Annotated in this window: 39 protein-coding genes (2 of these 39 cut by a window edge); 25 read left to right on the forward strand and 14 right to left on the reverse strand. The window is 42.9% G+C overall.

From position 1 onward, the window contains the following. Positions 1–1,609, forward strand: partial view of a TonB-dependent receptor gene (locus L3V43_RS16675; RefSeq protein ID WP_237116971.1) — the 3' portion only. 1,343 nt of this gene lie to the left of the window's left edge; 1,609 of the gene's 2,952 nt are visible here — the last part of the coding sequence; its start codon lies beyond the left edge, outside the window; its stop codon occupies positions 1,607–1,609. 597 nt (positions 1,610–2,206) lie between these two features. Then, on the forward strand, positions 2,207–2,785 hold the full coding sequence (locus L3V43_RS16680; RefSeq protein ID WP_237116970.1) for a LysE family translocator: 579 nt from the start codon (positions 2,207–2,209) through the stop codon (positions 2,783–2,785). Between the two features lie 272 nt (positions 2,786–3,057). Here the strand turns inward: L3V43_RS16680 and L3V43_RS16685 are convergent, their stop codons facing one another. The 4 genes from L3V43_RS16685 to L3V43_RS16700 form a co-directional block, all read right to left on the reverse strand. Beyond that, on the reverse strand, positions 3,058–3,597 hold the full coding sequence (locus L3V43_RS16685; protein ID WP_235367853.1) for a YqcI/YcgG family protein: 540 nt from the start codon (positions 3,595–3,597) through the stop codon (positions 3,058–3,060). A 273-nt stretch (positions 3,598–3,870) separates the two neighbouring features. Beyond that, entirely contained in the window at positions 3,871–4,275 is a 405-nt protein-coding gene (locus tag L3V43_RS16690) for a DUF1801 domain-containing protein (protein ID WP_235367852.1), read from the reverse strand. Between the two features lie 249 nt (positions 4,276–4,524). Continuing rightward, positions 4,525–7,065: an exo 1,3/1,4-beta-D-glucan glucohydrolase gene (locus L3V43_RS16695; RefSeq protein WP_237116969.1), complete on the reverse strand. Its 2,541-nt coding sequence runs from the start codon at positions 7,063–7,065 to the stop codon at positions 4,525–4,527. Between the two features lie 3 nt (positions 7,066–7,068). Then, positions 7,069–8,319 carry a sugar MFS transporter gene (locus tag L3V43_RS16700; RefSeq protein WP_237116968.1) on the reverse strand — a complete coding sequence of 417 codons (1,251 nt, stop codon included), beginning with the start codon at positions 8,317–8,319 and terminating at the stop codon, positions 7,069–7,071. Between the two features lie 185 nt (positions 8,320–8,504). Here L3V43_RS16700 and L3V43_RS16705 point away from each other — a divergent pair, with 185 nt between their 5' ends. From L3V43_RS16705 to L3V43_RS16730, 6 genes are all read left to right on the forward strand, one after another. Next, complete coding sequence (locus tag L3V43_RS16705; protein WP_235367849.1) at positions 8,505–9,848, forward strand: GH1 family beta-glucosidase; 1,344 nt, start codon at positions 8,505–8,507, stop codon at positions 9,846–9,848. A 69-nt stretch (positions 9,849–9,917) separates the two neighbouring features. Next, a complete protein-coding gene (locus L3V43_RS16710) occupies positions 9,918–10,925 on the forward strand; it encodes a LacI family DNA-binding transcriptional regulator (RefSeq protein WP_010607488.1) in 1,008 nt (335 codons plus the stop codon). 6 nt (positions 10,926–10,931) lie between these two features. Next, positions 10,932–12,518 (forward strand): sugar porter family MFS transporter, encoded by a 1,587-nt coding sequence (locus L3V43_RS16715; RefSeq protein ID WP_237116967.1) that lies wholly within the window; start codon positions 10,932–10,934, stop codon positions 12,516–12,518. 361 nt (positions 12,519–12,879) lie between these two features. Continuing rightward, entirely contained in the window at positions 12,880–14,628 is a 1,749-nt protein-coding gene (locus L3V43_RS16720; RefSeq protein WP_237116966.1) for a hemopexin repeat-containing protein, read from the forward strand. Between the two features lie 283 nt (positions 14,629–14,911). Then, complete coding sequence (gene ltaE, locus L3V43_RS16725) at positions 14,912–15,922, forward strand: low-specificity L-threonine aldolase (RefSeq protein WP_010607491.1); 1,011 nt, start codon at positions 14,912–14,914, stop codon at positions 15,920–15,922. An 87-nt stretch (positions 15,923–16,009) separates the two neighbouring features. Further along, positions 16,010–16,513: a hypothetical protein gene (locus L3V43_RS16730; RefSeq protein ID WP_010607492.1), complete on the forward strand. Its 504-nt coding sequence runs from the start codon at positions 16,010–16,012 to the stop codon at positions 16,511–16,513. 61 nt (positions 16,514–16,574) lie between these two features. Here the strand turns inward: L3V43_RS16730 and L3V43_RS16735 are convergent, their stop codons facing one another. The 3 genes from L3V43_RS16735 to L3V43_RS16745 form a co-directional block, all read right to left on the reverse strand. Beyond that, the gene (locus L3V43_RS16735) at positions 16,575–18,737 is read right to left on the reverse strand and encodes a TonB-dependent siderophore receptor (protein WP_237116965.1); all 2,163 of its coding nucleotides are present in this window, start codon (positions 18,735–18,737) and stop codon (positions 16,575–16,577) included. A 126-nt stretch (positions 18,738–18,863) separates the two neighbouring features. Then, positions 18,864–19,022: a DUF2256 domain-containing protein gene (locus L3V43_RS16740; protein WP_102058576.1), complete on the reverse strand. Its 159-nt coding sequence runs from the start codon at positions 19,020–19,022 to the stop codon at positions 18,864–18,866. 563 nt (positions 19,023–19,585) lie between these two features. Next, positions 19,586–21,853 carry an aminotransferase class V-fold PLP-dependent enzyme gene (locus L3V43_RS16745; protein WP_237116964.1) on the reverse strand — a complete coding sequence of 756 codons (2,268 nt, stop codon included), beginning with the start codon at positions 21,851–21,853 and terminating at the stop codon, positions 19,586–19,588. 255 nt (positions 21,854–22,108) lie between these two features. On the opposite strand from L3V43_RS16745, the gene L3V43_RS16750 reads away from it, so the two are divergent. After that, on the forward strand, positions 22,109–23,011 hold the full coding sequence (locus L3V43_RS16750) for a sulfite exporter TauE/SafE family protein (protein WP_102058578.1): 903 nt from the start codon (positions 22,109–22,111) through the stop codon (positions 23,009–23,011). 267 nt (positions 23,012–23,278) lie between these two features. Further along, positions 23,279–25,690 carry a TonB-dependent receptor gene (locus L3V43_RS16755; protein WP_010607498.1) on the forward strand — a complete coding sequence of 804 codons (2,412 nt, stop codon included), beginning with the start codon at positions 23,279–23,281 and terminating at the stop codon, positions 25,688–25,690. A gap of 105 nt (positions 25,691–25,795) precedes the next feature. Here L3V43_RS16755 and L3V43_RS16760 read toward each other — a convergent pair whose 3' ends face one another. The 4 genes from L3V43_RS16760 to L3V43_RS16775 all read right to left on the reverse strand — a co-directional run bounded on the left by L3V43_RS16760 (position 25,796) and on the right by L3V43_RS16775 (position 34,019). Beyond that, positions 25,796–26,674, reverse strand: a complete 879-nt coding sequence (locus L3V43_RS16760) for an AraC family transcriptional regulator (RefSeq protein WP_233525275.1) — start codon at positions 26,672–26,674, stop codon at positions 25,796–25,798. A 166-nt stretch (positions 26,675–26,840) separates the two neighbouring features. Next, positions 26,841–28,043, reverse strand: coding sequence for a response regulator (locus L3V43_RS16765; protein ID WP_010607500.1), 1,203 nt, complete (start codon positions 28,041–28,043; stop codon positions 26,841–26,843). Between the two features lie 46 nt (positions 28,044–28,089). Continuing rightward, positions 28,090–29,295, reverse strand: a complete 1,206-nt coding sequence (locus tag L3V43_RS16770; RefSeq protein WP_010607501.1) for an EAL domain-containing response regulator — start codon at positions 29,293–29,295, stop codon at positions 28,090–28,092. Between the two features lie 29 nt (positions 29,296–29,324). Next, the gene (locus L3V43_RS16775; protein WP_237116963.1) at positions 29,325–34,019 is read right to left on the reverse strand and encodes an ATP-binding protein; all 4,695 of its coding nucleotides are present in this window, start codon (positions 34,017–34,019) and stop codon (positions 29,325–29,327) included. A 74-nt stretch (positions 34,020–34,093) separates the two neighbouring features. Here L3V43_RS16775 and L3V43_RS16780 point away from each other — a divergent pair, with 74 nt between their 5' ends. The 3 genes from L3V43_RS16780 to L3V43_RS16790 all read left to right on the forward strand — a co-directional run bounded on the left by L3V43_RS16780 (position 34,094) and on the right by L3V43_RS16790 (position 38,876). Next, entirely contained in the window at positions 34,094–34,579 is a 486-nt protein-coding gene (locus tag L3V43_RS16780; RefSeq protein ID WP_102058581.1) for a GAF domain-containing protein, read from the forward strand. Between the two features lie 505 nt (positions 34,580–35,084). Continuing rightward, positions 35,085–35,975 carry a cation diffusion facilitator family transporter gene (locus L3V43_RS16785; RefSeq protein ID WP_010375246.1) on the forward strand — a complete coding sequence of 297 codons (891 nt, stop codon included), beginning with the start codon at positions 35,085–35,087 and terminating at the stop codon, positions 35,973–35,975. 117 nt (positions 35,976–36,092) lie between these two features. Continuing rightward, positions 36,093–38,876, forward strand: a complete 2,784-nt coding sequence (locus L3V43_RS16790) for an ATP-binding protein (protein WP_237116962.1) — start codon at positions 36,093–36,095, stop codon at positions 38,874–38,876. Between the two features lie 28 nt (positions 38,877–38,904). Here L3V43_RS16790 and L3V43_RS16795 read toward each other — a convergent pair whose 3' ends face one another. Further along, positions 38,905–43,392 carry an EAL domain-containing protein gene (locus tag L3V43_RS16795; protein ID WP_237116961.1) on the reverse strand — a complete coding sequence of 1,496 codons (4,488 nt, stop codon included), beginning with the start codon at positions 43,390–43,392 and terminating at the stop codon, positions 38,905–38,907. Between the two features lie 481 nt (positions 43,393–43,873). On the opposite strand from L3V43_RS16795, the gene L3V43_RS16800 reads away from it, so the two are divergent. Continuing rightward, positions 43,874–44,068, forward strand: coding sequence for a (2Fe-2S)-binding protein (locus tag L3V43_RS16800; protein WP_010607506.1), 195 nt, complete (start codon positions 43,874–43,876; stop codon positions 44,066–44,068). Between the two features lie 32 nt (positions 44,069–44,100). Here L3V43_RS16800 and bfr (L3V43_RS16805) read toward each other — a convergent pair whose 3' ends face one another. Together bfr (L3V43_RS16805) and bfr (L3V43_RS16810) are read right to left on the reverse strand one after the other, a co-directional pair. Next, complete coding sequence (gene bfr, locus L3V43_RS16805; protein ID WP_102058584.1) at positions 44,101–44,565, reverse strand: bacterioferritin; 465 nt, start codon at positions 44,563–44,565, stop codon at positions 44,101–44,103. Positions 44,566–44,582: 17 nt separating this feature from the next. Further along, positions 44,583–45,050 carry a bacterioferritin gene (gene bfr, locus L3V43_RS16810; RefSeq protein WP_010607507.1) on the reverse strand — a complete coding sequence of 156 codons (468 nt, stop codon included), beginning with the start codon at positions 45,048–45,050 and terminating at the stop codon, positions 44,583–44,585. A gap of 272 nt (positions 45,051–45,322) precedes the next feature. On the opposite strand from bfr (L3V43_RS16810), the gene L3V43_RS16815 reads away from it, so the two are divergent. The 11 genes from L3V43_RS16815 to L3V43_RS16865 all read left to right on the forward strand — a co-directional run. Continuing rightward, positions 45,323–45,649 carry a DUF2946 family protein gene (locus L3V43_RS16815; protein ID WP_237116960.1) on the forward strand — a complete coding sequence of 109 codons (327 nt, stop codon included), beginning with the start codon at positions 45,323–45,325 and terminating at the stop codon, positions 45,647–45,649. Between the two features lie 383 nt (positions 45,650–46,032). Next, entirely contained in the window at positions 46,033–47,142 is a 1,110-nt protein-coding gene (locus tag L3V43_RS16820; protein ID WP_237116959.1) for an efflux RND transporter periplasmic adaptor subunit, read from the forward strand. Between the two features lie 13 nt (positions 47,143–47,155). After that, entirely contained in the window at positions 47,156–50,284 is a 3,129-nt protein-coding gene (locus tag L3V43_RS16825) for a CusA/CzcA family heavy metal efflux RND transporter (protein ID WP_237116958.1), read from the forward strand. Between the two features lie 57 nt (positions 50,285–50,341). Then, positions 50,342–51,226, forward strand: coding sequence for a cation diffusion facilitator family transporter (locus L3V43_RS16830; protein ID WP_010607511.1), 885 nt, complete (start codon positions 50,342–50,344; stop codon positions 51,224–51,226). Positions 51,227–51,333: 107 nt separating this feature from the next. Continuing rightward, complete coding sequence (locus tag L3V43_RS16835) at positions 51,334–51,852, forward strand: hypothetical protein (protein ID WP_010607512.1); 519 nt, start codon at positions 51,334–51,336, stop codon at positions 51,850–51,852. Between the two features lie 14 nt (positions 51,853–51,866). Then, positions 51,867–52,478, forward strand: coding sequence for a superoxide dismutase (locus L3V43_RS16840; protein WP_010607513.1), 612 nt, complete (start codon positions 51,867–51,869; stop codon positions 52,476–52,478). Between the two features lie 381 nt (positions 52,479–52,859). Further along, positions 52,860–54,218, forward strand: coding sequence for an AlkA N-terminal domain-containing protein (locus L3V43_RS16845; RefSeq protein WP_102058588.1), 1,359 nt, complete (start codon positions 52,860–52,862; stop codon positions 54,216–54,218). Next, entirely contained in the window at positions 54,215–54,676 is a 462-nt protein-coding gene (locus L3V43_RS16850) for a methylated-DNA--[protein]-cysteine S-methyltransferase (protein ID WP_237116957.1), read from the forward strand. Before L3V43_RS16845 ends, L3V43_RS16850 begins: the two co-directional genes overlap by 4 nt. 104 nt (positions 54,677–54,780) lie before the next feature. Beyond that, entirely contained in the window at positions 54,781–55,506 is a 726-nt protein-coding gene (locus L3V43_RS16855; protein WP_227387831.1) for a transporter substrate-binding domain-containing protein, read from the forward strand. A gap of 56 nt (positions 55,507–55,562) precedes the next feature. Next, positions 55,563–56,141 (forward strand): thymidine kinase, encoded by a 579-nt coding sequence (locus tag L3V43_RS16860; RefSeq protein ID WP_010607517.1) that lies wholly within the window; start codon positions 55,563–55,565, stop codon positions 56,139–56,141. Positions 56,142–56,322: 181 nt separating this feature from the next. Further along, positions 56,323–57,671, forward strand: the 5' portion of a protein-coding gene (locus L3V43_RS16865; RefSeq protein WP_010607518.1) for an ATP-binding protein. The gene runs 49 nt beyond the window's last position; 1,349 of the gene's 1,398 nt are visible here — the first part of the coding sequence; the start codon lies at positions 56,323–56,325; its stop codon lies off the right edge, out of view.

Raw genomic sequence — 57,671 nt, forward strand, 5'->3', positions numbered from 1 at the left:
CCAATTTATCCATTCTCCCGGAGAGGCGACGGTCGAGCAGTTGCAACTTGATACCACTTGGTTTAACGACAGTTTTGATATTGGCCTAGTGAGTGTGCAGTTTGGTGCAGCTCGCACTGAACAGTCAACTGGGGGATATGAAGCGTGGAGTGGTCTACGAGGAGGACCGGGCTTTAATCCTTCGTTTAAAGAAATTTTCCCAGATAGCATGTTTACGCGCCATGAAACTGGCGATTTGCTAGACCAATTCGCTGGTGGTGGCAGTGACCTACAGCCGGGGTATTACTATACTTATGACTTTGATGAAGCTATTGCAAGGCAGCTTGCGTATCTTACAGAAGATGTGATCGGTGCTGACTACTACTCGGCGGATGCCTATTTTGATGGCATAGATAGCCAAAGTCGAGTTGATGAAACCACTGACAGCATCTACTTGCAATCCAAATGGGAGTTTGAATTTTCTGACTACTTTGTGCAGATCAACGCAGGCCTACGCTATGAACAAACGGATGTGACAAGTGTGGTGCGTCAGCGTGTGGAAACGCAAGTGAATTGGGACAGTCCATCTGAATGGATTATGCAATACGCTGCGGGCGGTGATGACAACTTCTTAACGCAGCAAGGGGATTACGACATTCTATTGCCGATGATCGATGTGCGTTTTGATATCACCGAAGATTTAATTGCACGAGCGTCTTGGGGCAAAACGATGTCGCGTGCGCCGCTTAGCAATCTTGCGGGTGGCAGAAGTTTGTCAGGCAGCCCAAAACCTGGAGCAAGAACTGGCTCTCGAGGCAATACAAATCTATTACCATTTGAGTCGACAAACCTAGATTTTTCACTTGAATATTATTACAACGAAGGAAGTTACGCGTCACTTGGCTACTTCAAAAAAGAGGTCGATAACTTTATTCAAACCACAATCACGCAAACCACCATTGAAGGTCTTTACGATATTTACAATGGTCCAAGGTATAAACAAGCGATTGCAGACATTGAAGCCCGTGGAGAGCAGGCAACCAGTGATGCCATTTTTGCGCAAATGCTCGCCAATGGTCACGGTAATGCCGATGGTAAAATTGAACCAAGCAGTGACGATCCATTGATGGTATGGAACATCAGCCAGCCACAAAATACCGATAGTAAATCGGTTGATGGTTTTGAAGTGGCGGTACAGCACTTATTTGGTGAAACGGGTTTTGGCCTTGGTGTTAACGCAACTTTTGTTGATGGCGATGTTGAGTTTGATAGTGAAAGCCTAGTGCAGCAAGCACCGCTGACGGGGTTGAGTGACTCGGCTAACTTCCAAGCATTTTACGAAAAAGACGGGTTATCGGTGAAGTTAACCTACGCATGGCGTGACGCTTATCTTATCGGGGTAGGTCAAGCGCAAGGCTCGGCAGATGCACCACCGCAATATGCCAAGTCTTACGGTCAATGGGACGTGAGTGTGAATTACGATATTGATGAGCAGTTTACGGTGTTCTTTGAAGGTATAAACTTAAACAATGAAACCGAGCAAGGATATGGTCGTTATGAAGAGCAATTCTTATTTGCTCGTCAGTACGGTCCAAGATACTCGGTTGGTGTGAGGTATACTTTTGAGTGATCTTTTTCGCATCAGTTCACTAGGGCCTGTTGACCTTTGCTGTTTGATTTTTGTTCTCCTGAGTGTGTTTTGATCGCGACGCTCGACTTGCCGCCTAGTAATCTAAGCAAAAGTTGAGCAACAATGAACAAAGCGCACTCAGGGGAACCCAAAGGGCAGCGCTTGATTGGCATTTCTACTGTGTTATCGCCTAACTTACATAGAATAACTATGCTACGCAGGCTCTGCCTTGTATAAATACCAATCAAACTGCTGCAAAAACAAACTTGAAAGATCAACAGGCCCTAATACCAATTTCACTTAATTAAGCAAATTGGCATAAAAATGCAGACCGATGAGTCTGCATTTTTTTGGCTCTAAACTACTTACTTTAGTAGGGGCGACTTTATGTCGCGCTCATTCAAGCGCATATTGCATAGGGAAATGATAAGGCTGAGTTCGAAGATGAATATCATTGATAAACTCAGTACGTAGCTCCCACCTATCGCATATTACTTTGTAACTTCATGATTTAGTGTGATGATGCAGTGAGTGTGAATCGGACATGTTTGCGGGGTTGATGTTTTGGACAATTATTTGCTGTTTGTAGGTGTCGCTTTGGCGACAATTTTATTACCAGGGCCTGCGGTGATGCTGACTATCAATAACTCAATTCAAAGAGGCTTTGCCAAGTCTTTAGCTGGTATTTGTGGTGTCGCGCTCGGGATTTTGATTGTCGCCGCGGTATCGGCATCAAGTTTAGGTGTGATCTTAGCCAGTTCGGTGTTGGCATTTACGGTCGTTAAATTTATTGGCGCTGCATATCTTTTCTATTTAGGCTACAAAATGTGGCGAACTAAAGGTGAAAGTAAAATAGGCAAGTCTATTGCTGCAAGTACGATGAAAAAGTGCTTTTTAGAAGGCTTTTTTGTTTCGATCACCAATCCTAAGGCTGTTATTTTCTTTATGTCTATCTTTCCGCAATTTATCAATGTGGAAAATGCCTTTATGCCGCAATTTATGTTGCTGGTTTTTACCTTTAGCCTGCTGGTGTTTATGGTACATATTTCTTATGCGGTGTTTTCTGGCCTTGCTAAGACTAAATTGTCGTCACCGAAGAGTATGACGATGATGAACAAAGTGAGCGGTGGCGTATTTTTTGGGTTTGGCGCCGGTTTAGTTGCCGCCGGTAAGTAGTTTGAGTGGCTTAAAAATGTAAGCATACTCCCTTTTCCCGCGAGTAGTTAAAGGGAGCAAAGCTTGAATTCGGCATCGCTTAGCTCCGCACTGCAGCAGCCTTACTCGCCTTAGTGCGACTGGTTGGGCTACTTAGATTTGAATAAGCGCTTGAAGCACTCATTAAGCCAAAACAACCCAAAGTTGTTAATATGCCAATGACGACGTAAATAATAAAATCGATTACCATGATGTTGCTCATATCTAGTTCCTCTCCGTTGGTACAATGTGCATTAAATTCTGTGGGTTTCTACGTGTGATTCGACGACACGGAAACTCTGTGGGACCTCAAACTGAGGCATTAAGTTAAAAACAATCGCTGGGTACTTAAACTTTCTGTTTCTCGATGCGCTTGTAGGGCTTAAACAAGTGATATAAAGCGGCTCGCCATCCAAATTAAAATGAAAATTATTGCTGCAATCTGACGATTGAGAATGCGGCCCTCTGGGCGTGCTCTGCGAAACTAGGTTTTGCAATTCCTGCAGTTTACGCCAAACAGACTTATTAAAGTCGCTGTCATCTAAGTGTTGGCTCTGCTCAAAAACCGCCACAAACGCGGCACTTTTCATGCTGTCAAAATCTACCTTTTCGACAAAAGAATAGAGGCTCGTTATCAAACTAAAGTTGTTGTGTCTTGAGGTGAGATCGCCAAAACCTAAAACCTCAACATGGTTAAACGCTAATTCGGCTCTTTTACCACCACAAATGCATGGAAATTGCTGCTTGTTCACGAAATCAATAAAACTATCTTGCAGCTCGGGTTGTGGTGTCATGTTTTATGCTCCTAATGTTGTTATTTGCGCTAGTTGGTTTTGGTGGTTTCCAATGCTGAATGGCGAAATGCATCTACATTGTTTATCTATCACTATGTAAGCAAGGCTCGAACCACAAATTTAAATTTTTAAGTTATTGAATTTAATTGGTTTTTAATCTTCGTGTTTTAATGGGGTAAATTTTTCACGTTTTATTCAGGTAAGAAGTACACGGTTGTAAAAATTGGTAACGGTGGGTTTTTCGCTCCTGGCAAGGTTTACCCAGATTGGTTGTTATTGTCCGAGTAAAGGTAAGTTTTTGAGGTTTTTATAGTCCATTGCAATGGCGATACAGCGGTAGAGTAGCGCGGCTGGCATGTCTTCTTCCAGTTTAAGGACTATCGCTCGGTTTCCTTCAAACTGTAACTCGTCGGAAAATAGTACTCTAAATGTATCAACTAGCTTCGTTTGACAGTGAAAATAAAGGTGATAGTTAGTAGGCGTTTTGGCTTTCCAAGCCATACGGAAAGGACTACCCGATTTAACACTAAAGCTTAACTCTCCCCACTTTATTGCCTCAATCACTGCGCCAAAGTTTTGCTCACTGGCAACCTGCATAACGAGGCTACGCAGTGCCCTGATTTTTGCTTGTGCAGCAGGTGGATAGGTAGTAATCACTTGTTCGGCTATGTTTGACACTCTGGCTCTTCCTTGGTATTAGCTCATTTAGCTCATAAAGTAGAGTATTAAATTGAGCAGGTGAGGGCAAGTGTGCTCTTGGTGTGACTTTTTAAATCGCTTGTTTGTGCCCTGTAAAAAGAATAAACGAGCGCATCAGACAATTGGCTTACCTTAGATCTCTTAAATTCTAGTCCAAATTAAAGTTGCTTCATTAGACACTAAAAAACGATGTGAACACAGCCTCGTGCCCACATCGTGTTAAGGGGACTAATTGCAGCTTAGTGTCGGTGATGCTTCTGAAGAGATCTGTATCTCAGACAGCGTTACCTCTAGTATTCCAGCGGTTGAAAGCTCGAAAGGGACAACGGTTTTAGTGAAGTCCATCCCTTGGGCTGTAAAGCAATTGAGGTCAATGCTTAGTGATTGCCATTTGGCTAAAGGCATAGCTTGAAGTTGCTTAGCAATATCGACTTTTGCGGTGCATGAGCCGTTTGCGTCCGCTTCGCCTTCACAGCTCATCGCTACCCAAACCGGTTTATCTGGCGCAGCATCAACTTGTACTTTAAAAGTAAGGGCGCTGTCGATTGGAATACTTGGGCTTATGTCTTCCCTAAAGTAGCTTTCACTGGCGAGTCTAAAGCCGCTGCGTCGACTACCGTCAAAAAGTAGCTGAATGGCATCTTCTTGTACTTCTCTGTCCGTTGTGCGGTAGCTAATACCACCAAGCTTATGGGTGTTGGCATTTATCAGTTGATTTTCGGCACTGCTATATAGATGGCCTTGCCAAGGTTTATTGATTGATCTTACCAGCAAGTCTACACCGCTGGCGAGATTTGCCTGAGTTTGTATTTGCTCTGGTAAATTATCTGCTAATACATTTTGGTCTGAATAACGTAAGCCAAAACCATAAGGTAAAAGCGGGTCGTAATTTTCATCTTGGTAATTTACGATTTGTGTCGGCGTTTTTGGCCAAGAGTAGCTAAGCTTGCCAGTAAAATCATACTGAACTTGGCCGTTTTTGTCGGCCAGTAATACGTCGCTGATACCAATTCCTTCAGACCCCGGTAACCATGCTGCCACAAATGCATCGGATGCGTTGAGTTCAGGGTTTACCCACATTGGGCGACCACTGATAAACACCGCCACTGTAGGAATTCCTGCTTGTTTAAAACGTTTGAGTAATGCGAGATCAGATTTATCAGACGGCTTGTATTCAAGTGTTGCTCTATCACCGTGGCCTTCTGCATAGGGATCTTCGCCAAATACCACAATGGCAACGTCAGGCTTATCTTCAAAATCACCGCGAGTATTTAATGTGACGGTGCCACCAGCCGCTTCTGCTTGCTGCTTTATACCATCATAAATAGAAGTAGCGCCCGGGAAGTCGGCATTGGTGTTGTTGGTACCTTGCCAAGTAATACTCCATCCGCCGGATTGTTTGCCGATATTGTCGGCACCATCGCCTGCTAACAAAATATGTTGGTTTGGTTTAAGTGGTAATAGCTGATCTTTGTTTTTGAGTAAAACCAGTGACTCACGTACGGCTTGGCGCGCAACTTTACGGTGTGACTCTGCGCCAATGATTTCTGAGTTGCCAGCCAATGGACGATTTGCAGGACTTGGTTTTTCAAAAAGTCCCGCACGGAGTTTAACTCTTAAAATACGACTTACTGCATCATCAATGCGAGACTGCGCGATAGCGCCGCTTTTTGCTTGCGCTAGCGTATTGTTGTACAAGGCTTTCCAGTCGTTCGGGGCCATGACAATATCAATGCCGGCATTAATGGCCTCTGCGCAGCTGTCGTTCGTACAGCCTTTTATTTGGCCGTGACCATTCCAATCGCTCACCACAAAACCATCAAAATTCATTCGCTCTTTGAGCACTTGGGTAAGCAAATAATGACTGCCATGCACTTTTTCGCTATGCCAACTGTTAAACGACGCCATCACCGATTGTGCTCCGGCTTCAAGTCCGCCTACGTAGCCTTGAGCGTGAAGTGCAATTAATGCTTTTTCAGAGGCGATGTTGTCGCCTTGGTCGTCACCATCAACTGTGCCACCATCGCCGACAAAATGCTTTACCGTGCTGATCACGCGGTTCTTACCAAGAAAGTCCGCCTTAGGATCGCCCTGTAAGCCTTTAACAATAGCGCTGGAATACGCTTTTACGATGTCGGGATGCTCCGAGTATCCTTCATAGGTGCGTCCCCAGCGATCATCACGCACCACCGCGACCGTCGGGGCAAAGATCCAATCAATTCCGGTGGCTAACACTTCTTTTGCGGTAATGTGGGCGATTTTCTCGATGAGATCGGGGTTATTTGCCGCGCCAAGGCCAATGTTATGTGGAAATAGCGTAGCGCCAATGACGTTATTGTGGCCATGAACCGCATCCGTTCCCCACATGGTAGGAATAGCGCTGCCATCTAGGCTATCGTCAATCGATGCCTGATAAAGCGCTTCGGCAAGTTTAACCCAATCTGCAGGCGTTGCATGTTTGTTGTAGTAAGGAAATGCGCCGCCGCCATTGAGATATGAGCCGAATCCGTACTCTCGCATTTCTGCGACGGTAATATTTCGAATCTCAGGTTGGATCATCTGCGCAACTTTTTGCTCCAGGGTCATCTTAGCGAGTATCGACCGAATTCTTTCTTCTAGATTGCTATCGGTTTGAATCGCAGGAGTCAGCGCTGGCCAGTTTTCTACTTGGCGAGCTGCATCAACACTGGTTTTATTTGGGCTTTCGCTACATCCTGTTAAGGTTGCGATAGCCATTGCAAGACTTAGCATGGTTATTTTCGTTTTCATGTCTTAATTACTCTTGAAACGCTGAGGAGTTGCGCCTTTTAATCCAAAGTAGGCGATGTAGATATAGCATAAAGCAGGCAGTAAGAATGATAGCTGCAGATTGATTCCGTCTGCTAGCATCCCTTGAAATAGCGGGATAACTGCACCGCCGACAATAGCAAGACAGAGAATACCAGAGCCTTGTGCTGTTTGTTTTCCAAGCCCATTCAACGATAAGCTAAAGATAGTCGGGAACATCACGGAGTTACAAAGCCCGACCGCCAAAATGCTCCAAAGGGCGAGCTGACCGCTGCTAAATACTGCGATAAGCACTAATGCAAATGCACAGGCTGCATTAAAGGCAAGCACGGTTCGACCCGATATTTTCTGCATGACTAACGCGCCAATAAAGCGCCCGATCATGGCTCCACCCCAATAATATGCGATGAGCTTTGCAGCTTGGGCTTCGGTCATGTTGCCAATGTCCGGTTGATGTAAGAAGCTAACGAGCGTTGAGCCAATTGCCACTTCAGCTCCAACATAAACGAAAATACCGATTGCACCAAGCACCAAGTGTTTATGCTGCCATGCCTTGATTTCACCTGTGGTGACTTCCTCAGTAGTACTACTTAGCTGGGGAAGTTTGATAAAGGCAAAGATCAAAGCCAATGACGCGAGCATGGCTGCCAACATCAAGTAAGGCAATTGGGTTGCGCTGGCATTACCTACCTCAACTGTGCTTCCCTCACTGAAGATGAGCATGGCGCCAAAAAATGGAGCGACAGTCGTACCGAGAGAGTTAAAGGCTTGGGTCATGGTGAGTCGTGCAGGGGCGGTTTCGGGAGAGCCAAGTACACTAACAAAAGGGTTAGCAGCAACTTGTAGCACTGTGATCCCTGCCGCTAGTACAAATAGCGCGAATAAAAACACGCCGTAGATACCACTTTCAGCCGCTGGGTAAAAAAGCACACAGCCGATGCCTGCGGTAAGTAATCCAGTTACAATGCCTTTTTGATAGCCGATTTTTCCAACCAATTTGCCAGCTGGCACCGAAACAACAAAATAGGCGCTAAAAAAGCAAAATTGGATCAGCATAGCTTGAGTGTAATTAAGCTCAAACGCGCCTTTGAGATACGGAATTAAAATATCATTCAAGCAAGTGATGAAACCCCACATAAAAAATAGTGAGGTGAGGGCCCCCAAAGCAAATCGGTACTGACCAGTATGGCCTGTGGCGATTGCTGCTGAAACCTGTGGTTGAGACGGTACGCTCACGACAAACTCCTAGTTGATTTTTTTTGGTAAAGCGCTTACATTTATAAAAATGAAAGCGCTTACATTTTTAATGATGATTGCAGAAAGCGAACACGAATTCAAATAAAAAATGTTTTTGCCTTGCACTGTGACTAACACAACACGCTCGTACCTTGGCGTGAACACATAACTTGGAACGATTAACCATGAATAAAATTATCCTGCCAACACACTCGGCCATGTTGAAGGCAGACTATATTTTCGGCGTTGCGACTTCGTCATTTCAAATCGAAGGTGAGCGGCGTGGGCGTTGTGAGTCAATTTGGGATAGGTTTTGTGAACATGATGGCGCGATAAAGGATAGTAGTAACGGTGATATTGCCTGTGAGCATTTATCCAGATGGCAGCAAGATGTTGAACTCATAACCAGTTTAGGGGTTGACGCCTATCGCCTTTCTATTTCTTGGCCAAGAGTAATGAATGATGATGGCACGGTTAACGATGCTGGACTTTCATTTTACCAACAATTGGTCGATGCGTTGGTTGTTAAAGGCTTAAAAGTGTTTGTCACGCTATATCACTGGGACTTACCACAAGCGCTTGAGGATAAGGGCGGGTGGCTGAATCGAGAAACGGCTGTGGCGTTTGCACGGTATACCGAGGTGGTATGTAAAGCGCTTGGCGATAAAGTGTATGCGTACACCACGTTAAATGAACCATTTTGTAGTGCACATTTGGGGTATGAATTAGGTATTCATGCACCGGGCTTGCGCTCCCAAGCGGCGGGACGACAAGCAGCTCATCACCTGCTTCTTGCCCATGGTTTAGCGATGCAAGTGTTAAGAGCGCATTGCCCAAATAGCCTCCATGGAGTCGTGTTGAATTTTGCCAATGCGGATCCTGTGTCTACAGCGCATTGTGACGTGGAAGCGGCAAAAATCGCGGATGATTACTGTAATCACTGGTATATCAAGCCAATTCTTGAAGGGCAGTACCCAGATTTACTTGCCCAGCTCCCCAAAGACGTACAACCAGATATTCTAGCTGGAGATTTAGAGATTATTGCTGCCCCCATTGATTATCTTGGCGTGAACTATTACACCCGAAATATTTATCAATCTGATGGTAATGGATGGTATGAACAAGTTGAGCCTAGTGCCGAAACGCTCACTACAATGGGCTGGGAAGTCGTGCCAGACTCATTTTGTGCATTGCTTCGGGAGTTACATGCTGAGTACCAGTTGCCACCACTTTATATCACAGAAAATGGTGCTGCCTTTGACGACAAAATGGAAAATGGCGAAGTATTAGACGTGCAAAGGCTGGCTTACTTCCAATCTCACCTGCTCGCGGTTAATCAAGCAATGGAGCAGGGCGTTGATATTCGTGGCTACTTTGCATGGAGTTTAATGGATAATTTCGAATGGGCAGAGGGGTATACGCAACGCTTTGGTATTGTGCACGTTGATTATCATACTCAGCAAAGAACCTTAAAGGCGAGTGCAAAAGCCTACCAAACGATGCTGTTTGAGCGTAAATCAAGTGTCTAAAACTATGCGCATTTTTAGCCAAAATTGGTATAGTGCGCAGATACAACTGATGGAATAAAAGTAATAGATATGGCAACGATTTACGAAGTCTCAAAAGCTGCAGGGGTATCATTAGCCACGGTGTCACGGGTGATGAATGGCAATGCAAAGGTGAGTGACAAAACCAAAGAGAAGGTGCTCGCGGCAATGTCCGAGTTAGGTTATAAACCTAACGCCATCGCGCAATCTTTGGCTTCTAACCGCAGTAACAGTGTGGGGCTTATGGTATCTGAGCTACACGGCTCTTTCTTTGGTGACATGATGAGCACCATAGAGAGTACGCTAAGAACGGCGGGTAAACATGCCATTATTGCTGCGGGCCACAGTGATGAAGAAAAGGAACAACAAGCCATCGAATTTTTATTGGATAGGCGCTGCGATGCCTTAATTGTGCATGCAGAAGCAGTCAGTGATGAATATCTCATTGAGCTTGCGGGACGAGATGTAGAACTGGTGCTAGTGAACCGCCACATTCCAGAGTTGGCAGAGCGCTGCTTTTATACTGATAACGAACTGGGTGGATACTTAGCGACTGAGGCGCTATTGCAGCGCGGACATCGAGATATCGCGTATATCAGTGGACCGTTATTTAAGCTTGACGCCAAAGCGCGTTTGGCTGGTCATCAAAAAGCCTTAGCTGAATACAATGTGTCATTTGATCCTAAGCTCTCATTTGAAGGCGGTTATCATGAAACCGATGGCATCGCGGGATTTAATCATTTAATGCAAACAGGGCAGCGCTTTAGTGCCTTGGTTTGCGCAAACGATGAGATGGCATCAGGTGCGATGACTGCGGCCAGAGAAGCTGGACTTGATGTCCCATCAGCGCTTTCCGTTGTAGGCTTTGACGATGTGTTATTTACCAAATATCTTTATCCAAAACTCACCACCATAGATAACCCCATTCGTAAAATGGGCAATGCGGCGGCGCGTTGGGTACTTAAGTATGTGTATAAAGAGAAGCACCAACCCGATGTAGAAAATCTCTACCCACCAACCTTAATCTTGCGCGATTCTATCGCCGTAAAAGCAGAGTAATAAGCGATGACCAGCTTGTCGATATCCAATGCATTAAAGTACACCTTAATTGTATCGTTAGGCGGGTTTATTTTTGGCTTTGATGCGTCGGTGATTTCGGGTGCAATTGGCTTTATCAGTGAGGCCTTTAAGCTCACCCCATGGCAGCAAGGGATAGTCGTGAGTGCACCTACCTTAGGAGGGTTGGTCGCAACACTTATTGCAGGACCGGTGGCAGACGCTATTGGCCGTAAGCAAACATTGCTGATGACCGCGTGTTTGTATTTTGTCTCCGCGATTGGCTCGGCTTTCGCAACTTCGTTTGAAGCATTGGTGATTGCGCGTTTCATTGGTGGAATGGCATTTTGTTCTTTGATGGTGGCGCCCATGTATATTGCTGAGATCAGCTTAGCGGATCAGCGCGGGCGTTTAGTATCGGTTAATCAGCTCAATATAGTCGTTGGCCTATTTATCTCCTATTTCACTAACTATTTCTTACTTCAGCTCAGTCATAGCGAAGCAATGTGGGTGTCTGGTTGGCAAATAGATACTCAAACATGGCGTTGGATGCTTGGTGTTGAGGCGCTGCCAGCACTGGCGTGGATTTTGTCGTTACTGTTATTGCCACGAAGCCCTCGGTGGTTATTGATGAAAGATCAGCAGCTAGAGGCTAAACGCACATTAACGCGATTATTTGGTAGCAACAATGCACAACAGCAACTTGATGCTATTCAAGCGGCGTTACCTAAACTGCAACTGAGTAGTTTGTCGCTTGCGCGCAAAATGGGCAGTTTGTTTAGTAAGCGACTTCGTGTCCCTTTGATGGTAGGGGTTGTGCTTGCCATCGCGCAGCAAGTCACCGGGATTAATGTGGTGTTTTTTTATGCCCCGACCATTTTTGAGCAAAGCGGTATTGGTACTGATGCTGCATTTATGCAAGCGATTTGGATTGGTCTGATCAATGTGGTTTTTACCATCGTTGCGCTATTGACCATAGATAAACTCGGACGGCGGCCATTGTTACTCATCGGGTTAACGGGCATCTGCTTTAGTATGGCGCTGTGTAGCTGGGGCTTTAAACAAGCAACTTATCAGCTAAATACAGCACATATTGCTGAAATTAAGACAGAAGTTGCCGATTTTCCTGTGCATGCATTAGCACCAATATTAGGCCAGACTTTCACCTCCGACGTTGCATTTAATGACGCGATAAAACAGCGTTTAACTGCAGATGAGTACCGGCAATACAAGTCAGTGATTTTCGCACACAGTATTAATATGCCAGCAAAACTGGTTCTGCTTGGGATTTCCCTTTTTGTCGCGTCGTTCGCGATGTCGCTGGGGCCAGTCATGTGGGTAATGTTTTCGGAGATATTTCCAAATGCAATTCGAGCCGTTGCGATTTCCGTTGTCGGTGTGATTAATAATGCCGCCAGTTTTACTGTACAACTAGTGTTTCCGTGGGAGCTTGAGTATTTAGGGGCAAGCACCACCTTTTTATTGTACAGCCTGTTTTCATTGCTTTCGTTTGCGCTGGTATTTTTGTTTGTGGAAGAAACCAAAGGTAAGAGCTTGGAGCAGCTAAGCGAAAGTTTGGAACCGAAACCTAGTTAACCTGAGCTGCGGATAATTAATGCCTTTCTAGCAGCCAGTTTTAGCGCTAACTGCGTTGAATTCACTTCCAATAGCCAGCTATTGGTGCGTAAATTCGCCTTGCCTACAGGATGTAGGTACCTTAGCGAGAGCAGGACGCGGAAGCGGTGTTTTCCCTAAAACTCTCTGACTAGATAAGGAGAAAACTAAGTTGTGCTTTAGCAACAATGAGTTGGAACATTCCTTATCCAAACCTCAGGTTAGTTAGCAAAACCCGCGATAAAATATTTTTTCATGTAATTTTTTTGTAAACGATTTTTCATGTTTGGGATTTATTATCTTTCTTGGACTAGTCCAGAAATTCACATTTAAAGGAAAGATAATGAAATTACCCGTGCTTAGCAGTGTATTACTTGCACTTTCATTTACCGCAAGTGCAGATGCATTTGAAAACAAAGTATTGCTTATTGGTATCGATGGCCTGCAATACGAAAAAATTGGTGCCAATAATACACCGAATTTTGATCGCCTATATCTAACTCAAGCTTACACTGGCGGGATCGCAAAAACACAAACACAGCAAAAAACCAAAAGTGGCCCAGGTTGGGCGACAATTTTAACTGGGGTTTGGGTGAATAAGCATCAAGTGCCGAGCAACGACTCAGGCCTAGCAAACAAAGCCTATCCCAGTCTTTATCGTTACATCGCAGAACATGATGCTAACGCCGATATCTCAAGTTTTAGTACTTGGGGACCTATTCATACGCAATTCTTCAGTGACGATGTTGCCTTGATGGACAGGAGATCGGAGGGAGGCAGCGACGACGATAATTTAAATAAAGCGCTGGCTACCTTAAACAGCGGCTCACCAGATTTTGTCTTTTTACATTTAGATGAACCGGACGCTGTGGGCCACAGCTTATGCTTTGGTTCTGCCTACAATAAATCGGTAGAAGATGCGGACAAGCGACTGGGTAAACTGCTCGACGCGGTTGAAGCAAGAGAGCAAAGCGGTGAGAACTGGTTGGTGATGGTCACCACTGATCATGGCCGTACACCGGTTGTTGGCTGTCATCACGGTGAGCAAACCGAGCCGGAAAAAACCATCTTTATGGCCACTAACAAAGTGTTGAATAAAGAATTTAGCTCAAAAGATGTTAATCCTGCTAATACCGATTTCTCTGGTTTATATGGCTATCCGGCACAAACAGCGATTGTACCGACCATTTTATCTTACATGGGCATTGAAACAAATGTGCAAGCGGGTTTTGAAAGCACGCCAATGTATGGTGACTTAGGAATTCGTAAACTCAATTATGGCAATAAACTATTTACGTGGCTAAATGGTGCGAATGCACAAACGCGTGTTTATCGAAATAATCAATTGATTGAGACATTGCCTGCGGGTGTTGCCCAGTGGCAAGACCCGCAGCCCGTATCTGGCATCAATAACTATAGCTTTGAGCAACAGGGTGTGCATGTTGGTTATCGAGTTACCGAGCTGAAACTCAGTGCGGCGCATCAGTGGCACAATACTAAAAGCTACTTTTTCTCTGAAGATGCACGCTACTGGCGTTACGATACTGTGTTAGATAAAACGGATGATGGCTATCCGGTATCGGTGACTAATGGCAACTGGCCGGGACTTGGCGATTATGCAGAACAAATTCGTGCAAGTTTTTATAAAGACAGTGGTACTGTGTACTACTTCCTATCGGATGGTCAATACCTAAGCTATGACGTACAGAACGATAAGGTACGAGCAGGTTACCCTAAGACAATTGATAACAATACTTGGCCGGGGCTTGCTGCCTACGCAAATAAAATAACCGCAACCCTTCGTTGGACGTCCGATAAGGTGTATTTCTTCCTAGATGATGGTCAATACTTACGCTATGACTTGGGAGATGACCGAGTGGACAGTGGGTATCCCAAAGCTGTCAACGATAATACTTGGCCGGGACTTGGTGCCTATGCGACAAAGATAAATGCAGCATTAAAGTGGAACGATACGCGTGCCTATTTCTTCTTAGCTGACGGTCGCTATCTAAGATATAGCATTACTTTTGACAAAGTGGATGCGGGTTATCCTAAAGCCATTGATAACGGTACTTGGCCCGGGTTGCAGTAAACACTGCAAAAGTAACGGATCTTGAAGGGAGTGAACAACTCCCTTTTTCATCTTGTTTTTTACTTCAATCCGCGTTTTTCAGTTATACCAGTTGTATTAAGTAAATGATCTATCTTGAAGCGGGGAAATAGCTTTAGTAGCAAGGCAAAAATTTTGATATTTAGTTGTTCTAAATGAGAAATTTTTAACGAAGCTAATATGCTATTTCACCCTTCAAATTGATTAGAGAATTAATTCAATTGGTATTATGCTGTGTGCTCCTATTTTGACAAGGATAAGATTGATGGATTTTAGATCTGATACGGTTACGCAACCGACCCCCGCCATGAAACAAAGCATGTTTGACGCGCCGCTTGGTGACGATGTTTATGGTGATGATCCGACAGTGAATGCACTTGAACAGTTTGCGGCTGAGCGTCATGGTTTTGAAGCTGCGCTGTTTACCAGCTCAGGCACGCAAGCAAACCTGCTTGCACTGATGAGCCATTGTGAAAGAGGGGATGAATATCTTTGTGGCCAACAGGCGCATAATTATAAATTTGAGGCGGGTGGAGCGGCTGTGCTTGGCTCTATTCAGCCGCAACCATTGGAAAACGAGGCTGATGGCAGTATTTGCTTAGAAAGAATTAAGCAAGCGATTAAACCTGATGATTTTCATTTTGCGAAAACTAAGCTGCTTAGTTTAGAAAACACCATTGGTGGCAAGGTTTTAAGTCTAGAATATATCGCACAAGCCAGAGCGCTGTGTGACGAGCATGGCTTAAAGCTCCATCTTGACGGTGCAAGAGTCTATAACGCTGCAGTCGCGTTAAAGGTTGATATCACAGAAATTGTAAAGCATTTTGATTCATTTACTATTTGCTTATCTAAAGGACTTGGCGCGCCGATTGGCTCTTTATTGCTTGGTGATAAAGCATTGATAGAAAAGGCGAGAAGGCTTAGAAAAATGCTTGGAGGTGGTATGCGTCAGGCGGGCATGCTCGCGGCGGCTGGTCTTTATGCTTTGCAACATAATGTAGAGCGTCTCGAGGAAGATCATCAAAACGCGCAATATTTAGCTGATAAACTTGAGCAACTGCCTGGGTTTAAGCCATGCAAGCACTTAGTACAGACGAATATTATCTTCGCTGAAGTGGAAGCTGGCATTGATCTTTTTACTATAGCAAAGCAGTTAAAGGCAAAGGGCATCAATATCACTCCAGGATATCAAGGCATGCGATTTGTGACGCATATGGGAGTGAGCCGCGCCGATGTGGATGAGCTAATAACAGAACTCACCAATTTGTTGATGTGATAGGTATTATATTTCGTTACATTTAACGTATTCTATTTGGGAACGTTTACTGCTAGTTTTGTGCGAAAGTTATATAAGGAAAATTCAATGCTCTTTTCGTTGATAAAGGCTACGTTTGGTATTTCTGCTTTGCTAATCAGCACCGCAAGCATTGCCAATTCGGTCGATTTTTCTGTTGGTACTGGCTATCCATTTTTTGGTCAAATCGAACTTTCTCTTCCACAAGCCGATAGTAATAGTCGGTGGTACGGAAATTACCTTATCGGTTTAGATGATGGATTTTCTATAGGCTATGAGAAAGCGGTGTCTGATAATAACAAACATGCAATAGGCGTGGTGTTAGGGGCTTTGGGGGCACGAGATGCTGGCCCTGCATGTGAAGATGATGATATTACATGTGGTATTTTTGAGCCAATTATCGATTTACTTGATGATGAAACCACCAATGGCGCAGGTTTAAGTTATAGCTATCACTTCTCGGGTATAAATCAGTCTGGATGGAGTGTGAAGCTGGTGGCTGGTTATGGCGAAAGCGGCGAGTCTCATAAAAAGCGTGCTGATGGTAGTTTTATTGTTAGCTATCAGTTTTAAGTCATCGCCCTATGAACATTGGTCTCGGTTCTAGGGCGATTTAGTTCTTATAATTTAGCCGTTAAAACTTGTATTTCACGTTAGCGCTGATAGTTCTACGTTGTCCATAGAAACAATCGCCACGGAACAAACAGCTGGTAATAACCGTTTTATCGGTGACATTATCGACTTGTAAACTGAATTGATATTGTTCAATGTCATAGCCAATCATCATATCAATAAGGTTAAAGTTATCAGTCACTAATTGCTGATGTAGTGTTTGGCCGTTTAATTCAACTGTGCGACTGCCATCATAGGTTTTTCCTACATGTCGAATACCCGCGCCAAATTTTAGCCCTGGAAGCCATTCATCTGCGCGGTACGTCGCCCAAATTGAAGCTAAGTGCTTAGGTGTTGCTGAGAGCTGAGTATCATCTGTGATGAGCGTAACCAAATCTTGTGCTACATAGAGCTCTGTAGGTGACAGCGGAGAAACGTCTTGTTCCGTATCTAAATAAGAATATGCTGCATAGATATCAAGGTGCTGCCACTCAAGTTGGGCCTCAAGCTCTAACCCTTTGACCGCGATTTCACCGTCTTGTACTTCAAATTCGGGGGAAACTTTCCGTATTTGATTTTTGTCTTTAATTTCAAATATAGATGCCGTGATAAGGTGTTCGGTACCCGTTGGTTGATATTTTAAGCCGAGTTCAATTTGTTCACCCTCTAGCGGTTTATATGCGCCACCTTGTGGTTTTTGTCCAAATACAGCCTTAAACGATTCTGAATAGCTAGCATAGGGCGCTATGCCATTCTCAAATTGGTAAAGCAAACCGATCCGACCTGTTGTGGCATTCTGACTATTTTTGATTGCACCTGCCGTTTGCACCTGATTTGAAACATCATCATAGCGAAGTGCCGCATTGAGTACCCAGCTATTCACTTCAGCAGTAACTTGAGCATAAGCACCAAGCTGTTTATTGTTTAACGTGTTTTCAGGGTTATCGACAACTGCTGTTGGTAACGCTGTACTTTGTCCATACACTGGGTTATACAAGTCGAGTGGAGCTGCAACGCCACGGCCGCGATCAGAATCTGTATCCGCATTTTGGTAATCAACACCTGATACCATAGTGAGTTTAACCGCATCCAGTTCCAAATATTTATGGAATTGAAGATCCATCGTCACACTACGTGCACTTGAGTCGGTGAGGCTGGCGATACGCTTAACAGTGCGTTTGTCGGCTTCAAATTTTGGTGGCCAAGAATAAATGGTACGGTACTCGGATGAACTATCGCTGTAGCGACCGGAGAACTTAATATGTGTGTCTAAATCAAAGCTGTGCTCAACAATAGCGGTGATCGCTTGTTGCTCAGTATCATATTTATCCCAGCCAGGCTCGCTGACGAAACGCTCACTGGGAATTTGGCCATATTTTGCAGGTAGAATAGTGCCTTCATGCGGGAAGAATTGCGTTGAAGAGCCTGATTCATTTCTCTGAAGGTTGGCAAGCAAGGTAATTTTAGTTTCATCTGAAGCAAGCCAGCTAAAGCTTGGTGCAAGCATCAGGGTGTTGTCATCAACATAATCGGTCTGTGTGCCGCTGTCTCGATACATGGCAACAGCACGTGCTTGATACTCTTGCTGCTCACCAAATGTGGTGTTGTAATCAAGTGCTAGTTGCTTACGGTCGTAGTTGCCCACTTGTGCCCAGATCTCACCTTCAGTGTCTGCTTTTGGTAATTTTGATACTGCGTTGACGATACCACCTGTAGACCCCTGTCCGTAAAGCACGGATGAAGGACCTTTTAAGATCTCTACGCTTTCAAGTGCATAAGGGTTAGTACGGGTATTGTTGTAATTGCCAAACAATTTTTGCAGGCCGTCAACATAGAGTAAGGGGTCGACGCCACGAATTTTAGACCAGTCGCCTCGAGTATCAACACCATATGGCCCATTATAAACACCTGCAACATACCCAATCGCATCTTGCAGCGTTTCTGCGCCTAAATCAGAAATACGTTGTGCTGTTAATACAGAAACCGAAACAGGTGTTTTGACGATTGGAACTGCTGTTTTTGATGCAGTAGCGCTAACGTATGAAATTAGTCCTCTTGGGCTAACTTCGATGATTTCAATGTCGTCTTTATCTTGTTTTGTTTGCTCTTGTGCAATCGCAGAGCAAGACAATGCCAGTGCAACGCTGGCAATAAGGCTTGGATATTTGTATTTAAATGAGCGCATGATTAATCCCTATGATCTAAGTTTGCGCAAATGATATTGTAGATGAGAGTGATTATCAATATTATTGTTCTGTAATTTGCAAATATTACAAAGCATTATTCTAGTTACAACATTCGCCACGTTTTGTTAATTGTTGTGCCCTATACTTAAGCGGCGCTCAGCAGCACAGCGCTTTGAGCAGTATTTAACGTTTTCCCAATCTCTTTGCCATTTTTTCCGCCAATAAAACGGGCGTTTGCAAATAGGGCATACTTTATAAGGTAGGTTTACTTTCTTATGAGCCATTTAGGGTTGATACCAATTAGTCTTAATACTTGCTCAATTTGAAGGAGCCAATCTGACGCTAACTGAGTTAAAAATTTCTCATTTAGAACAACTAAATAACCTGAGCTGCGGATAATTAATGCCTTTCTAGCAGCCAGTTTTAGCGCTAACTGCGTTGAATTCACTTCCAATAGCCAGCTATTGGTGCGTAAATTCGCCTTGCCTACAGGATGTAGGTACCTTAGCGAGAGCAGGACGCGGAAGCGGTGTTTTCCCTAAAACTCTCTGGCTAGACAAGGAAAAAACTAAGTTGTGCTTTAGCAACAATGAGTTGGAACATTCCTTATCCAAACCTCAGGTTAAATAGCAAAATTTTCGTCTTGCCTACACGGATGTAGGTACCTTGGCGATAGCAGGACGCGGTAGCGGGGTTATCGACAAGATTTTCTCGCCTCAAAATAGATCACTTAATTAAGCCAATTGGTATTAGTCATTTTTAGTATTCATACGGTAGTGATGAAAAGTGAGATCAAAAAAGCCCCATAGCGAGCGCCGTAGGGGCTTTAGAAAGGAAACAGTGAAGGTTATGCTGATGGGATGAGTGCATACCCTCCTTTTAAATGTCCGATATTATTAAAGCCGAGTCGTGCTAGCGCCTGTGCTGCAACTTGTGATCTACTGCCGCTGCGACACACCAACACCAACTCTTTCGTCTTGTCTTGGCTTTGTTTGCAAATAAAGTCAGTAAGGCGGGTTAGTGGCACATTTTGATCAAACGCTCTGTTGTGATTTAGAGCATATTCATGCGGTTCACGTATATCAATTAACAGCACACCTTCGTTGTTAGCGATGTGAGCATTGAGCTCTGTTGCGTTGTACTCGTGCAATTCAAATTGGTTTTTATTGCAAACCGTTGCGCCACACATGATCTCACTGCCAGCCTCATCAACAATGTTTTTGTCTATTTGCGCCTTTTTCTCAACAAATACATCAACCGCAATGTCATGTTGAAGCACACTATTTAATAGTAAATTTCGACTACACTCTGCCGCTAGGGTGGTTGCAAACTCATTGTTGTAGTCGTGACTTGGGCATAACAAGGTATCTGTGTCGATGAGCTGAGCAAGTAACTGAATGCTATTCAGCATCGCTTTTGGTGAGCTGGTGGAGAAGTTGGTTCTACCTAATGCCCCCATCAGGATTAGGTCACCACAAAAAACGTATCTGATGGCGTACTTATCTTGTTGTTGCTCCAATAGCATAAAGGTGACGCTATCTTCCGTATGTCCTGGGGTGGTTAGTTTTGCAAGACGGAAATGACCAATAGCTAGCGCTTCAAGTGACTGGCCTTTATAGTCAATTTGTGTAGTTTGAGTTGGCCAGCCTAAATGGTCGCATGTTTGTTTTGGTAAATTCAGTGTGGTTCGACTCGATTCGTGATCGGCGTGCCCATGTGTATCAAGCGCAGCGAGCAGTGTTAGCTGCTGGCATTCTAATATCGTATTAAGACGTTCTACCAGCTCAGGAAGTGGATCGATAATAATCGCCGTTTTTGACTGCTTATCAGCAAACAACCAACAGCATGCACCACCCACTTTAAATTGTACTAGGCCGTCAAGCGCTTCTTTATTGTTAACGCCATTCGCCGCTTGCATGAGACAACTGTGACCGAGTGCCTGAGCACAATGGAGAATGCGCTCACACGCCGCGTCTATTTCAGTTTGGGTTGTGGCAGGGCCAAAAGACAGTCGAATAGCCGATTCGCTTTGCCATGCAGGGAGTCCCATGGCATCTAGCACAAAACTGCGCGTTACCTTTGAACTGCACGCTGAGCCCGAGCTGACACGGATGTTTGCTGCGTCAAACAAATCCATGATTTCTTTTGAGCTAAATCCCGGAATTGCAAAGTTTAGTGTAGTCGGAACGCTATTACTGAAGTGATTATTAAATACAATAGTCGGGAACGCATCTTTGAGCGTTTGTGCTAGTTGATTTCGAAAATCGTGTAGTTTATCTACGCTTGCAAATTGGCTGTCATTTTCTTTTAGCAGTTCATCAAAAATCACATTCAGCGCGGCAAGGCCAGGTAAGTTTTCTGTCCCTGAGCGTAAACCGCTCTCTTGACCACCGCCAGCAATAAATGGCGTAAACGGCGCGGTTTCTCGAATATAAACAAAACCGATGCCTTTTGGTGCATAGAGCTTATGACCGCTAAAAGGTGCGTAGTCAATAGTTGTTCTCGCTAGGTTTAAATTGCGTTTACCCAGCGCCTGAACACAGTCAACCATCCAAAAAATATTTGAATTATGCTTTCTTATTACGTTTTCTAATTGGTTCAGGTCTTGATATACACCGGTTTCATTATTGACAGCCATAGTGCAAATCATTAGCGCATTAGGTACTTCATTTGCGATAAACGCTAAATCCAGATTGCCTGCACCATCAACCGGAATGGCTTTGACATCGGCATTAATTTCTAAAATTTGATTCCAATGTTTAAGTGACTCTGGTACTGCTTTGTGTTCAGTTGCCCCGTAAAGTAGTGTATATTTTTTGTTTGGCTGTATCTTCTTTTTTGCTTCACAAAGGGCTGATAGTATGCCGGTTTGGATGCCCTCGGTTGCGCCACTGGTGAAAATCACTCGACCATGACCAGAACCCAGCACCGCACGTGCTTTTTGGCGAGTTTGTTCCATCAGTTGCTTAGCCTGTAGGCCTGTAATGTGGCTGCTGCTCGGGTTACCAAACATGGTTTTCATGGTAACCAATGCTGCGTCTGCTGCTTGCTCTAATACAGGGGTTGTTGCATTAGCATCTAGATATATTTGAGGTAACACCGATTCTACTGTCATGATTGTGCCTTTAGGTATAAGCAAATTACCGATATAACAAAAAGTAATAAGTAATTATTTATAGTTATAATAAGGGAGATAGGCGTGCGTTTCAACTATTGAGGATGTGTTTATTGCATTCAGGTGTATTCACTTTTAATGTAAATTTAATTTGAAAAAAGTGTATTCATCATGTTTAATTGCGTTCGCTCAAATACTAGATGAGTATGGTAACGGGTATTAATAAGGAAAGGCTCTTTGAGTAATGGATGAATAATGTTGCAACGAATAACAAAACCGACGATGTGGCCCTTATTTTTTACACTGGGTGTGTACGCTACGTTGATCTGGGTACAAGGCTTTTATCAAGCACTTGGTCAAATTATCAGTGAATCCCATATTGCGCTGACCATGGCGTTGGGATCGTTTGTGGCAGGTGGAACGGCATTAGGCGGTGGCGCCGTCGCCTTTCCTGTGATGACTAAATTATTAGACATAGATCCCGCTACGGCCAAGGTATTTTCTCTCGCGATACAAAGTTTTGGTATGACAGCGGCGACCATTACTATTTTCTGTCGCCGTATTCCGGTATATAAAAACGTTATTTTAATGGCGTTGCCAATGGCTGCGCTTGGTGTAACGCTCAGTCTATTGTATATCGCGCCTCTGGCACCAAGGCTCCTAGTTAAGTCTATTTTTAGTTTTTTGTTGCTCTGCTTTGCACTAACACTGATTTTGAGATGGTGGCGTAAGGCACATCATCAACCTAGCAGTGAGTTTATCCAACCTAAAATGCTACGCTTTATGGCCGTAGCGTTAATCGGAGGTATAGCTAGTGGATTAGTAGGGTCGGGTGCAGATATTGCACTCTTTGCCTTGTTGGTGATTGCTTATAATGCAGATGTGAAAAAGGCGACTGCAACCTCCGTCGTGGTGATGACGTTTACCTCATTGATTGGAAGTAGCATTAATGCGTGGCACCTCAATACGATCAGCAGTGAAATAAATGGCTATTTGCTAGCGGCAATACCGATTGTGGTCGTTGGTGCTCCATTAGGCGCTTATGTTTGTTCAAAAGTAAAAGTGGGGCATCTGGTCAGTTTTCTTTTAGTCTTGATTGGGCTTGAAGTGAGCTTTACCTGTTATGAGTTATATCCGACGCTGCTAGGATTGTTCTAATCTAACGCGGTTTACAAAATTGGGTAAGCCGCGAAGCGAGCAAATAACGAAGTTAGATTACGCTCGCTAAATAAAAATATCCATCTGTTACACTTTATTATCATCTTTTCGTGTATTGCAAAAAACATTACATTTTTAAAATGTAAATGATAGTTGTTATCATTACTATTGTTTTGCTAAACTTCGCCCCCTCTCTGATAAATTATTTTCTGAAATAGGTATTTGGCTTATTTCACCACTATCCAATTGCGTAGTTTGGAGTTAAAAATGCAATACTCTCGCTCTTCTGTTCTTTCCGCCTCATGCGTTGCGGTTAAGTTGGCTTTACTAGGTGCAAGCACAACGGCTTTTGCTTCTGAAGACATAGAAAAAATCAGTGTTTATGGCAAACATAATAAAATTATTTTGCAATCTGGAACTGCAACTAAGTCCAATATGGATCTTATGCAGACCCCCGCCGCGGTTGTTGTTGTTGACAAAGAGCTACTAGATTCGCAAAGCGCAGCGACTTTACAAGAAGCACTACGCAACGTAAGTGGTTTGTCTCAGGCCGGTAATAACTACGGCATTGGTGATTCACTAATGGTTCGTGGCCTAGGCGTAAACTATACCTACGATGGTATGTATGGTGGTGCTGACTTAGGGAACAGCTTTAACCCAACACGCTCCTTAACCAATATCGAAAGTATTGAAGTATTAAAAGGTCCTGCTACAGGCCTTTATGGTATTGGTGCTGCAGGTGGTGTAGTTAACTTAGTTGAGAAAAAGCCACAGTTTGAACAAGCGCTCTCAATTAACGGTAAAGTGGGCGCATGGAATACTTATGGTTTGGGCGTTGATTTTACAGATGCAATTACTGACAAGCTTGCCTACCGTGTTGTTGCAAACCATGAGCGTAGCGACGGCTATCGAGACCTAGAATCTAATAGAGACGAAATCTATGCAAGCTTACGTTTCGACCCAAGCAGCGAGCACTCATTTTTACTTTCAGCGGCCTATATTGATGATTCGCAACAAGTAGATTCAATTGGCGATCCGGTACGGATTATTAACTGGGATAGCATTACTGGGCAACCAGGACTGGTTACAGCTGATCGCTTGCCAAATGACCCACAATATGATGCTGAGAAAGGTAAGTGGTTAGGTGTACAGCTGAATGATGAACAGCGCGCGCAACTTGCTGAGTCAATTCGTATTGGCGATGGCCTAAAGCCTTTCAATCTTGGCGATGGGAATCTGATTTCTCCTTTATCTCGTCCTAATGAAGGTGAAGAGTTACGGATAAAGCTTCGTCACGATTGGTACTTAAATCGCAACTCGAAGCTAACCCAGCAGGTATTATGGCGTAGCTATGATTCTGATTTTGTTCGCCAAACAGGTGCTTACAATTATGTTTATTGGGAGCGCAATGGTGTGATCAATGCAAACCCAAGAGCTCCGCTTGTGATTGATGATGTGCTATATCCTTATGCGGCTCGCCGTCAAGAGTATCGCCGTCAAGTTGCCAGCGAAAAAACTTGGCAGTACTTTGCTGATTTACAGTTAACTTGGGATATGGCTTCTTTGAGCGGTGAGCATTTAGTCAGCGTTAACTATGAAAATCGTGATATGCGCTTAAAAAGTTGGTCTGCATATGATGCCGATGGTAAAGGTTCAATTCCATATATCTTAGACATTCGCAGTCCAAACTGGCCAACAGGCGAATTCGAGGATTATGACCCATCGCTACGTAGTAATTACGATAAAACGCTTACGGCGTATGGCATTAGTGCACAAGAAGTGGTGTATATCACTGATGCACTAACTGCTCGTGCTGGTCTTGCATATACTAGCGTTGAACAAAAATATCAGCATTTAGGTACTGATCGTTCACCAGAAGAGAGTGAAGAGCTGGACACGGATGATGCAGGTATGACGTATAATATTGGCTTGAATTATCAAGTGACCTCTCAGCTTTCTGCTTTTGTAAATATGGCAAAAGGTCGTACTGCATACAGTGTACTGGGTAGTCTAGAAAATGAAGCTGATGCAAATCGTAAAAACAGACCTGACTCTGAATCTGAAACGTTAGATATTGGTGTGCGTTTTACTGCCTTTGATGAAGATTTATTGGGCTCATTAGTGTGGTTCGAAACTAAACGCACAAACCTAATGTATAACAATCCTGAGTATAACGAGCAGCCAGGTGACGACTACAATGTCAGCGTTCCACGCTATTTCTTCGATGATGAAGATGAGTCAAAAGGTGTAGAGCTTGACTTAAATTTAGCATTGAATGACCAAATCAGTGTGAATATGAACGCGACTTATCAAGATGCTGTTGAGATCCGTTCGAATGAACGCTCAGGTCAAATGAAAGGGGTACCGAAAAAGTTTGCCAGCACGTGGGTGAAGTATACCCAGCCAGCTAATTGGTTTGGAGGGACTCTAGAGTACAGTCTTGGAATTAACTACGAGAGTGAACGAACAATTAATTCTGTTTCTTTCGGCCTGCCTACGGCAACTATTGATGGTTATACTCGCTGGGATGCTGCAATTAAGTTCGATGCTGAGCAGTTCGATATTCAGCTAAACCTTGAAAACCTAACTGACGAGCGTTATTACAGTAAAGCATTGTTCTTAGGTGGCACGCCTGGCAACGAGCGAAATGCTAAATTGAGCTTTAACTATAGGTTCTAATTGGTTCGCAAATAAATAAGGAGGGAAGTCCCTCCTTATTCTTTCTAAGCAGTCGATGCTTAGTCGCGTTTAGATTAGTTAACCCCTGAACAGGATAAAAATCAGTTATTTAATGTAACAAGTGATACGAGTGAGAAGCTCGTGTGGTGGTGTATCTCTAACATCATTTAAGTATTCTTCGATAACAGGCACATCGGCAGGTTCGAACTCACTGTTAGGTAACCATTGTCCAAACAGGTACTCGTAAGGCGTTTCAAGAGAAGCATAGTCACCTTGGTAAAGTAGGCTAGCTGTTTTGCCTGATGGAATGGCGAATTCACAAAGCCCCTCTGGGAGAGATGCGGTTGTCTTTGGCACTAAAATTGTTGCCATTGATTTTAGTTTGCTTTCCTCGACGGTTTTTGGGTCGTCAAAATATACACCAAAGAAACGCGTATCCGCACCTAATAAGCCTTGTTGCTGCGCCAGTACGTTTAATTTTTCAAATGCTTGACCGATTTGCATGTAATCGCCATGGTGCTCAAGTCCGATTAACGTCATTTGCTCATTACTGCCTATTTCTACATTAAACATATTCGAATCCTCTTCTACCTTAATGATATAAAACTCGGCCGCACAGCCTTTTGCCTTGGCCTGTTCATGTTGGCGAAATAGGCTAGGTGGTTGCTTATATCGTTGAGAAAATGCTCGGCTAAACGCTTCAATACTTGCATAACCGGTCTGCTCAGCCACCTTTGCAATGGAGTCTTGGGTGCGAATTAACATACCTGCAGCAACATGTAGTCGCATTCTTCTTACGGTTGCATTGATGGTTTCCCCAGCGATTGAGCGATAAACACGGTGAAAGTGATAAGTCGACATATGGCATTGATCAGCAAGCGTGATCACATCAAGTTCGCGATTAATATTGTTATAGATGTAATCAATAACAATATTTAAGCGAGTAGTGTATTGGCTCAGGGTTGTTGCTTTTCTAGTCATCATTCACTTCATTGTTGGTTTATGCGGCCACTTTTACCAATTCACCTCAAAATAGATCACTTAATTAGGCGAATTGGTATTACAACTCCGAAACTTACGTCAGAGTTGATATGGCTTATCATGGCAGAACTCGATTTGATAATGTTTGCTGATTTGTACTTTACGCAACTTATTGGTTTTCCGTAAGTGCTTTTTCCACAGCTTTTAAAATAGATGATTTGGTAGACGGTTTGGTGATGTACCCAGTGAGCCCCAAAGACGCCCACTTTCTGATTATATCTTTGTTTTTATTGCTGGTTAGCGCAATGATAGGAAGTTTTTTACAATGTGGAATATTGCGAATATTTTTGGTTGTATTGTAGCCATCAAGCTCTGGCATAAATAAATCCATAAATACCATGGTGAATTTATGCTTTCTCAATGTTTTTATAGCGCCTAACCCGCTGGTTTCACAGTCTACTTTATACCCCTCATCACGTAGGATCTTGGCTATCATCTCTCGATAAATTTCGTTGTCTTCCACCACCATTATTTTTACTTCTTCTTGCTTGGTTTCAAGCGCTTTTGGTTCGCTAACATCAACCTCACCGGTATCACCTACTGGCAATACATTTTGCGCTAATTGCGCGCACTTAGAGTTGTCTTTTTCGCTCAGCAATGCTGTAAGCTCAGCGATAGAGAATTGTTTATCTTTCAATCTTTTTGTTAATTCATGAACGCTATCTGCCAATTGGTGTTCTAGTTCATCCAGCAGTGGCGATAAGTGTTTTTGTTTTAATTCATTTAGCAAGTCATCTTGAACTTTATTAATCCCTTTTTCATTGTCGAGATTACGTCTTACCGTTTGTAGCGTTTCATCCGCTTTTTGATGATACAAAGCTGCATCATCAATCAATTGCTTTAGCTTGTCATCTATGCGACCAAAATGCTCCTCTCTGATTTTAGCAACCTCAGACGTGCCTTCCGTACGAACCAAAGCATTATGTAAGATCATACGAAATCGGTAGTTCTCATACATCGGTTTGTAGACAAAATAATCGGTAAAAATACCTTTCATACAACATCGAAAGGCCACGCCTGACTCTTTGTTTTCACACAGTAAAATATTTTCATGAGCATAGTTAAGTAAGCCATGCTTGGCGAGCAAACTATAGATTTCGACGCTTTTTGCGACTGTCTTTCGAGCAATAACAATGACATCTGGTGGAGACTCAGTTAGCACTTCAGCTACTTCTTTATGACTAGTGAGAGTACGGTATTCATTGACTTGAGAAGCAACAATATCAACAACGCCAGTCATTTCTGCAGGATCGTCGCAAATAATAATCACTTTTGGATGTCGTTGTGCGTGTTCAACGTCTTTTTTATGCATAGATTCCCTCTAACTATGAGAGTATATCAAAGCCTATTAAATTTAATTATTTACTAGAATGAGACTTTTGCAATGCGGATTCAGAGACAGTTTGCAAAAACTCCGACGGGGTACAAGGTGGGTAGTAATAATAGCCTTGAACCGATTCTACTTCGTAACTTTGTACAACGACTAGGTCCTCAATCTCTTCGACACCCTCAGCGACGACCTCTAGTCCAAGTTGGTGAGCCATCTCACAGGTGCTCGCGATAATGACGCGTTTGTTTGGTTGCGTTGAACAGCCATCAACAAAGCATCTATCGATTTTGAGTTCATCAAACGGTAACTCGTTGAGCTGCTTAATAGAAGAATACCCTGTACCAAAATCGTCAATAGACAGCTTAAAGCCTTTAAGTTTTAAACGCAGCAACACATCAAGCGCACGCTTGATGTTATCTAACAAGTGACTCTCAGTTAACTCTAGCGTGATTTGAGAGGTGGGGGTGCAATACTCTTCGCAAATAGACTCGAGTTTTTCTGGGAGTTTTATGTCTTCTAGCTCTTTCACGCTCAAATTAATGCTGAATTGAAGCGCTTTAAGAATATCTCGATTATAGCTAAGCAAGGACAAGGTTTGTTTCAACAGGCTATAGGATAGCAGGTGAATTAATTCGTTCTCTTCCATTGTCGCGATAAACTGTGAAGGAGGCACAGTGCCATCGGTACTATGATGCCATCTTGCAAGCACTTCTGCGCCAATGATTGCACCGGATGAACTTGCGACTTTAGGTTGAAAATACGCACAAAACTCTTCTCGCAATAATCCCTCATAGATCTCATCTTTACTATAGTTTTGTAGAGCGTGTTGGGACTTTGTGGATGTATTTTGAGACTGAAGCTGACTGTAAAGTTCTTTTAGCTTAGTTGCAGAAAGTGGCTTTTCTAAACTAGATATAATGGTGAGGCCATGAAGCTCTGCCAGTGCAGCGGTATTTTTGATAAATAGACCTTTTTCACCACTTAGCAAAGCGATAGGTGCTTGGATACTTAGTTCGGCAAATTTCCGTAATATCTCTACGCCATCCATTTGCGGCATGTTGATATCAAGTAAAATAAGGGAAGCTTGATGGAGTTCTTGACTTTCTAATGCAGACAGCCCGCTGTTAAACCCTTTAAAGGCGCACGGTGTCTGGTTAGAAATCAACAATTGCAATTGTGTGAGAATAAGCTCGCTATCATCAATCGCAATAATAAGGTGCTTTTCATTTATCATACATACTAGACCTGAATTTTTAGCACGTGTTACGTGAGATCTTCCACATTAAGTATAGAAGCGATTTCAGCTTGTGCATTATCAAAAAGCATCAAACATTGATTCAATAAATTTTCAATTTTTATCTGCTTACCTTCACCTGCTGCATGTTCAAGTTCTGCCATTTTTTCAGAGAGTTGTGTTGCGCCGACAGCCTTCGCCGAGGTTTTCCCTTGATGTGCAATATTCTTGACACTTTCAGGATGTTCTAGGTCTACCCCTTGTAACAGTTTTTTCGTGTCGTCGACAAAGCTTCTTAAGAAAATACTCTGTAACTCTTTATCTGTACCTACATATTCACTGAGTATCACCAAGTCGATATGTCTGGTTGGCGCATCTAGTTCCTCCATCAATGAGGAAGCATTCTCCGCTCCTTGGCTGTTTGTTGGAATGTTGCTCGAAAACCATTTTTTTAGCTTTTTGTTTAATTTCTGCAAGACAATGGGCTTTGCAATGTAATCGTCCATCCCGGCGTTAAAGCAAATATCTTTCTCACCGTCTAACGCATTAGCCGTTGCCGCAATGATAGGAATGTGCTCTAGATTGCGTTCACGTTCATGCTCGCGACGTTGTTTTGCGAATTCATAGCCATCCATCACAGGCATATGGCAGTCCGAAATAATAAGCGAAAAGTGATACTGTTCGAGTAGCTGCAAGGCAACTTTACCATTGTCGGCAATAATGCATTGATAGCCTAGCAGAGCTAGCTGTCTTTTGAATAAATCCTGATTATAAACATTGTCCTCGACGACTAAGATAAGCTTGTTAAGTGCTTGGGCATCATTAATTGTGGGTAGTGCCTTAGATTTAGTCTCGCTGTCGTCACTTGTTGATTCACTGTCAATTAGCCCTTCTAAGGTGGCGATGTGTGAAACGACTTTATAAGCGTAATAAGGATATAGCGCGAGGTTTGAGACGTTGATATTGTTTGCATGCGGAAGCTTGTCCTGATTATTGTCTAGTAAAATATACTTGCACTCGCTTTCCGCGATGAAAACTTCTTTTCCTTCTGTAGTGAGTTGTTGGAAGGCTTCTGCAGTGATAACGAGATAATCAAATTGTTGACTATCAATCAGTTGCGCGTTAAACAGTTCTCGAGGGAATATTTCACATTGGGCTTCATAGATGCGCAGTTGATTTTGCAGGTCTTTTTCAAATTTGTCCTCGTCGCCCACCACAGCAATTTTTAGTCTGTCTAAGGTTAAGCTAATATCACGGGTTTGTTTTGGCACTTCACAGTATGGCAGAGTAACAATAAAGTTACTGCCAAAACCCTCGAGGCTTCTACAGTCAATTTCCCCTTCCATCATGGCTACAAGTTTGTGGGTAATGGAAAGGCCCAGCCCGGTACCGCCATATTGGCGTTGAATACTACTATCTGCTTGAACAAATGGTTTAAAAAGGTTTTCTACTTGTTCTTCGGACATACCTTTACCATTGTCTTTCACGCTAATTTCCATATAACCATCATCGGGAGAGCGCCCAATAGTCACTTCTACAAAGCCAGCGGCGGTTGCAGTAGTTTTGGTGAATTTTAACGCGTTACCGATTAGGTTTAATAAAATTTGGCGCAGTCTAACTGGATCTCCTAATTGCCAGTTAGGTAACTGTGGCGAAAGATAAAAGGCAAGCTTGAGCTTTTTAGAGTCCGCTTGATATGCAAGGAGCTCCGCGAGTTCTCTAATAATTTCTTGCCAGCTAAATGGCGTAGATTCAAGTTGCATTTTCCCAGCTTCGATTTTTGAAAAGTCTAATATGTCGTTAATTATTCGAAGTAGTACTAATGCTGAGCTTTTTGCGACTTTGGTGAGGTGAGATTGCTCGTGATCAAGGTTAGACTGGGCGAGAATGTCCAGCATGCCCACCACGCCATTCATCGGCGTTCTTATCTCGTGACTCATTGTTGCGAGGAAGCGAGACTTTGCTTCACTTGCTTGCTCTGCTTTTATGCGAGCTTGCTCAAGCTCTGCAGAAAAGTTGATGCTTTTAGTAATATCATTCTGATAGATGAGGGTGTATTTCCCAGAATCTGTGGTGATATTTTTCACTAACACGTTGAACCAGTACAGGGTATCTTCACTAACATACTGGCACGTCGTTAGTGCTTGATACTGCTCTTTGTCTTTTGCCTCTTCTAACATGGACAGTAATTCGCTGTTGTCTGTCATTGGCAGTTGGGTAATAAATGCTATAACGTCAGAACCTTTGTTGAGAGAGCTTCCCATGAATTGGTATTCGTTGTGATTAGTTCTTTTAATGTGTTCGTTAAACTGATTTAGCATAGCTATATGCTGGTTTTCATCAATTAGCAGGATAAATGCTGGAAATGAATCAATGGCTTCTTGAAGCAGCTTTTCTGTAGATTTTTGGACTTTGAGTAAATGCTGAGCTGACATTCTTTCCACATCCGCTTCATGCATTTTTTCTAGGGCCGCTTTTCTCGCGGCAACGAGTTCTTTTTGTATTCTCTTTTGGCGATTGTTTTCATTAACTTGATTCGTTACATCTTTTACAACCCCGACAACAAACTGCGAATTTTCACTTGAGTAGTATTTTAAATTGAGAATGACATTTAGGTATCTAGTTGAAGATTCGTCTCTTATTGTCAATTGAAGTTCACTAGATTGATCGTGAGTTATGGAACGTAAGTTTGATTGCAACTTCTTCCTATTGTCACTATCGAGTAATTTTATAATTGGTTTTAAATTATGGTACTCAAGTTCGGGAGTTAAGTTAAACAGCGTCCTAAAGCCTTCAGAGGTATGTGCTACGTGTTGTCCAACAGGCACCTCAAAACTACCGATAGCGGCAAGCTTCTCAGATGAGTTCAATAAAGTTTGACGCTTTTGAATCGCGTCTTTTGCAGCTTGCTTGTCTAATTTTGCTTTTTGTTGGGCGCGATAGCTAATTGCTAAACCAAATAAGCAAAATGCAACTAATGACAACACCTGCCAGATAAACTTAATTTCTATGGTGTAGAAGAGATCTTGATTAAACGCTTCACGTGAATAAGCATAAGCACCCACTTGAAGTTCTTGATCCCAGATTTTTGCACTTAGAAAGTCGGTTTGGTCAATATTATTAGTAAGCAGTAATTGACTTAGTGGAGTATGCGTGCCGCTAATTTTAATCGCCTCGACTTCCTGCATAGTGTAGTAACCCGATGCGTTTTCTAGGCGGGTATCAAGGCTGAGTTCTAGGCTGCCAAGTAAGACATCCAGCTGAACTTCGTACCAATACAGTGTTTCCGTCAGCCCCTTATCGGACAGCCCAAGACCCGCCATAATCAATATTCGATGGCCATCATTACCCTTTATAATTTGTGTAACTACCCCTCCACGGTGCAAACTTTCTTGATATTGAGAATAAAACGACGCGATCTGGCTTTTGTCTACATACTGAGTGTTATTAAGATTATTAACGGCTAGCGTTTGCAACTGAGACGGTTTAGCGAGATCGGCATTGGTGCTAATACTGGCATACCTAAGGCTTTCAACATGTGGCTTGTACCATAGCGTTTTAAGGTGGTTTATACGCTCCAATGAGTGGTTGTTCAGCTGCCTAAGAGTTTGTACTTCAGAGAGGTATAATAGCTGCTTTTGACTTGCAAAATGTTCCACAAATAGCACGGCAAGTACTGACGAAAATATCACAATGAGCTGTGCGGTTTGTGTTCTAAGTGGTGCCGTTTTATATATTTTTAATTCGGTAAACGCTCTAATCAATAGGCAAATTAAAATGATATAAAGCAGCGCAATGATCAAAGAGATAATGAGTGAGGTTTGAGCTCGCTCTTGTGAATTTTGCATAGATGCGGCAGCAGAGTCCTTCATATATTCAAGTAAATTCAGGCTGCCACTAGCGAGCAAGTTCAAATAGGCAGTACTGTTATCCCACCACACATAGTGTGGTAAGTTGATTTCAGCTCCACGGCTAAAGCGGTTTAGGGCTGAGGTGACATAGTCATACTCTCTAGACGCCGTAGCGGCATTGTATAGCTGTACGGTATTTTGATTATCTTTGAGGCTGTCCATCAGTGTGACATGAGTGGCGTAGTATTGTAGCGCGCTTCTCATTGCACTTAATCTAGTGGCCTCTTCATCTGCCGTTAAGTATCGGCTGATCTTAGCTCTGAGTCTGCCCCCTAACTCAATTGCTCTGATAAGTGTGTGAATATTCTGGTACTGTGTTTTATCCTCATTGCTACCAAAATTATGGATGAAGGACTGCTCAGTTTGTATGGTTCGGACTGTATCGATTAAGTGATTAATCAAAATTGTGTAGCGAAGAAATAGTTGCTCGTGGTTGATATTTGCCTGTCTATTGAGCTTTCTCAGTGTTTGTATATCGTCTTTTATGGTCAATTGAAACTGATCGAAGTTATTAATGCTCGTGAGTTTTTCAGCAGTGAGTCTTATTATTTTTTCGTCCGTTTCCTGATAATATGCAAGTAGTCGCGCGTCGTGTTCTTCTTCGGACTTAAACCCCGTGGACATGCCGCGTTCACGTTGCAGACTAAAGATCACTTCAATCGCTTTATCTAGGGCGGAAAGGTTGTTGTAGTATAAAGTCAGACTCTGGTGAACCACACGATTTTTATTAAACTCGTTAATTTCGAGGTAAAAACCACTTAAGCAGACTAGGGAAAAAAGGGTTAGGGAGATTATTTTAAAATACTTGCTCACATTTGCCACCTGCGTTATCTCACAAAACAAACTATAGTAGAAATATAAACACTGTCTAATTAAGTAAGTAGATTATGAAAACCCCTGAGGTACCTAAAAACGAACCAGCTAGGTTACATGCGCTTAGGGAGCTTGCGATACTCGATACAAAACCAACACTTGAATTGGACCGAATTACTCAATTTACTGCCCATGTTTTTGATGCTCCAATTGCATTGGTAAGTCTTGTTGACAAGGACAGACAATGGTTTAAATCTCGCTTTGGATTGGATGCTGAGCAAACGTCTCGCGATGTTTCATTTTGTGGTCATGCAATATTAGAAGACACGGTATTTGTGGTTCATGATACGCTCGAAGATCCTCGCTTTATGGATAACCCTTTGGTGTTAAATGCCCCTCATATTCGATTTTATGCTGGTGCTCCTATCATATTGTCCAGCGGTTTTCGCGTTGGGACCGTATGTGTTATCGATATAGAACCTCGAGAGTTGAGTGAAGCTGATTGTGAAATATTAAAGCAAATCGCAACCGACGTTGTAACTCAGTTAGAAAAAATCTAATTGTACTTTACCGCAAGTAAAAGCGATGGGTGTCAAAATTTTCTATAAAGTCGGCCGTTACAGCCGCAAATGTTAGTGCATTTAGCTCGTGGAAACGTTACAATTGAGACTGTATATCATTGCCATTTAGGGCAATGTTTAAACGATAACTAACCTGAGGTTTAGATAAGGAATGAGGTAACTCATTGTTTCTAAAGTAATATTAAATTACTACCTTATCTAGCCAGAGAGTTTTGATGATAACTAGGCGAATTTGCGCACCAATAGCTGGCTTTTGGAAGTGAGTTCAACGTAGTTAGCGCTAAAATTGGCTGCTAGAAAGGCATTAATTATCCTAAGCTCAGGTTAACTACGTATATTTCTAAATTTATTTCTGTATTTTTGAATCACGGCTTTTTCCTACACGGTATAAAAGATAAGGTGAGGTGCATTTAGTCAAATGGCTCCATCTTATGCTGTGGTTGTACGTAGCATCTTATATTAAATTAGGTACACGACTCATTTCATGACAGATATCACTACGCATCAAGCTTCTCGCCGAAGATTATTGATTGCGCTTGCAATCACTTGCTCTTTTATGATCATTCAAGTTATTGGTGCTTATTACGCTAATTCTCTCGCTGTGTTAGCTGATGCTGGACACTTGTTTGTGCACAATAGTTCTTTATTTATCGCGTTGATAGCGTCAAGTGTGGCAGTTTATCTTGCTAAAACATATAACGATGGTTACAAGCGTGCTGAATATACCGGTGGACTTATCAATGGCATTCTCTACCTTTCAATTGCGGTAATTATCTTGCTCGAAGGGAGTGAGCGATTGTCTCATCATGCGGGCGGTCATGACCTAGAGGTGAATAGCTATTTAATGTCTATGATTGCTGCAATTGGGTTTTTGTTTCATGGGGCCTCCGCTTGGGTGCTGTACAAAGGCCGTAAAGACAGTATTAACGTCTATGCTGTTTTCTTGCACTCATTTTTTGATTTACTGTCCACCATATCGACATTTATCGCAGGTGTGATTATACACCTCACAGGCTGGGAGGTGGTTGATATTCTCTCGAGCATGCTGATTTCTGTCTTTGTATTGTTCACAGGAATTAAGGTGATAATTGCTTGTCTTAAAGGACTTGCTACACCCCCAGAAGTTTTGCCCACGGTTCAAGAAGTTGAGAGAACGATTGTGTCTACGGAGCATGTTGAAAGCGCCCATAATATTACGGTTAGCAAAATTGATGGGGCGGTTGTCGTTGGTGCACATGTGGTATTAAAGCATCACTGTACTATCGAATCTCATGATTCAGCGTGTCGCGTGGAAGTGGAAGAAGCGTTGAAAAAGTCCTTTAATGTGCTGAGTAGTGTGCTACAAATAGAGAGCCATGACTGCCCTCATCATTAGGGAAAATAAACCCAATGTGTGATATATTTTTTAGTTATTTGTTGCACTACCTTGGCAGGTTTTAAAATATTTTTTATTGTTATACATAGGCAGTATCAAAAACCGGTGGTGTAACATTTGAATCAAAAGCAAGCGCTCATCATAACTTTAGTCTTAGGTGTACTTGGCGGGCTGGCCAATCTGTTGCCAATTTGGTTTTTGGATAGTTCTGAATTCCTTTTTGGCCAGCTGTTTGTATTATTTATCCTGCTGCTATGCGGATGGCGCTATGCCATCATCGCTGTGATTATAGGTGCCGGTTTTATTTGGTATCGATGGGAGCATGCTTGGCCTTCTGTGGTTTTTTTCTTCGAAGTGTTGTGGCTTCACTTTGTCTGCGTCCGTTTCGCCAAGCCATTTTTTGTTCGGGGTATCGTTTATTGGATTTTGTTGGGGTTACCTGCATTATTTATTTTTGGCTATTTTGCCCTCGAACTGCCGTTACTCGTTATATTCACTGCACTGGCTAAGTACCTAATCAACGCTGGTATTTGCCTCGCTGTGGTCGACTTGCTGAGCTTTTTCTTTACTCGCTGCAAGTGGCAAGGGATGCCGCTCAATCAAATTCTGAATTCTACCGTCAACCTTGTTATCGTTTTAGTTGTATTAATGACAACCGTCGTGCTGACAAACAATTACTATAAAAGAATTGAAGCAGAGATAAAAACACAGCTTGAAGAAGCCTCCGGTTCTATAGTCGCTCAAATTGATGACTACCTTGATGCATACCGTCGCGCGATGGTGATATCCGCAACGGATGTATCCTTAGGGATTGATGCTGATTATGTTATTGAGCGGTTGCTAAAAACTCATGCTAATTTTAGAACCGCAATTGTTGCGGACAAAGATGCTAATGTTACCCACCTTTATCCGCAGCATTTTGCTGAGACGATGAAGGGAACAAACGCCAATGTGTCAGATAGAGACTATTTTATTAAAGCACCTGAACACCCTGAAGGATTTGTGTCGGGCATATTCCAAGGGCGTGGCTTTGATGAAGCGCCAATCGTGGCAATTTCAGCGCCAATCTTTATCGCTGAAGCGTTTAAAGGAATAGTGGAAGGGTCTTTAATATTTGGCTCATTTGAACGCTTTATTCCAAAAATTCTTGCTGAAGATGCTAACTTGATTGTGCTGGATAAACACAAAAGGGTCGTCTACAGCTCGTTAAAAACCGAATTTAAAACCTTGGATATGCCAAGTGATGTAGTGTTACAAGCCTTATTTGATAAGGAATCCTCAACTTTTGAAGACTCGACTGAGCAGATTTTATTTAAACAAACTGCGGTATCTAAGCAATATGAATGGTCAGTTATCACTATGCTCGATCGTAAATATCTTAACCTAGTTGCTGCAGAAGCTTGGTCAGATGCATTGGGGCTTGCGCTTGCGATTATTGTATTGAGTTCTATTTTTGTCCGTCAGCTCACTCGATTGTTGGTGCGTCCAATTGTGGCGCTCAGTCATGATATTCGTGCTTACGAACCTTCAACTTTAATCGAAAATTCGGCGAATGCAGATAGCAGCTTTTTAGAAATAATTGAGTTGCAGCAGCAGTTCAATCAGCTGGCTTTTAAGCTAACACTGAGTTTTACAAAACAAAACCAAGCCAGCCTAGAAAACGAAAGACTTAACCGTAAGCTTACCGACTTCAATCGTGAGTTAGAGCAACAAGTTGCTGAGAAAACGGAAGAGCTAACCAAAGCCGTAGAAGCCGCTAACGCTGCTAATCATTCCAAGAGCCGGTTCCTCGCCAATATGAGTCATGAAATTAGAACGCCGTTAAATGGAATTATCGGTATGTCGGATAGCTTGATCAGAGAGCAAAGTCTTAGCAATGAGATGGCAGACCAAATAACAATTATACGGCAGTCGGCAAAGAACCTGATGCTTATCCTCAATGATATTTTGGATTATTCTAAAATTGAGGCGGGGGCTTTGAAAATAGAACGCCGGGCAGTGAATTTACAAGAAATGCTCGACAGTCTGGTCAGCATTTTCAAAATTTCTAACGTCAGATATGGTGTTGAGTTTAAGTACGAGAAGGGGGCTGAACTCCCTACGTACCTTGAGTTAGATGAACTACGCGTGTCACAAGTGGTAAATAATTTACTCAGCAATGCTGGAAAGTTTACCAACAAAGGCCACATAACACTTTCCGTCCATTATGAGAGTGGGATGTTAAAGTTTACTGTTGCTGACACTGGAATTGGCATTTCAAAAGCGCAACAGGAAACGTTGTTCCATGAGTTTACTCAGGCAGACCTTTCAACCACAAGAAAGTTTGGTGGTACCGGACTTGGCTTAGCTATTTCTAAAAAACTAGTCGAAGCGATGCATGGCGAGATAAGCATTCACAGTGAACTTGGGCTCGGTAGTAAATTCTATGTAGATATTCCAGCTTCAAAAGGGCAGGGGGTTAAGAGAGAGCAACAAGAAGTAGGGGCTCCTGATTTTAATGGCCTCGATGTTCTATTGGTAGAAGACAATAAAATTAACCAAGTGGTTGTTGGTAAGTTGCTAGAGAAAACGCACTGCTTGTTAGATAAAGTGGACGACGGAGTCGAAGCTTTAGTTGCAATGAAGGCGAAAAACTATGCCTTGGTTTTAATGGATTGCCAAATGCCGAATATGGACGGCTTTGCTTGTACCAAAGCAATCAGAAACGAGCCAAATATATACGGCAATCCACATATTATTGCGATAACAGCGAACGCCTACGAAGAAGATAAACAAAAATGTATCCAGGCAGGCATGGATGATTTTATTGCTAAACCCATTGATATTAACGAACTTTATCAAAAGCTTAGTGAATGGCAGCGCTCAGAACTGCCTGATAGTGAAACGCAAGATAAGGGCTAACGCTTAGGCTAGCCCACTCAATCCGCGATCAAGCTCGTGAGCGTTCATGCTGTTCGTAAAATGCGAGCAAATCGTCAATCGCCATAGGCTTTGCGAAGTGGTAGCCTTGCATATATTCACAGCCTACGTCTCTTAGATAATTAAGCTGAGATTCTGTCTCGACACCTTCTGCAATACACTTCATGTTTAAGCTTTGCGCCAATAAATAAATGGTTCTAATGATAGATTTATTCGCGGGTTTTGCGCTCATATTGCGTACAAACCCTTGGTCAATCTTTATAATATCAAGAGGGAACTCATTCAGATACGTGAGTGAAGAAAAGCCAGTGCCGAAGTCGTCGAGTAGCAATATAAAATCAGCCCGCTTCATTTCGTTGATAGTTGCTCGTGCCTTAACCATATCAGACATAAAAATTGACTCGGTGATTTCAAGTCTTAAGCAACGATTAGTAAGACCATGCGCTTTTAAAATCTCAGTGAACTGGTGTGCGATATCTGAGCGTAAAATATGTACCGCGCTTAAATTAAGAGATAAATAAAAGTCTGGTTCTTGTGTAAACAATGGACGCAATTCTATTAAGGCTCTGATAAGCGCTTGCTCAGTCAAGGTTTCGATCAAGCCGCTTTCTTCAGCGATTGGAATAAAATCGCATGGAGGAATTAGCATGTCATTATTGCGCCAACGCATGAGTAACTCAACGCCTGCAAGCTGACCCGTTGTGGTATTGATGATAGGCTGATAGTGATTGAAAAACTCACCGTCTTTAACTGCCGTTTTCATTGCGGTTTCTAACCGAAGCTTTTTACTGATCTCTTCATTCATTGTCTCAGTAAAGAACTTGAATGCATTTCTTCCCGATTGCTTTGCATGGATCATGGCGATATCCGCGTTACGGATTAAGGATTCTGAGTCCGGTGCATCAAATGGGTAAACTGCAACGCCAATACTGGCAGATACACTCATGGTGATCCCATCAATTTCGATACGCTCGGGTATGTGCTTCACTAAGCGGGAGACTACCTCGCTCACATATTCGATGCTAGGGAAGGACTTAATTAGCACAAGAAACTCATCGCCACTCTGCCTTGCTAAGATACAATTATTGTTAATTTGCTCTTTGATCCGCTTAGTTATCGCGACCAGTAGTTTATCGCCAATATGATGTCCATAGGCATCATTAATTGGTTTAAATTTATCTAAGTCAATAAAGAGTAGGGCACAGCTTTGCTGTGTGTTGTTTGCGTTAAACAGCGCAAATTCAATGTGCTGTAGCATTAAGCTGCGATTCGGCAGCTCCGTCAAAGCGTCGAAATTGGCGAGATATCTAAGTTCATTCTCGGCTTTTTTCTGCTCAGTCAAATCGGTAACAACGACCACGAAGTATTGGAGATTCACATTGTCCTTGGAAACCGCGCTAATGCTTAGTTGAACTGGATGCACTTTATCCCAGCCGTCTGTAACTTGAACTTCCTGTCTTAGATATTGATTTGGTCCAAGAGATTTTAAATTTGCAATTAAACCGTGGAACTTCTTTTGCCCGATGGCATTAACAAAACGCTCAGTCGTTAAGTCGTTTAACGCTTCGTTTTCCTGCAGTTGAAATGCTCTACAGAAGCTACTATTGACCGAAATGGGCTGTAAGTTAGGGTCTAAGATCACAATCCAATCGTTCACTTGGCTGAAGGCCTCACCCAGCATATTTGCGCGCATCTGGTTCGCTTTTTGCGTGGTTACATTGGTATAAATACCGTGTAGTTCAGTGGCTTTGCCTTGTGCGTCAAACTCTGCGACTTGGCCAAAGTCGTGAAACCAGTGCCAATTATTGTCAGTGCAGCGCAGTCGATAAGATAGAGAAAGCTGCTCTTTGGTCGGGTTAGAAATAAATTTCTTCCAAGCACGCTCGACAACTTCTCTATCATCTGGATGAATGGCGTTATAGTGTTCTTGCAACGTCATAGTATCACTCTTAAAGCCAAGCGCTTCGGCGCGCTGCTGTGTGATTTGGCGTGCAACGACATCTGCTGACCAAACGCCGCTTTTGGTTGATTTCAACGCCAGCTTCGTTTGCCTTCCTGCATGCGTAACGGCTTTAAGTGCAGTTTCAAGCTGACGTTGTTTCTGTTTGTGCTTAATAACGACGAGCGATATTAGCGCGAATGCACTTAGACTGTATAAGATTAATGCAACAGGCGAGCGCCATGGAGAGTGAGCAACATGAAAGCGCAAGTTGAGTGCATTGCTCAGGTCATCACCGTCAAGCGAATGCGGTGCAACGATTAACTGATAATCACCAGGGAGTAATTGATTTAGAAATACTTTGTTTCGTTTTAAGTTTGAAAACGTAAGTGCACTTGGACCATGCAAAGAAGCTTGGTATTGAATATGATGATTGGCATTGAAGTCAAAATCAGAAAACAGTAGCTCAATGCCCATGTCATCAAACTTAAAATCAAATGCTTGCAATATTGCATCAGGTGCTAAGTAGGTTTGATCCCTGCTTAAAATATCCATTTGAGTGACCAGTAGTGGGCGGCGCTTAACCGCGCCATCTGAAAACTGTTCCGGATCGAAAGTGATAGAGCCGTTGACTGTACCGAACATCAGCTTGCCAGATTCAAGTGCTGCTGCTGCCCCTCCGTTAAACTCAAGCGTCGGCAGGCCTTGATTCGTTCCAAAGGTTTCCAATACTTTATTTATTGGATCAAATTTAAACATGCCGCGTTGACTGCTGGCCCAAATCATTCCATCTCTATCTAACTGGAGATTGTAGATAGCATTACTCATCAAACCTTGTTCAGTCGTTAGCTTGTATTCTTCGGCGTAAGTATCTTTATTGATCCCGACTAGACCTTCGGTTGAGGTCGCCAACCATAGTGTTCCAGCTCTATCTACTACCCAACTATTAACGGCGGAGACCAAGTGCTTATCCGATTTGTTGTAAATTGTTGTTAGGGTATCTGTTGACTCATTATATTTGACCAAACTGATGTCCGTACTTATCCAATATTCATCGTTAGTCGTATCCAAAGGCGGTAGGATCAAAAAGCTCTGTGCCGCTGCCAGCTGCTTTGACAGTCCTTCTAAAGCCCGCACTGTACTAGTGGCAGCATCATATTCATAAAACCCGTTGCTATTGATAAATGGAAACTTACTTTCTGAGTACTTAGCAATACCCCAGCTATATGGTTCAAGTTTGTCACCATTTTCAAGCGTAATTGGGTTTAGCTGTTTGGTGTCGGTGTTAAATAGTGCGGTCTCTTGAGTTGTTTGTATAAGAAATGTATTTTTGTCGAAATATGAAGAATTAAAAATAGAGAATACAGCATCTGCTCCGTACAGCGCTTTTGGGTCTCTATTTTGCAGGTAACTGGATTTCAATTGCTGGGTGCTCAAATCAAACTCATTAATGCCGTTATCCGTACCGAGGAGTACCGTGTTATTGTTGGTAGGGTGAATCGACCAGATATTGTTATTGGCAAACCTGTCTTGGGTGTTTATAAATGTTGTAAAGCGCAGCGAGCTTGAAGGCCATAAATATGCACCATCATTATACGTGCCCATCCATAGGTTATTGTTTCTATCTGCGTAAAGGTTAGTGATACTGGGGTTGGTGAGACGATATTGCCCTTCGGTTAAGGAAAGCACCTTTGAACTGGTTTTTTTTCTTCTATCAATAAGCAACAATCCATGTTCGGTAGCAATAAACTCGCCATAGGGAGTGATTTGATGTCCCCAAATATTTTTCTCAGGAACGAGCTCATAGCTTTTTGAAGCAACAAGTGTTTGATTACTGACTGGAATTACAAATAAGCCTTCTACAGTACCAACGAGTAACCCCAACGATGGGTCGCGTTTGAGTAATTTAACATCATGACTGAGTTCTGACTTTGAATCTGTGTAATTTATTTGCTCTACATTGCCGGTCGCAAGAGAATAGGTGAATAGACCTTCCGTTGTACCAATAATCACAAAATTACCGATAACGTTTATGGCGCGAATGTAGCTACTTGGTGCGAAGTGAGTGAGTAATTCTGACTTTAACGTATCGCGATCTAATGTGTAGAGGTCACTTTCAATGGAGAAGATGATATTTTCTCGATGAGCAATGGCTGTAGCGATGGGTTTTGGAGCTGCGTTGTTGTCTTGACGTTTACCGTCGTAGATTTGTTGAACTGTGTAGTCATCAACATTCAGTAAAAACGCACCGCTGATACCAGTAGAGATCAGTAACTCGTCATTCGAGATATTGAATAACCCAACTATTTCTTGCTCATCAAGACCCTGAGAGGCTGCAATACTAACGATTTGATTGCCGTCATAGCGGTTTAAGCCTTGAAGAGTACCGATCCAAATAAAGCCATGTTTATCTTGTGTGATGGCGGTGATTGCTGATTGACTTAACCCCTCCTCAACAGAGAAACGAGAAGTATATTGACCGAAGTTATGGGCGTGGCTAGGCGCGACTATGCAACACAAAGATAATAATATAAAAAAACACAATAGCGCTTGCTTCATTAAAAGACCTTTCTCTATCCAATCTCATTTAGTCCTTTAACAACATGTTACCAAATCAAACTAAGCTGATCCGCGCTAATAAAACTGTTAGCGGTGACGCGAAGTCTAGCGGAAATGCTAGATTGAAATCAACTTAAACCTTGGTTTTTATGCAATATATTTAACAATTTATACATGTTTAAGGTTTGTCATTTGTAGCAAACAAAACAATCTTCTTGGGTGAAAGTGCACCCAAACTCTCATGTTTAAAGTGAAACTCATCTGGTTAAGTTAAGCGTAGCAGTTTTACTGGATTTTTCTTAATTTTATAGAAATAAACGTCGGCTTGAGTACGACGTTTTACGAAGTGTGAATAACGAAGTCTTTGCTGCAGCTTACAAAGAAAAATAATTCGCATTTATAGCTAAGGTATGTGTTGATAATTGTTATCGTTTAGATTAGACTTGTTTTCAGTTAATGAGTTTGAGATTGGTTTTCATTTATGTACGTGTGCATTTGCCATGGTGTTACAGATAAAAAGATTGCAGAGACGATAGACGATGGTGCTCGTTCAATGCGTGATCTTAGCCAGACATTATCTGTTGGTAAGCAGTGTGGAAAGTGCTGTAACTGTGCGAAGAAAATTCTAAATGAAAAGCTGATTGCGATTGTTGATGTCACTGATCAGGTTGCGTAACAGTACATTATCACGCAACCTCAATTAAATACTTATAGTTGAGACTGTAAGTAGTTTTCTATTCCCATCACCTTAATTAGATGTTGCTGAGTTTCAAGCCAGTCAATTTGCTCTTCTTGCTCGTTTTGGATTTTATCTAACGCTTCACGGCTGATGTAATCTTGCTTTTCTTCACACAATTTAATTGCTGCTTGGAGGTCGACCAAAGACGCTTGCTCAAATGCCATATTGCAATCAATCATCTCAGCGCTGTTTTCACCAATTTTTAAACGACCTAAATCTTGTAAGTTAGGAAGGCCTTCCAAGAACAAAATTCGCTCGATAAGGCGGTCAGCGTTTTTCATTTTTTGTATTGAGACTTTATAATCCGCTTTGTCTAACTGGCTAAAACCGAAGTCTTTAAACATACGTGCGTGCAAAAAGTATTGGTTGATACCTACCAACTCATTGGCCAAAACTTTATTAAGCGCTCCGATTACTTCTCTATCACCTTTCATTTGTCGAGTCCTTAATATTAAAGCTGAGATTGGATATAATTCGGAGCACCGATAAGATCAATCAGGCGAATTTGCTGCTCTAGCCAGTAAACATGATCTTCTTCTGTATCAAACAACAGCTTTTCAAGCGTTTCTCGAGATTGGTAATCTTGCTCTTCTTCACAGATTTTGATTGCTTCTTTAACGCATTCGACAACTTCAAGCTCTAGTTTTAGGTCGTTTTCCATCATGGACTTAACATCTTGGCCGATGAGTAGATCACGACGTTTTGTCATGTTAGGTACCCCTTCCAAGAAAAGAATGCGTTTGATCAACCAATCCGCATGCGTGGTTTCTTCTTCACGTTCGTGCTCAAGGCGTTGGTATAGTTTGCTCAACCCCCAATCTTCGTACATACGTGAATGGATGAAATATTGATCGATAGCTGCAAGCTCATTGGCTAATAGCTTATTGAATGCGTCGATGACTTTTTGTTTACCTTGCATGCTGTTACCTCAAGCTGTGAATATGCGGCTAGTCTAACGGATTTATGTGATGTGTCAATGAAAAATCTTTATAAAACATAGTGTTATATATTGATTATAATTCGCATTTAAGTTGATGTTTTGGCCTAACAATGCAAATTATTGTTATTTCATTTTGAGTAGGATCAGTAATGACAGCAAAAAATAAGACTTAAAGCTTAGCGCTACTATTGACAGAACAAGTGCAGGTGGTAAATTGACAACGATCTTTTGTTTTAAAGAGAAATGTAGATTTGAATAAGCTAGTTTTGATTTTTGTGATGCTCTTACTTGCGGTGCAAGCTGTGAGTGTGTTCGCGTCTGAATCTAGCTTCCATCAAATCGAAGTGTCTCACCTCCAACATACTCACGACCATGCTGAAGATGCGCAAGCAGACTCCAGCGACCATCACACAAAAGATTGCCACCACTGTGGCCATTGCAGTGGGACGCATTTGAATTTAGTGATTTTAAAATCTTTTATCCCCTTTGAAATGCGACCAAATAGCGAAATTTATCCTCAATCAGATACTAAAGTGCGTGCTTTTGTAGAGCAAGCACATCGTCCACCGATCGCTTAAGTCGCGGTTATCATTGAAGGCGTGAACTCAATTTAACTTCACTAACCTGTGTTTAGGTTAATGCGTAAATTGATAAACCCAACTTAGCGCAAATTCGTGTTAGTGAGCAAACAACTAGACCTGTTTTCTATGCTTATGTGTTTTGCTTTCAGTGATATTGCCCACTCCGTTTATACCAATTGTATTAAGTAAATGAGCTACTTTAACCCTGATTGGTATTACTCCTTCTTAGCTGATGACGTTGATTACAGATAAATCACGTCTGCTTGAGAAGCGCATTCTTGTTTACGAATTGGCACTGTAACAGCAATGCTTGGTGCAATTCGTTAAACAAGCTAACGGTTTTGAACGTCAACTTACGTTCTTGAGTAAAAGAGTATCGAATGACAAATTTTAAAATTTTCTCCATCTATTTCGCGGTGAACGCGCTTTTTAGCTCGCTGGCATATGCCGGCGACGGTCATGAAGAACATGAAGAGGAAGAAAATGCCATCGTACTAACGCAGCAACAAATGCGTTTTGCCGGAATTCAGACCAAAGAAGTCAAGCTGGAAAGCCATGAGCGCTTTTATTTTGCACCTGGAGAAGTAAAAGCCAATGGTTATACCAGCTATTTAGTATCGCCAAGAGCCGATTCAATCGTGTTAAAGCGACACACTACACTTGGCTCTATGGTTAATGTTAACGACCCACTTATCACCTTATTCTCAGAGGCAATGGCGCAGGCCCAAGCGCAGTATTTGGTCGCTTCAACAGAGTGGGATAGAGTTAAACGCTTAAGCAAAGAAACCATCAGTGAGCGTGAACGCGTTCAAGCAAGTGCCGATTTTAGTTCGGCTTATTCAAAGTTGTTGGCACTTGGAGTAACAGAAAAGGAGATCAAAGAAATAGCCACTAAGCCTGCCAGTGAACTTGGCCAATATACGCTCGTTGCTGAGCGCGAGGGGGTGGTGACTCAAGATGCCTTTACTCAGGGCCAGCATGTTGCTTCTGGCACAACTTTAATGGCAATCACTGATGAAAGCGAGCTATGGGTGGAAGCCCGTTTACAACCGAACTCTCAACTTTCGTTAGCGGTTAACTCTAAAGCATTGATTGGCATAGAAGATCAGCAATATGAGGCTCGAGTTATCCAAGAAGCGCATACAATCGACCCCATTACTCGAACCAGACAGATCCGCCTATTGGTTGAAAATAGTGACGACAAGCTACACGCAGGGATGTTTGTTAACGTCAACTTTATCATACCGTCAAAAGAGCCAACCATTGCGTTACCTGCAGACGCGCTAAGTCGTGGGCCTGACGGCGATTGGGTGGTGTACATCGAAGAAGCACCCGGCGAGTTCCATCCCAAAGAAGTGACTTTAGGTGAAGACTTTGGCGCTCAGGTTGAAGTTATCGGTTTGGCTGTGGGTGAGCGCGTGGCCGTAACCGGGGCGTTCTTTATTGCCTCAGAGCAAGCCAAATCAGGCTTCGATCCGCATAACCATTAAGGGGAGCCTCATCATGTTTAATCGAATTATCGATTGGTCTGTAAACAATCGGCTTCTAATTATTCTTTTTTTACTCGTTATCACGGCAACTGCTAGCGTGACTATTCCAAAACTCAACTTAGATGCGTTTCCCGATGTAACGAATGTGCAGGTTGCGGTGAATACTGAGGCGCCGGGACTGGCAGCGGAAGAAGTTGAGCAGTTAATCACCTATCCCATTGAGGCTGTGATGTATGCCTTGCCTGATGTGCAGCAAGTGCGTTCAATTTCTAAAACTGGTCTATCTGGCGTTACGGTAGTATTTAAGGAAGGCACCGATATCTATTTTGCCAGACAGTTGGTATTTGAGCGCCTCCAAGCTGCAAAGGAGTTGATCCCAAGTGGTGTGGGTACACCGGAAATGGGGCCAAATACCTCAGGGCTTGGTCAAGTATTTCAATATATGCTGATGAGCGAGCCGAACTCTGAATATGATGCAATGGCCTTACGTAGTCTCAATGACTGGGTGGTTAAGCTGTTAATTATGCCCATTGACGGGGTAACTGATGTATTGGCTTTTGGCGGCGATGTGCGTCAATATCAAGTCAATATCGACCCAAATAAGCTATTGGCTTATGCACTCACTCAGCAAGATGTGGTGAGTGCCATCGAGCGTAATAACCAAAATGTTGGCGGCTGGTATTTAGAGCGCGGTCAAGAGCAGTTGGTGATCCGCGGAACTGGCTGGTTTCAAAGTGGGGAGAAGGGGATCCAGGAGATTGCCAACGTGCCCGTCAAAACCATTGATGGCACGGTCGTGACTGTGGCTCAGGTTGCTACTGTATCGATTGGTGGAGAAATCCGTCAAGGCGCTGTCACGATGTCTAGAAAAAGCGCCTCTGGTGAAGTGGAACAGCTCGGTGAAGTCGTAACAGGCATAGTGCTAAAGCGAATGGGAGCAAACACCAAAGCAACCATTGATAGCATTAACAACCGCGTGGAACTTATTAATAAAGCGCTACCCGAAGGGGTAAGGTTTGAGCCGTTTTACGATCAGTCTGATTTGATCAGCAAAGCAGTACAAACTGTCGTTGAAGCCTTGGCACTGGCATTTATTTTTATCGTTGTGGTGCTCGCGCTGTTTTTAATGAATCTGAGAGCGACTTTCCTGGTGCTCATTTCAATTCCTATTTCAATTGCCATTGCACTTGTGGTTATGGCGTGGCTTGGCGTATCGGCCAACTTAATGTCGCTAGGTGGTATCGCAGTCGCGATAGGGATGTTAGTCGACGGCTCAGTGGTGATGGTAGAAAACATCTTTAAACACCTAACAAGGCAAAAGGAAAGTGATGACTTCTCTGTAGGACTCATTGTTGAGCTCGCAGGAAAGGAAGTGGCAAGGCCAATCTTTTTTGCTGCCAGTATTATCTTAGTAGTGTTCACCCCGTTATTTAGTTTTGAAGGGGTTGAAGCTAAGTTATTTCAACCCATGGCAATCAGTATTATTTTGGCTGTTGTTGCGGCGATATTTGTTGCCCTTATCATTGTCCCAGCGCTTGCGACCTACTTATTTAAACATGGCGTTAAAGCGCGAGAGAGTATAATTCTCGTCGCGCTAGAAAAAGGCTACCGCTGGACGTTAAATCGAGTGTTGCATAGGCAAAAGTTGTTGATGGCAATCGTCATATTATTGATGGCGGCGGCCGGTTTTACGTTCACTAAAATTGGTACCGAGTTTGTCCCAGAGCTTGAAGAAGGCACCATCAACCTAAGGGTAACGCTAGCGCCTTCCGCCAGTCTTGAAACCGCGCTTAATGTTGCGCCTGAGCTGGAAAAAATGCTGCTCACTTTTCCTGAAGTAAACTACGCGCTAAGCAGAATTGGTCGAGCGGAGATAGGTGGCGATCCTGAACCGGTAAATAACATTGAAATCTATATTGGCCTTGCGCCAGTAGCACAGTGGCAAAGCGCAAATAATCGCTACGAATTACAAGCTTTGATGGCACAAAAACTATCGGCTTATCCCGGCTTACTGTTTAATTTTTCACAGCCTATTGCGACGCGTGTCGATGAATTACTCTCAGGTGTTAAAGCGCAGTTGGCGATTAAGTTGTTTGGCCCTGACTTAGCTGTGCTTGCAAAAAAAGGCAAGGAAATTGAAGCGGCCGTGGTGCAAGTTGAAGGGACTGAAGGTGTACAACTTGAGCAAATAGCAGGTGAGTCACAGCTGATCATCACCCCAAAACGTCAAGCGTTATCGCGCTACGGTTTAGCTGTCGGAGACGTAATGGCATTAGTGCAAGATGGCATTGGTGGCAGTAAAGCGGGGCAGGTCATCAACGGTAACGAACGCTATGATATTTATGTCCGCTTGGCACCCAAGTACCGTCAAAGCAAACAGACTATTGAAGAAATACGTTTACAATCAAGTTCAGGGGCGTGGATCCGGTTGGCTGATGTTGCGAATGTTGAATATCAATCTGGTCCTCCGCAAGTAAGACGAGATGACGTTCAACGTCGAGTGGTGATCCAAGCTAATGTGCAAGGTCGTGATATGGGCAGTGTAGTAAGTGATATTCGCGCGGCTATTGATAGTAAAGTTGACTTACCAACAGGTTATGGTGTTGAAATCGGTGGTCAATTTGAAAACCAGCAACGAGCACAAAAACGCTTGGCAATCGTGGTGCCGTTATCTTTGGCGCTAATAGCACTCTTGCTTTACTTTGCATTTGGTTCAATGGCTCAGGCTGCGCTTATTTTAGTGAATGTGCCGCTTGCGGTCATTGGTGGGGTATTTTCTTTATATATCTCAGGACAATATCTCTCGGTCCCAAGCTCGGTTGGGTTTATCACCTTATTCGGTGTCGCGGTACTCAATGGTGTGGTCATGGTTGAGAGCATAAACCAGCGATTGGCTGCGGGAGAACCGCTTCATTCGGGTGTCTTTGAGGGAGCAATTTCAAGGCTTAGACCCGTGCTTATGACTGCGATAACCTCAGCGCTGGGACTTATTCCCATGCTGCTATCGACAGGAGTGGGCGCTGAAATTCAAAGGCCGCTTGCCAGTGTAATTGTTGGTGGATTATTAACGTCAACCTTGCTGACGTTGTTTGTATTGCCAGCACTTTATCCACTATTCTCAAAGCAAATTAAAAATTCGTAATGCCCGTGGGGGCCATTGAAAGTGGCCCCTTATTCGGATCAATCAATAGGATTGAGTATGTCTCACGCACATCATCACCATCATGGAAATAAGCTCGGTTGGGCCGTATTTGTTAATATTCTACTGAGTGTCGCGCAGGTCGTTGGTGGCATTCTTTCTGGTAGTCTCTCTTTGGTTGCTGATGCGCTACATAATTTAAGTGACGCCGGTGCGCTTATTATCGCGTTAGTCGCGCAAAAAGTTGCAAGAAAGCCGGCCTCACTTGAGCTCACTTATGGCTATCAACGTGCTGAAATAATTGGGGCGTTAATTAATAGTGCGACACTCATCGTTGTTGGGGTTTATCTGTTATTCGAGGCGATTTCTCGATTTTTAAATCCAGAGCCAATTGATGGCTGGATAGTGGTGTGGCTCGCGGCCTTGGCGTTAGTTATCGATGTTATCACAGCACTTATTACTTATTCTGCAGGTGCAAAAACCAGCCTAAATATTCGTGCGGCATTTATTCACAATGTTTCTGATGCTGCGGCTTCCGTTGCAGTGATCGTGGCTGGAACATTAATCATCTTATATCAATGGTATGTGGTGGATCTTATCGCCACTGTATTGATCTCCGCATACGTGATTTACCATGGCGTTGAACTGAGCAAAAGTAGTATTAGAATTCTCATGCAGGCGACGCCAGATAATGTGAATATTCAAGAGGTTAAGGAATACCTTGAGACTCAAGAGAATGTTAAGACAGTAAGCCATATTCATGTTTGGCAGCTCAATGAGCATGAATATATTTTAGAGGCGCAAGTTGTCATTACGTCCTTGAGCGACCAAAGCACGCTAGCGCGGTTAAAAGAGAGTTTACAGTCGCGGTTTGGATTGTCGCATACCACACTTGAATTAACCGAGGACTCTTTGGTAACACATCAGTGTGTAGAAATTAAATAAATACAAATGAAAATAGTTTGCATTAATGTTTGTGTGATCATATAGTGCCCCAATAGCTCATACTGGTTTGCTTGCACAAGTAAGCTAGTTCGGTATAAGGGTAAAATATGAAAAATCGCATGGACCTTAGTGCAAATCGCTTAGCAAGCGGAGCTTGCGCGTTATCTTCAGTGTTGTCACCTTGGCAAGCTAAAATACTCTCTGGTAATCAAGCATATCAAGCGCAAATATTTCTGCGTGCCCGTGATGAATATCAGGTTGCATTGACACTCGCGACAGGTATTTTAGATGAGTTTTTATTATGCCAAAAGGACAGCGTCGTGATGAGTGCCATAGAGCACAGTTTACCAGCCGTCGTAGTATCCGCACATAATCTAGCTGATACCTTTATTGCGCTTGACCAACCAAATAGAGCGTGCCAGCAACTTATCTCAATCCATCTGAAGATACATGCAACCTACCTCGAATATAACAATGAACTTGCGCCTACCGTCTTACATCATTTGCATAAAACTCGACAAGAGCTGATCCATTTTGCAACACGCTATCCTCATTTACCTGAGCTTATTCATCAAATTAACGAAGCGATGCTGGTAACGCACCAGCATTCTCGCGTTTTACATTAACATTTGGAGGTCGAATGGCTTATACCTTACCTGAATTACCGTACGCATATGATGCACTGGAACCACATATCGACGCGAAAACGATGGAGATCCATCATACTTTGCATCATCAGACATATATAAATAAAGCAAACGCAGCATTAGAGGGGACGGAGTTCGAGGGTAAAGACACCGAAACGTTGCTGAGAAACATTAAAACGTTACCTGAAACCTTACAAAAAGCAGTGCAAGAACATGTCGGCGGGCACAATAACCATAGTTTGTTCTGGCAAATTATGACTCCGAATTATGCGCCTTTGTGTGATGGGCCGTTAAAACAAGCGATAGAAAGTGAATTCGGCGGTTTTGATAGCTTTAAAACTGAATTTACAAACGCTGCTGTCAGCCGATTTGGCAGTGGCTGGGCATGGTTAGTTGTAGATGAAAATGGCAAGTTAGCGGTGACGAGTAGTCTTAACCAAGATAGTCCCTACATGGAGCAGCACACCCCAATATTGGGTTTAGATGTGTGGGAACATGCCTATTACCTCAAATATCAGAATCGTCGACCAGAATACATCGCCGCTTTTTACAACGTCATTAATTGGTCTGAAGTCGAGCGCAGATATAATCAAGCAATAGGTTAGTACTTTTTCCTCAGTTATTTAACCTGAGGTTTGGGTAAGTAATGAGCTAACATATAGTTTTAAAATTTATCTTGAATGACTTTCTGTCTAGCCAGAGAGTTTTAGGGAAAACACCGCTTCCGCGTCCTGCTCTCGCTAAGGTACCTACTTCCTGTAGGCAAGGCGAATTTACGCATTAATAGCGGGCTATTGGAAGTGAATTCAACGCAGTTAGCGCTAAAACTGGCTGCTAGAAAGGCATTAGTTATCCGAAGCTCAGGTTAGAAAGCCCCTAGCGGGCTTTTTTCATGAATACTCCAAACATGGTTGAGTACCAAAAATGGCTAGTTTGCTATAGTGATAGCTATTAGACTGAGTGAAAACGAAGTACGAGCGAAAGTCATGTATACACCAGAAGTTTGTTCTCAAGCTAGAAATAGTCGCGATGCTAGATTTGATGGGTTGTTTTTTGTTGCGGTCAAGAGCACCGGCATTTATTGTCGGCCAATATGTCCAGCACCTGCTGCAAAAGAAAAAAATGTTGAGTATTTTCAATTTGCCCACAATGCAGCGCAAGCTGGCTTTAGACCTTGTATTCGCTGCCGCCCTGACAGCGCACCGGGTAGTTATGCATGGCTTGGCACGGAAACAACCGCAGTCAGAGCCAAAAAGTTAATCGACGAGGGGGCCTTGATACGTCATTCGACAGAAGACTTAGCCGATAGGTTAGGCATTTCGGTCCGTTATTTAAATAAAGTATTCAATCAATATTTTGGCACCAGCCCCAAACAATATGCACTTTATAAGCAATGTGACTTAGCTAAGCAGCTATTACAGCAAAGTGACCTTCCTGTCACGCAAGTCGCGTTTGCCGCCGGGTTTAATTCATTGCGACGCTTTAATGATGCATTCCAGAAACTGTATCAGTTATCACCAAGTCAACTCAGAAGAGACGCAGGTAGTGGCTCAGCCATTGCGATTTACTTGTCTTATCGACCACCGTACAACTGGGATAAAATGCAGCAGTTTTTAGCAATGAGAATTGTGCCAGGTATCGAGTGGTTAACAGAAAACGGTTATGGGCGAACCGTGATGATAGAAGGGGAAACAGGGCGCTTCACCGCGACTATCGAGCCTGAAAAACATCGCTTTAAAGTGGTTATCGCGCTCTGTGATTTATCCTTGTTAGTTCCGATGATTGCGCAGATCAGGCGTGTGTTAGATTTGGATGCGGATACCTGTTTTATTGAGTCTCACCTTCATGAAGCCGCACCTGATTTGCCGCTACAAGAGGGACTCAGATTACCTGGGATCTGGAGTGAGTTTGAAGCGGGAATGAGAGCTATTTTAGGTCAACAAATCAGTGTTCAAGCGGCGAGAAACTTACTTGCTTTATTGGTTGAAACACTTGGTGAGGTAGCTGAAGATGGCATGCGTTACTTCCCTAAGCCTAAGGCCGTATTTGATAGTGATCTCGCCTTTTTCAAAATGCCTGAGCGGAGAAAAGCGGCTATTAAAGCTTTCGCTGAGCAATATGTTGGTTCGGAACATGTTGAACTTGATGACTGGTTAAATATTAAAGGGATAGGCCCTTGGACTGTCGACTATGCAAAAATGCGCGGATTGAGTCACCCAGACATTTACTTGGGTGGTGATTTGGGTGTCAAAAAGGCAATGGAAAAATCCTTAAAAACAATAGATATCGAAAAGTGTGCTCCTTTTCGTTCTTATTTAACTTTTCAACTATGGCAACAATTATGATTGAAACTACATTAGCCTCGCCCACTGGAGAGTGGATAATACAAGCATCCAATAATGGTTTACGATATGTTGGTTTTTTTCCAAAGACGCGTTATGAGCAAGGGGAAAATCGGCATACAGAAATGGCAAAAAAACAGTTAACAGAATACTTTGCTGGCAAACGCCAACGCTTTGATGTGGTACTTGATGTGGATGGTACGTACTTTCAAAAGCAAGTCTGGCAGGTGTTGGCACAAGTACCATTTGGTGAAACGCATAGCTATGGTTGGATAGCGGAGCGCTTAGGGAACAAAAATGCCGTCCGTGCTGTTGGCGCTGCCAACGGCAAAAATCCAATTAGTATCATAGTGCCTTGTCATCGCATTATTGGTGCAAATGGCAAACTAACAGGATATGCTGGTGGACTTGAAGCGAAAGAGTGGTTGTTGCAACACGAGGGAGTAAGCTTTAAAAAATAGAGTATACTAGTGGTTAATCGTTGTTATTTCGATTTACTACATGTTTGGAGTGAATGTTGAGACTGCTATTTATTGCTTTTTGCGTTTTTACTTCGTGGACCTGTATGGCAACAGAGGTTCGCTTTTGTTATGAAGATAAACATGCTCCACCCTTTATCCATGGTGCAGGGCAAACTGTGCCATCGGCAAATCCAGGCGTCACGATCCAGATAGTGCAACAGCTTGACGAGCACGTAAAAGAGGTGAACTTCACTTACACTCGAAAGCCATGGAGCCGTTGCTTGCATGAGCTGGAAAATGGCAAAGTTGATGCTGTGGTGGCAAGTCACCGAGCATCCAGAGAAGAGCAAATGGCGTATCCAAAGAATCCCGATGGCACTATTGCACAGCAATATGCAATTAATCGGATCAGCACTTGTTTACTCAAAAGCAAAACTAACAAAGCAACATTAAATCTGAGCAAAGAAATAGAACTCGCAGTACCTCGTGGGTATGCTATTCGAGAAAGTATGCCCAAGCATTTTTCCATATTCGAAACCGACTCGTTGGAGCATGCTATTGCACTGGTTGAAAATGAATTACTAGATGCGACCATTGGCCTTTGCCAAATCGGTAATATGCCAATCACATTATCGCCTCCCTTTAACCACTTGGAAGCGGTTTTTCCACCGATAGAAACGTCGTTTGGTTTTATGGCATTTTCTGAGCAGTTTTATCAGCAGCACCCTGAATTAAGCTGGAAAGTGTGGCGTGCAAGTCAGCTTATTAACCTCGACACCTTATATAGTGAGTATTTGCGTTCACAACCCAGCCAAATGGATAAGCAATAGATCTTTTAATCGTTAGCCAGTAAACTAGCGCGAATTTTTATTTCGAAATATCTATTATGGCCCAGCTTTATTTTTACTATTCGGCAATGAATGCCGGTAAATCTACAACTTTATTGCAGTCGGCATTTAACTACCGAGAGCGAGGCATGCGCCCGTTTATTATCACTGCTGCAATTGATAACCGTGCTGGTGTGGGCAAAGTAGCGTCGCGTATCGGCTTAGAAGCTGAGGCGCAAGTTTTTGAAAGCCAAACAGATGTGAAAGCACTGCTGATGTCTGCCCACACCGAGAGTAAAATTGACTGCGTATTGGTAGATGAGTGCCAGTTTCTAACAAAAGCTCAAGTCGCAGAGCTGACGGATATCGTCGATGAGCTGCGGATCCCGGTATTATGCTATGGTCTGAGAACTGACTTTCGTGGTGAGCTGTTTGAGGGCTCACAATATTTACTGGCGTGGGCAGATAAATTGATTGAGCTAAAAACCATCTGTCACTGTGGTCGTAAAGCAAACCGAGTGCTTCGCACCGATGAGCATGGCAAGGCCATTGCGGATGGCGATCAAGTTGTGATTGGTGGTAACGATAGATATGTTTCTCTTTGTAGAAAACACTATAAGGATGCGCTAAACGCATAAGTATATTTAAACCTGATGTACTGCGAAGAGTGGCTTCTTAACAGTACAGATCCCGTTCTATCGTCACTCAGTATTTTATCCTACCATAACGCTAAATTTATACTATTTTCTGGTTCGAATAATTTGGTAAACCTGTGGATTTGTACCATCCTTAAGAAATAGGAGTAAGGGTGTCATTTTAATGAGTCAGCAGCAGCCATTATCATTCTTAAACGTTTCAGAGCCTGATGAACAAAACCTAGACGAGTCTGCATCTCCTTGGGTGGTGTTGATTGTCGATGATGAACCTGAAGTTCACGATGTGACTAAACTTGTGTTAACGGCTTATCGGTTTGAATTAAAACCGCTCGAGTTGCTTCATGCCTATAGCAAAAAAGAAGCGATTGATATCTTAAGCAATCGAGATGACGTTGCATTAATTTTACTCGACGTCATCATGGAAAGTGAAGAAGCGGGCTTAGAATGTGCGCAATACATACGTGAAGAACTTGGCTATCATAACGTAAGAATAGTACTGCGCACTGGCCAGCCCGGCAGTGTGCCGGAACATGAAGTCATGCTACGCTATGATATTAATGACTATAAAAATAAAACTGACCTCACAAAATCTCGTCTTTTCACTATGTTAACCAGCTCGCTACGCTCTTACCGAGATTTAAATCGACTTGAGTTGTTGACCGATGAACTAACCAAACTTAACGAAGGATTGGAAGAAAAGGTCAAGCAGCGCACTCATGAACTTGAATCGTCAAATGATGCCTTAAGAGAGGCATATAACCGTATTGCTGAGCAGCAGCAAGCCTTGATCCAATCAGAAAAGCTCGCATCGGTAGGGCAGTTTGCTGCAGGTGTCGCCCATGAAATTAATAATCCGCTTGCGTACTTAAAAAGTAACTTAGAGTTTGTACAAAGTTCGTTGGTTAAGTTGTATCGAGCTTGGCAATTTTTGGCAAATAATTCGCAACTCTCTCCTGAATGTGCAAAATCGCTGAGTGAATTGGAAAAAGAGTATCAACTAAACTGGGCCTTGAGTGAAAGTGATGATGTGATGGCAGAAATGCACTCGGGACTCGACAGAATTCAATTGATTGTTAAAGAGCTGAGTGTGTTTTTTGAAAGCAATCAAACCCAGTTTCAGCAAGTAGAATTCTATTCTCAAATTATGGACTCTGTGATGATTAATTTGGAGTTGGATGGTACAAACTTGAGCCTGATTGAATTTGAAAAAGGAGAACGGTTTGAATTGCACTGTGCCCCTGCACTTCTAGAACACGGTATTTATTGCCTCATAAAGAACGCCTTAGAAAGTACCGGTAGAATGCGCAAGGCCATTAAAATCACCACGAAAGTTGAGAGTAAAACGCTCTCTATCGATATCTTCGATTGTGGTGAAGGGATTGCGGATAAGCTGGTGCATAAAGTATTTGATCCGTTTTATACCACTAAAGCCTCAGAAAAACACGTAGGACTTGGGTTAACGATTGCATCTAATATCATTAAATCTCACGGTGGTGAACTATCTTTAACGTC

Origin of the sequence: Pseudoalteromonas sp. L23 (assembly GCF_021728455.1) — a bacterium.
Classification (GTDB): Bacteria; Pseudomonadota; Gammaproteobacteria; order Enterobacterales; family Alteromonadaceae; genus Pseudoalteromonas.

What these genes read in the sequence shown, in the direction of transcription:
- L3V43_RS16685 (WP_235367853.1), bottom strand. Translation starts at nt 3,597, where the DNA reads ATGACACCACAACCCGAGCTGCAAGATAGTTTTATTGATTTCGTGAAC.
- L3V43_RS16695 (WP_237116969.1), bottom strand. Translation starts at nt 7,065, where the DNA reads ATGAAAACGAAAATAACCATGCTAAGTCTTGCAATGGCTATCGCAACC.
- L3V43_RS16705 (WP_235367849.1), top strand. Translation starts at nt 8,505, where the DNA reads ATGAATAAAATTATCCTGCCAACACACTCGGCCATGTTGAAGGCAGAC.
- L3V43_RS16710 (WP_010607488.1), top strand. Translation starts at nt 9,918, where the DNA reads ATGGCAACGATTTACGAAGTCTCAAAAGCTGCAGGGGTATCATTAGCC.
- L3V43_RS16715 (WP_237116967.1), top strand. Translation starts at nt 10,932, where the DNA reads ATGACCAGCTTGTCGATATCCAATGCATTAAAGTACACCTTAATTGTA.
- L3V43_RS16720 (WP_237116966.1), top strand. Translation starts at nt 12,880, where the DNA reads ATGAAATTACCCGTGCTTAGCAGTGTATTACTTGCACTTTCATTTACC.
- ltaE (WP_010607491.1), top strand. Translation starts at nt 14,912, where the DNA reads ATGGATTTTAGATCTGATACGGTTACGCAACCGACCCCCGCCATGAAA.
- L3V43_RS16730 (WP_010607492.1), top strand. Translation starts at nt 16,010, where the DNA reads ATGCTCTTTTCGTTGATAAAGGCTACGTTTGGTATTTCTGCTTTGCTA.
- L3V43_RS16735 (WP_237116965.1), bottom strand. Translation starts at nt 18,737, where the DNA reads ATGCGCTCATTTAAATACAAATATCCAAGCCTTATTGCCAGCGTTGCA.
- L3V43_RS16740 (WP_102058576.1), bottom strand. Translation starts at nt 19,022, where the DNA reads ATGGCTCATAAGAAAGTAAACCTACCTTATAAAGTATGCCCTATTTGC.
- L3V43_RS16745 (WP_237116964.1), bottom strand. Translation starts at nt 21,853, where the DNA reads ATGACAGTAGAATCGGTGTTACCTCAAATATATCTAGATGCTAATGCA.
- L3V43_RS16750 (WP_102058578.1), top strand. Translation starts at nt 22,109, where the DNA reads ATGTTGCAACGAATAACAAAACCGACGATGTGGCCCTTATTTTTTACA.
- L3V43_RS16755 (WP_010607498.1), top strand. Translation starts at nt 23,279, where the DNA reads ATGCAATACTCTCGCTCTTCTGTTCTTTCCGCCTCATGCGTTGCGGTT.
- L3V43_RS16760 (WP_233525275.1), bottom strand. Translation starts at nt 26,674, where the DNA reads ATGATGACTAGAAAAGCAACAACCCTGAGCCAATACACTACTCGCTTA.
- L3V43_RS16765 (WP_010607500.1), bottom strand. Translation starts at nt 28,043, where the DNA reads ATGCATAAAAAAGACGTTGAACACGCACAACGACATCCAAAAGTGATT.
- L3V43_RS16770 (WP_010607501.1), bottom strand. Translation starts at nt 29,295, where the DNA reads ATGATAAATGAAAAGCACCTTATTATTGCGATTGATGATAGCGAGCTT.
- L3V43_RS16780 (WP_102058581.1), top strand. Translation starts at nt 34,094, where the DNA reads ATGAAAACCCCTGAGGTACCTAAAAACGAACCAGCTAGGTTACATGCG.
- L3V43_RS16785 (WP_010375246.1), top strand. Translation starts at nt 35,085, where the DNA reads ATGACAGATATCACTACGCATCAAGCTTCTCGCCGAAGATTATTGATT.
- L3V43_RS16795 (WP_237116961.1), bottom strand. Translation starts at nt 43,392, where the DNA reads ATGAAGCAAGCGCTATTGTGTTTTTTTATATTATTATCTTTGTGTTGC.
- L3V43_RS16800 (WP_010607506.1), top strand. Translation starts at nt 43,874, where the DNA reads ATGTACGTGTGCATTTGCCATGGTGTTACAGATAAAAAGATTGCAGAG.
- bfr (WP_102058584.1), bottom strand. Translation starts at nt 44,565, where the DNA reads ATGAAAGGTGATAGAGAAGTAATCGGAGCGCTTAATAAAGTTTTGGCC.
- bfr (WP_010607507.1), bottom strand. Translation starts at nt 45,050, where the DNA reads ATGCAAGGTAAACAAAAAGTCATCGACGCATTCAATAAGCTATTAGCC.
- L3V43_RS16820 (WP_237116959.1), top strand. Translation starts at nt 46,033, where the DNA reads ATGACAAATTTTAAAATTTTCTCCATCTATTTCGCGGTGAACGCGCTT.
- L3V43_RS16825 (WP_237116958.1), top strand. Translation starts at nt 47,156, where the DNA reads ATGTTTAATCGAATTATCGATTGGTCTGTAAACAATCGGCTTCTAATT.
- L3V43_RS16830 (WP_010607511.1), top strand. Translation starts at nt 50,342, where the DNA reads ATGTCTCACGCACATCATCACCATCATGGAAATAAGCTCGGTTGGGCC.
- L3V43_RS16835 (WP_010607512.1), top strand. Translation starts at nt 51,334, where the DNA reads ATGAAAAATCGCATGGACCTTAGTGCAAATCGCTTAGCAAGCGGAGCT.
- L3V43_RS16840 (WP_010607513.1), top strand. Translation starts at nt 51,867, where the DNA reads ATGGCTTATACCTTACCTGAATTACCGTACGCATATGATGCACTGGAA.
- L3V43_RS16845 (WP_102058588.1), top strand. Translation starts at nt 52,860, where the DNA reads ATGTATACACCAGAAGTTTGTTCTCAAGCTAGAAATAGTCGCGATGCT.
- L3V43_RS16850 (WP_237116957.1), top strand. Translation starts at nt 54,215, where the DNA reads ATGATTGAAACTACATTAGCCTCGCCCACTGGAGAGTGGATAATACAA.
- L3V43_RS16855 (WP_227387831.1), top strand. Translation starts at nt 54,781, where the DNA reads ATGGCAACAGAGGTTCGCTTTTGTTATGAAGATAAACATGCTCCACCC.
- L3V43_RS16860 (WP_010607517.1), top strand. Translation starts at nt 55,563, where the DNA reads ATGGCCCAGCTTTATTTTTACTATTCGGCAATGAATGCCGGTAAATCT.